The following is a 52,930-nucleotide window of genomic DNA, read 5'->3' as shown; positions in this document are numbered from 1 at the left end:
GCGATGGCGACGCGGCCGAAGCTGCTGATATCGGACGAGGCGATGGCCGGGCTTTCGTCTTCGGAAGTCGACGAGGTGCTTGATCTCCTGATGAGCCTTGCGGACCAGGACATCACCGTCATCATGATCGAGCACATCATGCAGGCGGTGATGCGGTTTTCGCAGCGCGTGATGTGCCTCGACGCCGGCAAGATCATCGCGATCGGCGCGCCGAACGAAGTCATGGCCAACCAGCGGGTGCAGGAGGCCTATCTTGGCACTTAGCCTTGCGATCTCCGGCCTCGATGCCGGTTACGGCGCCGTCAAGGCGCTGCGCGGCGTCTCGCTCGATGTCGAGGCCGGTGAAACCGTCGCCCTGCTCGGCACCAACGGCAACGGCAAGAGCACGCTGATGAAGTGCGTCGCCGGGCTGGTGCGGCCGCAGCGCGGAACCATGCAGCTAACGATCGATGGCACCGCGCATGACCTGACCAAATTGTCGCCGGAAGCCATCGTCGATCTCGGCGTCGCGATGGTGCCGGAGGGGCGGCGGCTGTTTCCCAAACTGACGGTGCTGGAAAACCTGATGCTCGGCGCCTTCCGCAAGGCGGCCCGGCGCGACATCGACAAGAATCTGGCGCAGGCCTTCGAAACCTTTCCGGTGCTGAAGGACCTGAAGAAACAGCTCGCCGGCACCATGTCCGGCGGCCAGCAGCAGATGCTTGCAATCGCGCGCGCGCTGATGTCCTCCCCGCGCCTGCTGTTGGTCGACGAGCCGTCCGTCGGATTATCTCCGCTGCTGGTATCGCAAACCATCACCAAGATCGGTGATCTCAATCAGCGCCTCGGCCTCACCGTGCTGATGGCCGAGCAGAACTTCAACCAGGCAATCCGCATCGCCAACCGCGGCTACATCATCGTCCACGGCGAGATCGTCGTCGCGGCCGGTTCCGTCGACGAATTGAAGGGTAACGACATCGTCAAACGGCTCTATCTCGGCGGCATAGCCTGATGGCGCAAGACGGCGCGCACGCGTCCTTGTAAAGTCGGCGACCTGACCGGAGAATTCAGCCGATGCGTCTCCTGAGCGAAGACTTCCCCTTGGGCCTGCCCGCCGGACCCGTATTCCCCAGAGCCTATCCCGAAGTCGAGCCGGACGCGCTGTCCAATGTCGAACTGTTCCTGCAGGGACAGCCGTTCGACATCTATGCCCGGCTGCGCGCCGAGGCGCCGGTGGCGTGGCAGCGTGAGGGCAGTAACGGCCCGGGCTTCTGGGCGCTGACCCAGTATAACGACGTGATGCGCGTCGATGGCGATCCGAAAACCTTCTCGTCGCAGAAGGGCGGCATCCTGATGGCCTATGGCCCGCCCGAAACGCGGCATCCCCTGCTGTTCCGCGCCTCGGTCGACGCCATGATCAACATGGACGCGCCTTGGCACCTGCAGCTCCGCAAGGAGCACATGCCCTATTTCACACCTAACTATCTCACGGGCATCCGGGAGAAAGTGGCTATCGAGACCACGCGGCTGATCGACGGCATGGCCGGCCTTGGCGAATGCGACCTGGTCGAGACGCTGTCGTCGCGGCTGCCGCTGTTCACGCTATGCGAAATCCTCGGCGTGCCGGAATCCGACCGGCCGAAATTCCTCGACTGGATGCATTATCTCGAAGTGGCCGGCCATGTTTCGGCGCAGCAGCGCAAGAACCCGCAGCCGACGCCCGAGTTCATGGCGTTCGTCAAGGCCTTCAACGAGAACGTCGCCGAGATGTTCGCCTATGGCCAGCACATGCTGCAGAAACGACGCGCCGACCCAAAGCCCGATCTGATGAGCGCGATCGCGCGCGCCACCATCGACGGCGAATTGCTGCGCGACGAATATCTCGACGGCTCCTGGCTGCTGATCGTATTCGCCGGCAACGACACCACGCGCAATTCGATTTCCGGCTCGATGAAGCTGCTGACAGAGTTCCCGGATCAGAAGCGCGCGCTGATGAATGATCTGTCGCTGCTGCCGAACGCCGTCGACGAGCTGATCCGCATGATCAGCCCTGTTATCTACATGCGCCGCACGGCCACGGAAGATACCGAGATCGGGGCACAGAAGATCGCGGCCGGCGAGAAAGTCATCATGTATTACGGCGCCGCCAATCGCGATCCTTCGATCTTTCCGGATCCCGACAAGCTCGACATCCGCCGCGCCAATGCATCGAAGAACATTGCCTTCGGCTTCGGCCCGCATGTCTGCATCGGCAAGCGCGTGGCGCAGCTGCAGCTCGAGGAAGTCTATCGCCAGCTGCTGACGCGGCTGCCTGACATCGAATACGCCGGCGGCATCGAAATGGCGCCGAACAATTTCGTGCATGCCATCCGCAAACTGCCGGTGCGGTTTACTCCGCAGCGCGCGATCTGACACTTGGCCGCATCGAGAGCCGAAGTCGCGAACCAGCGAACCGTCTCGAAACACTTTTTTACCCAAAGTAGGCAATTTTCTGCGGTAGCCGGCCAGACGTGCTAGAGGCGTTGCTATCGACGCGCGGTCTTGGACTGGGTAGCTCTATGCGCAAATTCCTCAGAAGAGCGCTGATCGTCTGCTTGGTGATAGCGGCTGTTCCGGCCGCCCTGTTCGTATCGCTATGGCTTTGGATTTCGTACAAAACCGCTGAAGTTGATAATTTTTATAAACAAAACCGACTTCTTGGCGGAATGCGCTCCGTACAGAGAGACAGCACGAACGACTCGGCGCCGGCACGCGAAGCACTTTTGAAGATAATCCCACTGGGAACGAGCAGAGAGGCCGCAATTGCCACGCTCCGCAAGGAAAAACTTGGCTGCCAGGGCATCGCCGGTCCAATCGCCTGTCAGACGATGTCTCCCAACGTTCTTGGATACAAGCAGTGGATAGTCAGTCTGGAATTCGATACTGATGAACGCCTGAGCGAAGCACGTATCGCCATTTGGAACATCTTTTTCTAACGATCAGATTTTGTTCGATATAGCCCTTGCTGCGGACGGCCTTCCACTTTACTCCGCAGCGCGCGATCTGAGCGCCGGCCGCACCGAGGGCCGCTCGCCGGACGCAAAGACGATGTCCTCATAGCCCCTGGCGACGGCATCGTTGATGGCAGAGACGTATTTCGGCGTGCCGCCGTTGTAGACGAAGTAGCGATACTTGCCGTGCTCGTGGCCCGGCACGTTGGAATTATAGCCGGTGAACCACGACTTGGCCTCTCGCATCAGCATGATGGCGTACATCTTTTTCACATGCGCGCTCCAGCGCTGCTGCGCCATCAAGCTCGGGTCGGCGCTGGTGTAGCCGCGGTCCCACATGTGCTCGAGCAACGCCATGCACCAGTTGACGCCGGTCTCGATGCCGCGCGGAAAATTCGTTGACGCCGAGCCGCTCTGCGGTCCCGTCGGCATCAGCAGGTTCGGAAAGCCATGAACCAGCATGCCGAGGAAGGTCGACGGGCCGTCCTTCCATTTGTCGTACAACTTTTCCCCGCCGATGCCTGTGATGTCGATGTGATCATACGCGCCGGTGATGGCGTCGAAGCCGGTGGAGTAGATGATGATGTCGAAATCATAATCCCGCGCCGAGGTGCGGATGCCGGTTTCGGTGACGCGCTGCAGCGGAGTCTCGCTGATATCGACGAGATGCACATTGTCGCGGTTATACGCCTCATAATAATTCGTCTCCAGCGGCACGCGTTGCACGCCAAAGCCGTGATCTTTCGGGATCAGCTTCTCCGCGATGACGGGATCCTTGACGCGGCGGCGGATACGGTCGGCGATGTAGGCGGAGAATTCGGCGTTCGCCACTTCATCGGTGAATATCTCGCGGAAATTGCTGAGCCAGATCCCGAACCCCGGCTCGTCATAGAGCTTGTCCCACAGCGCCAGGCGCTCCTCGCGCGTTACCTCGTAGAAGCCGCGCCGGTCGGGTTCGTGCTCGAAGCCGCCGGGGCTGCGGGCGCAGGCGGCGAAGATATCGTCATAGCGCGAGCGGATGTCGGCCATCTCCGCCTCCGAGATCGGTCCGTTGTTGAGCGGGGCGGCCCAGTTCGGCCGGCGCTGAAACACGGTCAACTCGCCGACCTTGTCGGCGATCTCGCCGATGATCTGAATGGCTGTCGCGCCGGTGCCGATGATCGCGACCTTCTTGCCCTTCATCTCGACCGGCTCATGCGGCCAGTAGAAGGTGTGAAACGAGGGACCCTTGAACGACTCCACGCCTTCCAGCCGCGGCAGGGTCGGTATCGACAGCAAGCCGATCGCCAGGATGACGAACCGGCAGGTCAGCTCGCGACCGTCGTCGACCGTCAGACGCCAGATGTGCTGCGTCTCATCGAACTGCGCCGCCAAAACCTTTGCGTTGAACTGCATGTATTTGCGCAGATCGAACTTGTCGGCAACATGGTTGAGATAGCGGAGGTTCTCAGGCTGGCCCGAAAACCGTTCCTTCCAGTGCCACTCGTTGAGCAATTCCCGCGAGAAGGAATAACCATAGGTGTAGCTCTCCGAGTCGAAGCGCGCGCCCGGATAGCGGTTCCGGTACCAGGTCCCGCCGAGATCGGGCGAGCCCTCCAGCACCGTGGCATCCACCCCGAGGTCGGCCAGACGCTTGATCTGATAGATGCCGGCCACGCCCGCGCCAATCACGATCACTTCGTAATGCGACTTGTCGCGGAGAACCTTATCGTGGGGAGCGTTGGTCCCTTCGGTCATTTTCCACCCGGTCTTTGTTATTCTTGGCAACGACGGCGCTCTAGTGGGCCACTATAGCAATAACCCAGCCTTTACACTTGCGTCAGCATGCCAGTGTTGCGTCGCAGAAATCTGCCGTGAAACATTGTTTGAAATTGAGCCCCTACCCGCCGTTATCAGGATTTCTCTGCTTTGCAGTTCCCACCCATGCGCGAGCCCTGATTGCACAAGCACAATGCTTCTGGGATGGTTGCACCAGGCGGGAACAGTCGGGGGCGTCGATGAACTACCAGCACATTGCATGCGAGCTCGATGGCGCGTTCATGATCGTCACGCTGAACCGGCCGGACAAGCTCAACGCCTATACCGGCCAGATGGGCGCCGAAATTACTGACGCCTTCAACCGCGCCGACATCGACGATAGCATCCGCGCCGTCATCGTCACCGGCGCCGGCCGCGCGTTCTGCGCCGGCGCCGACGTGTCGGGAGGGGCTGCGAGTTTCGACACCTCCGGCAGCCACGGCGCCGACGTGTTCGCCAGCCCGAATCCGGGCGGCGGCCGCTTTGTCGAGGCGATCTTCAATTGCCGAAAGCCCTCGATCGCCGTCATCAACGGACCGGCGGTGGGTGTAGGCATCACCATGACGTTGCCGATGGATATCAGGATCGCGGCCAGGGGCGCCAAGATCGGTTTCATCTTTGCGCGCCGCGGTCTCGTCCCGGAAGCCGGCAGCGCCTGGTTCCTGCCAAAGCTGGTCGGCCTGCCGCAGGCGTTGCGCTGGTGCCTGTCGGGCCGGACGTTCGGCGCCGATGAAGCGCTGCAAGGCGGCCTCGTCAGTGAAGTGGTCGATCCCGCGGAGCTATTGCAGCGTGCTAAGGAGATCGCGCGCGAGATGACCGAAGGGACATCAGCCGTTTCGGTCGCATTGACGCGGCAGATGTTGTGGCGCTTCTCCGGCGCGCCCGCCCCGTTCGAGCTGCTCGACATCGACAAGCCGATGTCGATCGAGCGCGGCGGCCACGCCGACGTGCGAGAGGGCGTCAAGGCCTTTCTCGAAAAGCGGCCGCCGGAGTTTCCGGGCAAAGTATCCCAGGATATGCCGAGCCAATATCCCTGGTGGAAATAGAAGCCGCGATCTCTGACAATCAACACCAACAAAGAATAACGGGACAACAGCATGCGCGACCAGTTCACCAACACCCAGCAGATCCGCAAACCCGCGGTCACCGCCAAGGGCGGCATCGTCGCCGCGCAATCCGGCAAGGCGGCCAAGGTCGGCGCCGATGTGCTGGCGGCGGGCGGCGATTGCGTCGATGCCGTGATCGCGACCACGTTTGCTCTGGGCGTGCTGGAACCCTGGATGAGCGGGCTCGGCGGCGGCGGCGCGATGGTGCTCTACCGCGCCCGTGAGGACCGTTATGAAGTGATCGACTACGGCATGCGGGCGCCGCTCAGCCTTCGCCTGGAGGATTATCCGCTGAGCGGCGGCGCGGCATCCGATCTGTTTCCGTGGGCGCGGGTCAAGGACGACCGCAACATCCATGGCCCCGGTTCGATCGCGGTGCCCGGCGTGGTCGCCGGCATGGAGGAAGCACATCGTCGCCACGCCAAAATGCCGTGGCAGGAATTGCTCGCGCCCAGCGTCGCGCTCGCCGGTGAGGGCCTTGCGGTGGACTGGTGGACCACGCTGATGATTGCGAGTGCGGCGCTTGATCTCAGGCGCTATCCCGCCAGCGCCGCCGCCTATCTCGTGGATGGATTACCGCCGAATGCACCGTGGGGGATCAAGACCAAGGTCCGCCTGCCGCAGGACAAGCTCAAGGCCACGATGGCGCATCTCGCCGCGCAGGGTCCGCGTGATTTCTACGAAGGCGATCTGGCGCGCAGCCTCGCCGCCGATGTGCGAGCAGCCGGCGGCGCGCTGTCGGTCGAAGATCTCATCCCGTTCAAGGCTTTTCTGCGCGAACCGCTGGCGATCCCCTATCGCGGCGGCAAGGTGTTTGCGACGCCGGAACTCACCGCCGGACCAACGCTGGCGCGCACGCTGCACCTGCTGCAGCAAAATCTGCAGCCCGCGAAAAGCGGACCTGACGCCGCGGCCTACACGGCCTATGCCGAAGCGCTGCAAACGGCCTACCGCGAACGCCTCAAGGACATGGGCGACGCCGACGGCCGCCGCGCGCTCGGCGCCGAAACGCTGGCGCCGGCCTGCACCACGCATTTCTCGGCCGTGGACCGCGACGGCAACATGGCCGCGGTGACGCAAACCCTGCTGTCATCGTTCGGCTCCAAATTCGTCTGCCCGCAAACCGGCATCACCATGAACAACGGCATCATGTGGTTCGACCCGACGCCGGGCACGACGAATTCGCTGGCGCCCGGCAAGCGCTGCCTCACCAATTACACGCCGGTGGTGGCGCAGGCGTCTGACGGCCGCCGCACCGCCATCGGCGCCTCCGGCGGCCGGCGCATCCTGCCCGCGGTGACGCAGCTTCTGTCGTTCGTGATGGACTACGGCATGGACCTGGACGCGGCGATCCACCAGCCGCGCATCGACGCCAGCGAAGGCGCCATCGTGATCGGCGACGTGCGCTTGCCGAAATCAACGCGGGAGAGCCTGCGTGCGCAGTTCGATTACGAGGAAGCGCGGATCCAGACCACGCCGATGAAGTTCGCCTGCCCGAGCGTCGTGCTGCGCGACGGCGCCACCAACAGCGGCGCCACCGAGGTGTTCCAGCCGTGGAGCGAGGCGGTCGCGGAAGCATAAGGCCGGCGGCCGCAGCGGATGCGGCACGTTGCAAGCTGACGCGCGCCCTAGCCGCTCAGGACTCAAGCGAGAGCAAGGGAATATCGAGGAAGTACACGAACCCGCTCGGCTCATAGGTCAATCTGACATTGCCTTTGAGTTGCCGGCCGAGCGTCTCGATCAGGCGCGTGCCGAAACTCTGGCGCGTCGGGGCCGCAACCGCCGGGCCATCCTGTTCCTTCCAGGTGAAATGCAGCCGCGATGCCGGCGCATCGATCGCCCAGCTGATGGCCACGTGACCGGCGGGCACCGACAATGCGCCAAATTTCGTGGTGTTGGTGCAGAGCTCGTTGAGCGTCATCGCGATCGCAATAACCGCGCCTGATGCGATCTGCACATCGGACCCGGCAATCGAAAAACGGGGCTTGTCCGGATTGTCGAACGGCTCGGTCGCCCCCTGGACGATCTTTCGCAGCTCCGCACCGGTCCAGCGCGCCTGCAACAGCAGATCATGGGCCCGCCCGAGCGCCAGCAGACGGCCTTCGATCGCTTGCTGCGCATGCTGCGTGCTCGGCGCGTTGCGAAGACTTTGCGACGCGATGGCGCCCACGGTTGCCAGCGTGTTCTTGATGCGGTGATGAAGCTCCTCGAGGATCAGTTTTTGGAGCTTGTCGGCGGCTTCGCGCTCCTTGGCGTCGATGCCGGCCTGCTCAAGCAGCGTCTCGGCACTGAGCTTGGCCTGTGTCAGCAACAGCCGGAGACTGACGTTTTCAGCCGCCAGCTCCTCCTGCGGTGACGTCGGATCGGACGCATCGAGGGAGGCATACGGATCAGGGACTGTTCTGAACATCGACAACGAATACCACCATCTGTCCGGCTCCGGACATTTCTTTATGCCAATGATTCAGCCGTCTGACCGTTACGGTGCAGAGCCATCGGATGTCCATCTCCTGCCAAGCTCAGGCCGGGCCAAGCATTTCGCGCATTTCCGCGATGATTTCGTCGGATTGCAGCGGTTTGCCGAAAAATCGGCTGTCCAAGGGAATGTCGCTGCCGGACAGTTTGAGCTGTCCGGACGCCAGGATGATCTTGATGGGCGGCCAATTCTCGCGGACCGCGTGTGCCAGTTGCAGCCCGTTCATGCTACCGGGCATCTGAACATCGGTCAGCATCAGCGCGATATCGGACCGGGAGCGGAGGATGGCCATGGCTTCGTCCGCATCCACGGCCTCGACCGGGACGTAGCCGGCGTCTTCCACCATATCGACCACGCGCATGCGCAGCAGCATCTCGTCCTCAACGACGAGCACGACGAGCGGAAGGAGGGAATGATCCAGCGGCATCATATGCGGTTCAACGGCGCGCCGTGACCAGGCGCACCTCACGAACGGCCGCACCCGATTCTGTGTCGCGCAGGCAGGATGATGCGATGTTCGGCCAGTTCTGGCTGGCGCAGTCTCCAGCGACGTGGCCGGCCAGCCGGTCCGCCTTAGCGAGCACAACGACTTGCTCGGCTTTCACCGCTGGCGCGAAGCCCGGCAGAGCGATCACGGCCGCTCCCAAGAGCGCGAGTATCGCGAGGGCAGAAATAGATTTGATCATATTGGACTGCTGACTGTGGCGGATCGCCAATCCCGCTGCGCTTGGGGATCGGTTGGCAACGGCGCTACGGAGGCAGAGTTCCTCAACGACGACTTATATTTGTCATCTCCGCTTGCAATTTGAGGCCGGCCCGCGCAGCGGCGCTGCCAGTTATGGCCCGCGCCGCGGCCCCGGCCATCAGCCGCGAAAATCGATGCTGCGCAGGATGATGCCGGGAGGGGTGCCCTCGAACTCCCGCGCCTGGAACTTGCGCGAGGCGCATTGTTCGATCCGGTCGCGCAGCCGGACGAACTGTTCTTCACGCCGTTCCGGCGCCGTCCGCGACACCCGCTCAAGGTCGTCCATCGCCGACGCACTGACGGCGCAGGGGACTTCCCTGCCGTCGTCCATCATGGAGAACTTCAGCACCATGCGATCATATTCGTAACCCCCGATGCTGCCACGCGCGAGCGTCATCGGGCGGTTCTCAAAGGCCGGAACAACCGTACCATCGATTTCTCCCACTTAACCCACCACCATCTTCTTCTTGGCCGGCGGGGGATTGATTTCGGCAATCCTGCGCAGGCAGTCGGCTTCGGAATCATGCGGGCCCGAAACGAAGGTGCCGCTGACCTTGGTCGAGTACCAGCCGGACACGACACCGAGGCGAAGCGATTCTTCTGTCTTGACGTGACGGGGCGAGAGATTCTTCATCAGATAAGATACTTTCAGTTTGGCCGTTCGATCTTGCATCGAACACGCTGGATAAAGTCTTGGTTGGTCGAAGCCGCTTGTTCGTCTTGTTCAGGCATCATCGCCGGCGAGCCGGGTGAGATCCGCAAGCACCGCGCTCACGAGGTCGCGGTGATGCGTGTCCGATGGCGCGAGGCTGGCCGAATAGAGATTGAGCACGTAACGCGCCTTGGCCACCGCCTCGGGCCACGAGGCGGCCGGTACGGCCAGGAGCTGGATTTCGAGCTCGCCCTGCTTGTCGCGCAGCAGTTTCGCGTTGGCCTCGACGTCGGCCAGCACGCGGCGGATATCGGTTGCCTTCTGCGCCGCCATGCCGCGATGCTTGTCGAGCTCGATCGGGGTTTCAGTCACGAGGCGCGCTCGCGTCGATGCGCTGCGCATCGGACAGATCGACCGAACTGATCGAAATCATTTCCATCGAAGATCGGTGCGGCGCCGCTGCTGGGACCATGATCATGGTGGCGACACGCCGGAAGCACGGGAACGACAGCCCTTCGATCATCTCCTCATCGGTGACGACTTCGTAAGCGCCGGGCGCGAGTTGGCGATCGATTCCCTTGATGCGGAACGGGTGCCTGAAATGAATCGTTTCCCGTCGCGAGCGCATCGTCATGGCAACAGACCTCGTCTGTGCACGGAACCATCGGGTTGTTCGGACATCGGCGCAGCGTGCGCGCTTTTGCGGCAATTAGCTATCGTTTTCTCTGTCGAGAGGCGCATTTGGTCGAATAAAGCAGCAAAAGCCTTGTATTCGGTGGTTTCGTAGCCATTTCGAGCAGGTATTCAGCCAAGAAAGTGTTTCGAATGAAGCTGCGCGTCGGATTCGAAATGCTCTACGATTTCCCGCAGCCGACCCCCATGATCATGGTGCTGGGCACACATTTCACGCGCGCCTCCGATGTCATCGTGCCGGACTTCCTGACCACCACGCCTGCGGTCGAGATCACGCCCTATCGCGACATGTTCGGCAATTGGTGCAGCCGCATGGTGGCACCTGCGGGGCGCCTGCGTCTTGCCGCCGATGGCGTCGTTCGCGACTCCGGCCTGCCCGATCCGGTGTTTTCCTCGGCGGTCCAGCACGCGGTCGAGGATCTGCCTGCGGACACGTTGGTCTATCTGCTCGGCAGCCGCTATTGCGAAACCGACCGGCTTTCTGACATCGCCTGGCAATTGTTCGAGAAGACGCCGCCGGGCTGGGCGCGGGTGCAGGCGATCTGCGATTTCGTGCATCGCCATATCGCGTTCGGTTACGAGCACGCCCGCGCCACCAAGACGGCGTGGGAGGCCTATAGCGAAGGCAAGGGCGTCTGCCGCGACTATGCTCATCTCGCCATCACGTTCTGCCGCTGCATGAACATTCCGGCGCGCTATTGCACCGGCTATCTCAGCGACATCGGCACGCCAAAACCCTGGGCCGTGGGGGATTTCGCCGGCTGGTTCGAGGCCTATATCGGCGGGCGCTGGCACATGTTCGATCCGCGCAACAACGTGCCGCGGATCGGCCGCGTCCTGATTGCGCAGGGCCGCGATGCCTCCGACGTGCCGATCACCCAGACCTTCGGCCCGAACACGCTGGCGAGCTTCAAGGTGTGGACCGACGAGGTCACCGCATGAGCGAACCACACCCTGCCCTCAGCGCCGACGAATTCGCCTCCTTGCGCGAAGTCAGCAAGGGCGATGCGCAGCGTGAAATTCCACAGCTGCACTGGGAGCGGCTGGTCGGTCTCGGATACGCAGTGCGGCGGCTCGGCGAACTCGGTTTGACCGCGTCCGGCCTGCGGCGCCTGGCGAGCGGCCAGTAGCCACTTCAACCCCAGGAGCCGCTTGCACCGCTGGCGAGATGGATGCAACTTTCGGCCGACTTGGCCGTAACTCGCTGCATCAGCCAGGGAATATCCGCATGCGCGCTCTTGCTCTCCTTGTCGTCTTCCTGATCGGAATTGGATCGCCGGCCTTCGCTGACGACGTTGCTACCGCGCAAAGCGTGATCCGCGCGCAGGAGCAGGCTTTTGGCCGCGACGATTCCGCCGCCGCCTATTCTCACGCGGCGCCGTCGATCCAGCAGATTTTTCCGGAAGCCGATATCTTTATGCAGATGGTCCGGCAGGCCTATCCGCCGGTCTATCGCCACAAGAGTTTTGAGTTCGGCGAAGCCCGCGCGGCGGGTGGCCAGATCGCCCAGCGCGTCCACATCGTCGATGCCAATGGCGAGGCATGGGAGGCGCTGTATACGCTGGAGCAGCAGCCCGACGGCAGTTTCAAGATCACGGGCTGCTCGTTGTTGAAGGCGGGCCAGGCGGTGTGAGACATACGTTGCGACAGAGGGCCGCACCAAGCCTCGGCATCAGAATTCGCATGCAGTCCTTTGCCATTGCAACCGCCGGGGGTTTGCGCCTTACTCGCCCCAATGGACGCAACCGCGTCTTGATCCGGGAGGAAACAAAAATGAAAACAGTACAGACGATGCTGGCCGAAGCCGAAGCCGAGGTGCCGCGTATCAGCCCGGATGAAGCGAAGAAACTGGTTGGCCGGGCCGACGTGCTTTTTCTCGACGTCCGTGAACCGGCCGAGGTCGCAACATCGGGCAAGGTGCCGGGCGCGCTCGCCATTCCGCGAGGACTTGTGGAATTTCGTGCCGATCCAGCTTCCGCGCTGCACGACGCGGCGTTCGATCGATCCAAGACGGTGGTCGCCTACTGCGCATCCGGCGGGCGCTCGGCGCTGGTCGGCAAGACCCTGAAGGACATGGGATACGATAACGTCCGCAACCTTGGCGGCTTCAAGGGCTGGCTGGAGGCCGGCGGCGAAGTCGAGAAGGGATAATTGGCGCGAGCATGATCCGGACCCGCAGGGCCGCGTTAGCGCAGCGCGGGTAACGGCTTTCCCTCGCGACAAACGCGGAAAAGCGTTCGGAGATCATGCTCACGCAAGAAGATGGAGCGGGGTGGCGGTTCGAAGAACCGTCACCCCGATCTAGGCCATCGCCATCCGCTGCCGCGCGCGCATCAACAGCAGCACCATGATGGCGATGTTGACCAGGTTCCAGGCGACGCCGTTGGTAAACGCGGCGGCGTAGGAGCCGGTGGCGTCGAAGATGACTCCGGAAATCCACCCCCCGAACGACATGCCGAACACCGAAGCCAGGATCACGAACCCGACGCGTGTCGCAGCCTCCGAAGCCGGCATCGTCTCGCGGACGATGATGGCGTAGCTCGGCACGATGCCGCCCTGGAACAGCCCGAACATCGCGGAAATCAGGTAGAGCGAGGTCAGGCCATCGAAGAACAGGTAGAAAAGAAGCGCGGTGCCTTGCGCGACCGAGCCGATCAGCAGCGTCGGGATGCCGCCGATCTTGTCGGCCAGGAAACCAGAGCCGATGCGGCTGATGATGCCGAGACCCAGCATCAGCGACAGCATTTCGGCGCCGCGCGCCACGCCATAGCCGAGATCGTTGCAATATGCGACGATATGAACCTGCGGCATCGACATCGCCACGCAGCATGAGATGCTGGCGAGCCCCAGGATCACGGTGAGCGCATTGGTTGACAGCTTCAGGTCGAGCCGCGGCGGCAGCGCGTTGGCGTGGCTGCGGCGCACCCCTGCGCCCATCAGCACGCGCAAGCCGATCAGCGCCAGCGTCATCGCCACGGCAGTGAAGATACCGAGCGCGATATGGGTGGTGCGCCAGCCATAGGTCTGCATGCCCCAGTTCACCAGCGACGGCCAGACCGCACCGCCGATGTAGTTGCCGCTGGCGGCGATCGCGACCGCCAGCCCGCGGTAGCGCTCGAACCAGTGCGAGGCTTCCGCCATCAGCGGCCCGAAGGTTGCCGCCGAAGAAAGCCCGATGGCAAAATGCACGAGAATGTACGGCCAGATCGACCATGAGATGCCGGCGACGATATAGCCGAGGCCCAGAATACTGATGCCAAGCCCGATCGCGGTGACGATACCGTAGCGGTCGGATATTTTGCCTGTGATCACCTGGCCCAAACCGAAACCGAGCATCATCATGGTGAAGGCCAGTGACGCCGCGCCTCGCGTGGCGCCAAAATCCTGCTGCACCACCGGCAGCGCGACCACCACCGACCACATGCCGACGCTGCCGAGCGAGCCGATCAGTACGGCCACGGCAAGCCGGGCCCAGGCTCGGCGCGAGTCGGGGACGAACAGTTCGGAATCTCGAATGAATTCAGAAGAAATTACCACGGCGGGCGCAACTTCTAGCGCAATTGCCTAGAGGTCAAGCCACAATGGCGCGATATTGGGCATGCAGATGTGGAGGGGGTGCGCGTCATACGACCAGCACCTCCCCCTCAGAGCATTAGCGCCTACTCTCAGAGCAATGGCACCTGCTCACGCCATCTGCTGCCACAACTTTTGCACCAGCACGCCGGCGCGTTTCTCGATCGACGCCGCGGCATCGAGCGCCAGATCCTCGCGATAACGTCCCGCGATCAGTTGCACGCCGATCGGCTTGCCCTCGTGCAGCGCGACGGGAACCACCGCGGACGGCAGGCCCAGCACGTTGATCGCGGAAATGAACCGCAAATCGTTGAAGAACATCTCGGCCACGCGCTCCAAGCTGGTCGTATCCGCGCGCGGCCCGGGCGTCGGCATGACCGTGGTCGGCGCCAGCACGACCGGATAATCCTCAAAGAAGGCTTGCCAGGCGCGAATATGACCGTTGCGCGCGGCGGTCGCACGCATCCAGCCCGCGAGGTCGAGCGTGTTCGCCTTGAGCTTGATGCCGCCCCAGGCGGTGTGGAAATGCTCCGAGGCCACCGCCAGCATCCCGGCTTCCTGCAGCACGGCAACTTCATTGACGATGATGTCGCACCAGGTCTGCCAGACGCCGTTGATATCGGGGACCTCGACTTCGCTGACGCGATAGCCCCCGCGCTCCAGATGGTCGGCGGCCTGCTTCAGCGCCGCTCGCACCGATGGATCGACGTTCATGTCGGCGGGCAGTTTCGCCAGCGCGACCTTGATCGGCCCCTTCGGTTTCGGACCCGCCAGAGGTGCCGGCACCCACCAGGGATCGCGCGGATCGCGCTGGCACATCACTTCAAGGCCGAGCCTGACGTCGCCGACGCTGCGCGCCAGCGGTCCCTGCGCCGACATCAGGTGCGCGAGCATCGGCCGCTCGGCCGTGGCGCTTTGATTGAAGGCGGGGATACGGCCTTGCGTCGGCTTGATGGTGGCGACACCGTTGCAATGCGCCGGCCAGCGCAGCGAGCCGCCGATGTCGTTGCCATGCGCGATCGTGCCGATGCCGGCCGCCACCGCCGAGCCGGCGCCGCCCGATGACCCGCCGCAGGTGATCTCGGGGTCCCATGGGTTGAGCGTCAGTCCGTGCAGCGGGTTATCCGTGAAGCCGCGGAACGAGAATTCCGGCGTGTTGGTCAGGCCCAACACGATCGCGCCGGCCTTCCTGAGGTTGCGCACCACAGGCGCGTCCGAGGGCGCGATGATGTTCATTTGCGCAGGCACGCCGTTGGGATTGGGCCTGCCTTCGTAATCGACATTTTCCTTGATCGTGATCGGCACGCCATGCAGCAGGCCGAGTTCGCCGCCTTTCGCCCGCGCCCGGTCCGCCGCCCTGGCGGCCTTGAGCGCTTCGTCGGAGAGATCGACCACAATCGCGTTAAGCTTCGGATTGACCGCGCGCATCCGCGCAATGTGGGCCTCGGTCACCTCGACCGAGGAAGTCGCGCCGGACCGGATCGCGGCCGCGGTCTCCAGCGCCGACCATTGCCAGACCGGCCCCTTGGGCACGGCCGGCTTGCGCGATGCGGTCTTTTTCCCGGTCTTGCTGGCCGCCTTCGCGGCGTTGCTGGTGCGGACAGCAGTTTTTTTGGTCGATTTCTTCGCAGGCGCCTTTTTCGAAGCGCGCTGCTTCACAACTCTCTTGGCCAAGTCGGTTCTCCCCAATTGCGCAGCGAAGGTTATGGGCCAAGAGGCCGCGTGTCGAGGCTTACACGCCTGACCAACGAGCTTCTTCAATCGATTGATTCAAAAGCGATCAATGCGAGCAGGCGCGCTCCGATCGCAAAAATGCGCCGTGTCTGAACGGCGATCGAATGGGAAAGGCGCATTTGCCATCGGCATTCCGTGATCCGGGTCACTTTTTCGAAGGCGCGGATCGTTCAGGTTGCGCGCGGGCTCGGGACCACCGCCCGGCCGCTTCTAACGGTTTCGTGAGCAGCAATAGTGAAGCAGCTCACGATCGCCGCCGCGCGTCTCGACTTACAAACGCCAATGCAACGTGGGAGCTGAACATGCCAAGAGACTTAACGAGAGTCCTGCGCCATGATGTCACTCAGCGTACACATAATGACTGGGCGATCGCTATCCCGGTTGGAATGGTGATCGCGGGCCTGCTGGGCTTCGTCGCCTTTTATCCGAAGCCGGCGCATGTATCCAAAGCCGGACAGGCTGAAACCGTGGGCATCGTCGCCGCTAAACCGGAGCCAGTCCCGGCTGCAAGGAAGCCGGTCCGCTACGAAGCGACGATCGAAAACTGGAAGCGCTACCGCGCGGCAACCAAACCTGCCGAGCATCCTCCGGCGGATTGAGCCCTCAAGCCATCTTGCACTGCATCCTTCAGCCCCGGGCTGCACCGAAAGGTGCTCGCAACCGAGGCCGGGCCGGCATAGCCTTGCACCCGCCTGGCTGGATCAACCGGCCGGCGCATATCCTGGGAGGGAGTGATGACACGCGACGTGCAGCGCGATGCGCAGTCCATGATTTCACGACGAACGCTGGTCCACGGCCTGGCGCTCGCCGCCGGGGCCACCGTGGCGGGGGCCGGCACCGCGCTGGCCCAGCAGGGCGCGGTGGGACCGCCATCCGTGGTCACCACCCCGCCGCGCGATTTCAGCCCCCGGGGCGCGCCGACCACCTATTTCTGGGACCCCGATATCATCGCGGTCGATCCGTCGTTCAACGACCTCGCCCAGCCCAACGCGCCAATCCAGCGTCTCCATACCGGACTATTGTGGGCCGAAGGCCCGGCCTGGAGCTCGCAGGGCCGCTATCTCCTGTGGAGCGACATTCCCAATAATCGCCAGATGCGGTGGACCGAGGATGACGGCCGCGTCAGCGTGTTCCGCACCCCGTCCAACAATTCCAACGGCAACTCGTTCGACTTCCAGGGCCGGCAGCTTTCCTGCGAACATCTCACCCGCCGGGTGGTGCGCTACGAGCACGACGGCACCGCGACCGTGCTCGCCGATAATTTCGGCGGCAAGAAGCTCAACTCGCCGAACGACGTCGTCGCCCATCCCGATGGCAGCTACTGGTTCACCGACCCGCCCTATGGCGGCCAGCTCTATGAGGGCGAACCGGACGTTGCGGGCGGCCCCAGCAATCCCGGCGGCAAGCTCAACCCACGGATCGGGCAGCCGGCCGGCTTTGTGCCGGGCAAGCGCGAGCTGCCGACCAATTGCTACCGCATCGATCCCTCGGGCCGCGTCGACCTGGTCGTGACCGAGGAGCAGGTGCCCGACCCCAACGGCCTGTGTTTCTCGCCCGATTACAAGAAGCTCTACGTCGCCAGCACCGGCAAGGGGCCCGGCGATACCGGGCCGGGCGGCAAGGGCGACATGTTCGTGTTCGATGTCGGCACCGACAACAAGCTGTCGAACCACAAGCGGTTCAGCGACTTCATGGTCGACGGCGTCAAATGCGGACCGGACGGCGTGCGCTGTGACGTCAACGGCAATGTCTGGGCTTCCAGCAATGCCGGCCGCGCCGTCGGTTACAGCGGCGTGACGATATGGTCACCGGACGGCAAGCTGATCGGCCGGATCCGCCTGCCCGAAGTGTGCGGCAACGTCTGTTTCGGCGGGCCGAAGCGAAACCGCCTGTTCATGGCCGCGAGCCAATCGCTCTACGCTGTGTACACCGCAACCCAGGGTGCCGGCCCGGGCTGAGCCGCTCGGCACCGCACGAAGAACAAGGCGAAGCCGGCGCAACCCGCCGGCTTCTTCATGCCGCACAGCCCTCGATGCAGTCTGGTCTCGAGAAGTCCTGTCTCGAAAAACTTCGGGCATGCGCACGGTTGTGCGCGACCATGCGCATGCGTGGGGTCTCCGCAGTCATACGGAGCCAAATCGCGGCGCCTGTGTGCTAGATTGAACAGACGCTTTACCACTACTCGATATTAATCTCGGCGTTTCATTACCAAACAATATTTCGACGAGGGCCCGGCCGGTGTGCCGGGCTTTTGTTTTTCGGCCGTGTTCGGATGGCAGGTCAGCGGAGTGTCTCAACGCGCGCAGGACGGATCGAACCCAACGGTCCTCAATAGTCGCGGCGGGGCTTCTTACTGCGTCGCTTTCCGCCCTCGTAATAGGGATTGACGACGCATTGTGCGGCGCGGCCCGATGCCGACATATTGCACTGTGGGATCGAGGTGTAGCCGCATTCGAAGTAAAAATCGTTCCGGCCCGTGTAGACCTGCAGGCAGACGGGATACTTCGGATCATAGGTCTGGGCGTGAGCCGACGGCGCAGCCACCACCGCCGCAATCGCCAATGCAGCCAACGTCAGAATGCGCATCAGAACTCCTTCGACGGCAGAATTGCCCGCTGCCGCCGGGATAACCCCGCGCGGGTGCCGGTAGTTCCTCTCGGACAAACCGCGCATGCCCGATCCGGAAACCCCGACGCTAGGCCGCTCCGTCGATAGCGGCCAGCCTGCAGCCGTTTGAACCCGACGGCTGCGGCCAAGCTTACTCGCGATCACTTGCCGATATTTCCAGCGATTGTGCTGGTCGCGTCGTTCATGGCCCGGAGCATGTTGGTGGTCAGCTGGATGGCCATTTGCCGCTGAGACAGCAGGCTTTGCAGACGGATCATGTACAGTTCGCCACCGCAAACCCGGTCGAGTTCTGTTTCTGCCAATTCGTGCGCAAGGTTATTCATGTCGTTTGTCCCCTGGTGGATGTTTCGCTCGATGCCGAACGTTCGATCAGCGGATCGGGAAAACGACCTTCGGCAGCGGCTGCTTCGGGAACAGCAGCTTCAGGATGTCAAGGATGCAGCCGCCTTCGGTGACGCCGCCGGCCACGATCTCCAGTTCCTCGATCGCCAGTTCACGGTTTTCGGTATTGGGCTTGGTCATGACATTTCTCCATCGGTTGAACATGAGGTGAGGAGCGATTGCTCGTCATGACGCAACACTACGCTTGCCGATTGCGGATCACCGTGACGATCATCACACGATCCGGAATGAACGATACGGATGGGGCCGATGCTACAAACCGTGATCTAGCTCACGGCAGGTCACTCGCACGAACCTAGCCTGCCCTGTTTGACGATGCGGATGGTCCCTTCGTCCCACGACAGGAGACAGATATGGAATCCGGGCAAATCGAACCCAACCCGCTTAGGGAAACCGAACTCGATACCATCTCGGGCGGCCGCACGTGTAACCACGCTCCGCCCAGGATGGAAGTAAGCATACCGTTCGGCGGCCAGGTGCTGGTGATCTGGGCGACCCCCACCTGCTCCGGCACCTATTGGTACGTGAAGTAATGCGCAGGCCGGCCCCTTTGAAGGAGGCGTTGGTGGCTGCAGGTCTGCTCGATGAATCCGGAAAGCGGCGCGAAGCTGCCTGACGTGGCTTACTGTTTGCCGGCGGTTGCGACCGGTTCGACCACCTGCTGATCGACGACGCCCAGGCGCCCCGGCAGCGCTCCCGAACGTACCAGCATCGCGACGTTGTTGGCGTCTTCGATCGTAAAGTTGCCCGAAATGATCGCCGAGCCGCCCGTGACCGGCTCGCTGATAATCGACTCCGACAGCACCTGGTCGTCAACGACGATCGCGAACGGCTTTGTGATATTCTCCTGCGTGATGGTGGCGAAGCGCCGGGCGCCGCGCGCATTCATTGCCTGACCAGTTCGCGAAGGCGCTCGGCGAACCCTGCCTCTGTCGGCATCAGCCGGATCAGCCCGTCACCGCTGTCGGCAATGCTGATCGTCTGTGCGCCGGAAGGCGAGTCTTTCGTGGATGGCATCAGCTTGGCCAGCACGCGCTGCCGGTCCTTGGGTTCGGCAATCCGGACCTCGACGCCGCCGTCGCGCATCGCCAGACCGGAGAACGGAATGCGCCCTTCCCGCACGGTCCGATACACATCATCGCGCAGCTCCGTCACGACGGCTTCGCGCAACGCGGCGCTATCGACCTTGAACAGAATCTTGGAGCCGCCTTGCTTGGCCAGCGCCTGCTCGGCTTTGGCTGCGATCGCCGCGCGCGCCTTGTCGACCGCTTGCGCGTCATCGGACGTGCCGCGCGGGGCGGCTATGGCCGAACACGCGGCAGACGCCAGCATGAAGGCGACGATAAACCCAGCCGTCTTGCCCCGCACGTTCATGGTCACAGCGTCCTCTCATCCGGCGGCACTGATGTGCCAGTCCTTTAGTGCCGGAGGCGCGCGCCGAGGTTCAAAGCCCTTGCCAAAGGCCCAGGGCCAATATGAACTCCCGTAGCACCTCAGACTGGGAGACGTCACGTGAGCCCGATCGATACGCTGTTTACCAACGCAAGATTCGCTGACGGTTCGCTCAATGATGTCGCCGTCGCGAACGGACGCATAAGCTCCGTTTCGAGGGCGGGAACCCATATCTCCGCCGGTGCGCCGACACGCGATCTCGGCGGCGCGCTGATCGTTCCCGGATTTGTCGAAGGACACATCCACCTCGACACCAGCTTCTATGGCGACGACTGGAAGCCCCACAAGCCCTATACCAACGGCTTCAATGTCCATGAACGCGTCGCCCTTCAGGCGCAAAATTTCGCCGAAGCGGCTCCCGTGGAAGTCCGCGCCCGAAATCAGCTCGAGCTTTGCATCGGCCATGGATCGACGCATATGCGCAGCCATGTCACGGTAGACGGCACCATCGGGCTACAATCGCTGGAGAAGATTCTGGCGGTGCGCGAGGCCTACCGGGGTATCATCGATATCCAGCTCGTCGCGTTCCCGCAGAGCGGTATCCTGCAAAGCCCCGGGACAGCTGAACTGCTCGATGCAGCGGTGGCGATGGGCGCTGATCTCGTCGGCGGCATCGATCCCGCGAGCTTTGATCGCGATGTCGAAAAACATCTGGATGTCGTGTTCGGCGTTGCCGAGAAACGTGGCGTCGGCGTCGACATTCATCTGCACGATAGCGGAACGCTTGGAATCTTCGAGATCGAACAGATTGCGGCGCGGTCGCGCGCGCTCGGCATGGGCGGCCTTGTCGCGATCAGCCACGCCTATGCGCTCGGCGATGTCGCCCTCGACATCGCCAAACGCACGGCCGACGCTCTGGCCGAAAGCGACGTTGCGATCATGACCAACGCGCCCGGACGCCGGCCCTTTCCACCTGTTGCCCTTCTGCGCGAGGCCGGCGTCACCGTATTCGGCGGCAGCGACAATATCCGGGACTCCTGGTGGCCATACGGCGATGGCGACATGCTGGGCCGCGCCAACATGATCGGCTACCGCTCCGGCTTCAACACCGACGACGAATTGGGGATTGCCTTTGACGTCGTGACCAGGGCCGGCGCGAAAGCGCTGCGGCTTGAAGGCTACGGGCTTGAGGTCGGCGACAAGGCCGATTTCGTGACTTTGAATGCGCAACATGTGCCGGAGGCGGTGGTGGCGATACCTCGCGGGCGATCGGTCTACAAAAATGGAAAACCCGTGGCGCACGATGGACAGTTGGTCCGATCGTAAGTTTGCCGGGCTCCCGATCTTGACCGACTAGCTACCATTCAACGCTTGTTCAGGCGCCAGCCCATTTCCCAGAAGTCGGCTTCGAGCCGGGTTGCTTCCTTGAAGGTTGCGATCAACTCGGCCTCGCGGGCCGGCGTCGCGTAGCGATCGGCAAGCGATTCCAGATGCGCCCGCGCGTTGGCCGCGACCTCCTGATAGGGTGCGCCGGCATATTCGGCGATCCAGACGCGATAAGGGTTGGTTGCGACTAGCGCGTTCGGGTGCGCGGCGAGCCTAGTTGCGATCTCGGCGTAGCCGATCACGCAAGGCGCCAGCGCCACCTTGAGCGACAACAGGTCACCGCGCATTCCGGCGTCGAGCACGTAGCGGGTATAGGCCAGCATCTCGACCGCCGGAGGGGCTTTTTCGAGATCGCCGGGCGACAGCCCCCAGCCGGCGCAGAGTTTGACGTGCAGGTCCATCTCGACGTCGAGAATGGCCGAGAGGCCGGCCGCCGCCTCGCGCATGTCCGCGAGCTGAGGCGACTTGTAGACCGCGAGCGCGTAGGCGCGCGCAAACTCGATCAGGAACAGATAGTCCTGAACGAGATAGTGACGAAACGCCGCCTCGGCGAGCGAGCCGTCGGCCATGGCGTTCGTAAAGGCATGCCCGGTGTAGGCGCGCCACTCGGCGGATGCCGCGGTCTTCAGTCGCTCGAAGAAACTCATGATCTTTCGCTGGGCTGGCTTTTCAACGGGTGGCCTGTCCGGTGATAACAGACCACTGCGGCACCGGACAATGCCGCTCTGCCCAGAAGCATTTCACAGCCCGACGGAGCACGACGGCAGCGTGAACGCTGCTGCGACGTTTTGCGCCTCGGCCAGCTTTCCGGCGCCGGAACTCCGCGGCACAGGCGGCCGTTGACATGTATGGCAACCGTTCTGCGAAAACCCGTGATTATTGCCGTGATTGTCGCGGCAATCTCGATTACCACCATCATCCTGGTAGATCACACCAACCTGATCGTTGACCGACGGGCGCCCCAGACGCCTCCCGGAACGACATTCAACACGGTGAACGACGCCGGCGCGACGGTCACTCCGACCCGTCCTGAATCGGCGATCAAGCCGACGCCGCCCGGCCCGGCACCGGTTCAGCCGGCCATCCCGGCCAAGTAGCCGACGGCCTCGCTGGCGCTGAATCTCGGATATCGGGCCGCGCCTTGCGCGGGATCCCCGGCCCTACCGGGTCACTTGGCGTAGCCCTGCGATCGGAGCCACGCGACCTTGCGGTTTCCGTTCATCCAGTCGTCGGCATCTGCCTTGCTGGTCAGCCCGGTGATCACGCGTTGTTCGCTGCCCGGATAGTCTGCCTGGATAGTCCAGTCGTCATCTGCGATCCTGACGGTCTTGAAGGTCACTTTTGCTTTTGCCATGAGACCTTATGCACCATCCCGAGGCGACTGTGTGAGGTTTTCTCACGATTGGAACCAGCGCGGAGGCAACGAAAAAGGCCGAACCGGGGCAGCCTTATCGTTCCAGCACATAGCGGACTCGTTATGCTCAGTTCTTCCGCTAATGACCGACCCACAGCGGACTTCGGGCCAGTGCCTGTGTTCCTAGTGGCCTAGTTTAAAATCGTGGCCTGATTTGAGTTGTTAACGATTTCGCGATGTGAGCAATCTTGACCACTATGTCGACCTGCGGACATGCCAGATTATCCCATCACCGCCCCGCCATCGGCTTCCATCGGTGATGAGAACGCGAGTTGCGCTCCCGCCTCCTCAAGAATGGAGCAGCGCCATGCAGCGACGCCACTTCAAACAATCCGCTCCACTAGATCAACGACTAACGCTCGAGGCGGAACGCCTCCGTAAAGAAGCCCAAGGCACCCCGCCGGGGGTTATTCGCGACAAGCTCATTCGCCAAGCCAGACAGGCCGAAACAGCTTCGCACATGCATGAATGGCTCACGTCTCCCGGCCTGCAAGCGCCACTCTGATGCCGGAGTATCGCGCTTACATCGTAGGCGAGGACGGGCACTTCATCGGATACGAGCCGCTGGTCTGCGCCAATGACAGTGAGGCCATGGAAAAGGCCAAACGCCTTTCAAACCGTGGCCCGGTGGAGCTTTGGAGCGGGCCCCACCAAGTCGCTCGGCTGGGGGCGGCAGAGACTAGCGACTATGCCATAACGCACGAAATACGCGATGGCCACAGGGTCCCTAAACCCGCAGAGCACCCTAAGTAGGGCCGCCTCATTTGGCGAAACCCAACTATCCTGTAATCTTCGCCGACATGTCCTACGACGCCGCCAGATTTCGCGGGCAAGCTGGCGATTGCCGAGACCAGGCCGAGCGTGCGGTGACCTTCGCGAAAGGCGTTGCTCTTCTATCGAGGAGGGCAGTGATTAGATAGGAAGGGGGCAACCCAAGGAGTTGCCATGAAAAAGCCTCTGACGATACCGGACGAGCCGCAACCCCGCAACATCACACGCGCTGACCTTGTGATGACCGAGGGCTTTGGCTTGGAAGTCGATGGGCGGATGAAGACAGTATTTCCAACGCTTCAAGCCGCGCAGAAAAGGGCGAGGGATCTCAAAGCCCAGTTTCCGATGCTCCAAGTCAAGGTGTACGACGCTGCGGAAAAGAAGATGCTGGAGTTGTCGCCGACTGAGTGATGCTATGAGACCATGAAAATTGACCAGATTATCCGACCAGCGGAAGCGAACGTCGTCGGCTTTTGGGCTGCGCGACGGTGAGACGAGACCTTGCCGATACGCGTGCTGACTTCCAAAATTGACCCGGAACCTCATAACCATCGTTCGTACTAAGGAACGACGTTCTCATAGGGATTGGTGGCCTGTTGGGTGATGCCCGGATCAAACTATCTGGTGCATTATCGGCGTCATGTCAGACGACGCAGCCAGGCCGTAAGCTAGCTGACGAATGCCGAGAATAAGGCGAGCGGGCCCTTAACCCGCTCGATAAGGAATCGTGGCTGCGGCTCGCGGGCGAATGGACGAAGATGGCGCAAACCGCCGAACTCAGGCTCAAGAGAGAGTAAGGCAGCTCGTAAGTACCCTAGTCGGCGGCATTTTTCTCGGTCTCGCGCGGTAACTCGCCACGATTTTCGGCAGTCTCTTCCGGATCGCCGGGCGTTTTGCCGGCCATATTTCCCGGGTTGTAGTGAAACTTGCCCTCCGGGTTTTCGCCGGGCTGCTTTTTGTTTGGGTTTCTTGCGTTGTCGTCGGCCATCAGGCGTTCCTTTGGAAGGAGGAACGACGTTTAACAGAACTGCGCTGGTTACGTTCCTGTACGAGTGGCCTGCGGTGGCCTAATTTGAGTGTTTAACTAGTTCGCGATGTGAGCTGTATTGACCAGTATCTCGGCTGCCGGATATGCCAGATTGCCCCGGTCACCGCACCGCCCCGTTTGGCCCTTATCGGTGATGAGAACGCCCGGTTGCGCTCCCGCCTTCCTCGATGGAACGGAGCAGCCCTATGCAGCAAAGACAGCACTACACACCACCTGAAATCCTCGAGCAACGTCTTGCCGAAGAAGCACACTGCCTGCGCGAGCAAGCCAAATTGCTTCCACCTGGCGCGGTTCGGGAGGCCACGATCCGCAAGGCCCGACAGGCCGAAACCGGATCGCACCTGAGCGACTGGCTGCGATCTCCCGGCCTGAAGGTTCCGAACTAATGCACGCATTCAGCGATAACTACACCTTGGGCAAGTTCAACCCGCCCTCATACGCGAACTGGCTCGCCGAACTTCGCGCCCTGTTTCCTGTCCCGGATGAATTCCTTCTGGCGGATGCGATCTTCAGCTTCCCAATCGCATTCAAGGAAGGAAAGACGCCGCAACAGGCTTACGAGGCGTTCGATATTTTCGTCAGCGCGGAGGCTTGAACATGAACGGCAACAGCCGTAGGCCGCTGCTGACCGCTCCATCCGCCCCCGCATGCTCTTCGGCTGCTTCAATCTGACGTGCATTTCCCTGAAGGCGCGAGATAGCTCAGGGCGAGGCTGCCTCGTTCATCCCGGCTGTGAAACCTTCATCGTGCGGCACTTTTACTTCAGGACGTCGGCGGCGTGAATGGTATGGTAGGCGTCCCACCGCGGGGAACGGAACCGGACATGCCAAACAATACCGATCAAGCAAAATTTGATCCAAAGGAGTTTCTCGCCAAGGTGGGCGAAGGGAAGACTATCCTTGAGTTTCGCAAGGATGAGGTCGTCTTCGCGCAGGGCGATGCGGCAAACGCGGTGTTCTACATTCAGAAAGGCCGAGTTAAGGTCGTTGTCCTATCCGAGCAAGGCAAGGAAGCCGTGGTCGGCATTTTAGGACCCGGCCAGTTCTTTGGCGAAGGCTGCATGAACGGCCATTCGCTGCGGATCGCGACGACGACAGCGATGGAGGAATGCCTGGTGACCGCGATAACGAAGAGCGCCATGGTCGCGGCACTGCACGATCAACCCAAGTTTTCCGAGCTGTTCATGGCCTATCTGCTGACCCGCAACAGCCGGATAGAAGAGGACCTGATCGACCAGCTCTTCAACTCCAGTGAAAAACGGTTGGCGCGCCTGCTGCTCCTGCTGGCGAATTTCGGCAAGGAGGGAAGCCCTCAACCGATCACTCCGAATATCAGCCAGGAGACATTGGCCGAAATGATTGGAACGACACGATCCCGCGTCAGCTTCTTCATGAACCGATTCCGCAAGCTCGGCTTCATAAGCTACAACGGAAAAATAGAGGTCAACAGTTCATTGCTGAACGCGGTCTTGTACGACAAGCCCGAGATCAAGCGCGAATTGTAAAACGATAAGGAATTGCCCCCAGGCGTCACAAGCCAACTCGCCGGGCGCGTCGCTAGGGCTTCGCCAGCAAATCCGCGATCTGGAAAGCGCTACGCTACTATCAATGCCAATCAATGTTGGTAGTCGAGTGCGGAAGCCGCCAGCCGATCGTTCATCCGGCTGATCGAACGAAACCGCTATTGCGCCGATATGAACTGGAAATGGCCGAGTGCCTGAATACCATGTCGACTGCTCGGAATTGACTCGCTATTGGACCGTTAAAAGGCGCAGGGTGATTTATCACCGTTTCGCGCTTTCGGCTGTTGTCGGTGACTGAGAGTGTTGAGCTCCCGCCTTGGTGAAAGGGAGGTCCCATGCCCAAGAATTCCCCGCCTCCGATCTGCCCGAAGTGCAGCATGCCTATGCGATTTGTGCTCGTGAAGACGGGAGGACGCAAGTTCCGCTGCGTCGATTGCGATGTAACAGGCCTCCTTAAATTGCCGGAGGTCACCCAGCTTCACACGGGCGAATTAAGACATCCGGGCTAAATTACCTCCGTTGGCTTTGATGCCGAAACTTACTGAGAGGCTGGCATTCATCCGACAGGCATCGGTCTTTGGAGGTCATCATGAATGACGCATTCTCGCTCTCAATCTCGGTAGGTATCATTGCCTTTGGATTTTGCATTGCTGCTAGCGCGATCGGCGCTGGCTCGTCTTGGGCCTGGATGCTCATAGGACTACTTCCCGTCATTGTAGGTACGATCAGCCTTTATCTGGCGATTCGCGAAGTCAATGTTGCGCAGCGGAATTGAGATTCAGTGAGTGTGGAGGACGGCAAGCGCCTGCCTCAATGGGGGTGTTCTCAAAGAAGGAGGACTTCCATGAAACTTCGCGCAACATTGTTCTTTGCGGCCGCACTTGGCGGCGTCGCTGCCGTGGTTGCCCCTGCTACAACGGCCGCGGCTGAGCCTAACAGCCAGATCACCATCCTCTATGACGCTTTCGGCACCTGCCGCAATGAAGAAGGATTGGGGCTTCTCCGCGCTCGTGGAGGTCGCCGGTAAACCGATCTTGTTCGACACTGGCAACGATCCAGACATCTTCGCAGCCAACGTCAAGGCGAAGGGTATTGACCTCACCAACATTGGCAAGGGGCTAGGTCAGCATCCCTCACTTGATCTTCCTTGAGCCGCGCCCAGCTTTAAGGAAGGTTAGGTTTGATCGATAGGTTCTCGCACCGGCTAGCACCAACAAGAGACATAAGAGACCCATAGCGGCCACTGTCTGAGGCTAGAGCAAAGTCGAGCGCATCAATCCCAACTGTAAACGAAAGGACCGCCGGTCTCCGGCGGTCCTTTTGTTTGGGTGAGCCGGGGCGATCAAGGTCCTCGTGATATGCTTAAGCCAAAGCAAGGAGGGCTGGCATCATGCCTACCGGATTATTCAAAACACCCGATCAGTCGGCTCAGGTTGAATACGACGGCGTTTCCATCCCGATACCTAGGTCGACATACGAGAAGAACGGCTACAAGCCCGATTTCGACAAACTGCCCCTCGAAGACGAATATAAGGCGGCCCAGGAGAAGTTGCGTAATGCCCCAAGAAGCGGACATCTCGCATTTATGAGTACGCGTCCTAGCGCTCAAGGCGGATGAGCTGGAGCGCCATCCGCCGTTCGAACCCAAGACAGGATGGCGGACTGAGCCGCCGCCTGTTCATCGGGCGCGCCTTGCGCGACACGTCGGGCTCACTCCGCTGCGGCGCTGACCGAAACAGGCCGCGCGCAGATCAGTACCGGTCGTAGTAGCGGCCGCGCGGATAGTAGGCGTGGGCGTGCATGGGGTTGATGCCACAATAGGCGTCGGTCCCGTACGCGGTCGCCATGCACTGCTGATAGCTGGAGAACTGGCAATTGCCGGGATAGCCCCACTGGCGGCCTTGCAGGCAATAGCGATCCTGGATGCGCTCGGCTGCGGGCGCCGGCGACATCGATCCGACGACGGTCAAGGCGGAAACGGCTGCCAGAATGGCAAGGGAAACATTGCGGCGCATGGTCGAAGCTCCTTGAATTGCTATCAATCGCTTTCGATAGATAGACGGGCTAGCCCCTCGAAAAGTTCAACCCGGGCGGATTAATTCCTGGTGATGTTCAGGGGGTTGATGACGTGGCTGGTCGCTGCCGGCGGATGATATCTGTTGTTGGGGTGCATCGCCGCCGCAACGAGCAGGGCGAGAATCACGAAGCCGGCTATCTTGCGCATCGTCCCGCTCGGTGCTTGGCGAGGGCTCGCCGTTGATCCGGAGCGAGTGTGCCGAGGCTGTTCTTGCAGGAATGTGATGGGAATCACAAAAGCCGTCCAACTGAAGCGGCCGTGTTGATGCTGAAGCCTAATAACGAAGCCTTGACCGAGGCGGCTAAATTCGAGGGCGTGCGGCGGGAGAAGGCGCGCTAGTATCAGTGATTGTGTTGCGCGCGTCCGTGCCGAAGCTTTGCGGCAGACGTTACGCTCCAGCAAGCGGCCTCGACAATAAACCCGCGAGGCAGTTCTGGTTGGCGATTTCGAGGGATGTTCCGATGCGCATTTTGGCTTTGACGTTTCTAACGATTAATCTGGTTGCCGCAGCCGAACAAGCTCCGGCGCAGACCTATGACCCGGCGTTTCCAGTTTGTGCGCATGTCGTTCCGTGGGGCGGCGGTTCGTTTGAAGATTGCACCTACTATACGATGGCCCAATGCGCGGCATCGGCTTCCGGCCGCGCTGCGCAGTGCCAGCTCAACCCGTTTTACGCTGGTGCGGCAGCGCCGAGACAAGGCGAGCGGCGTTATCGCCGGGGCTACTGAGCTGTCTAGCAGGCCCCCGTTGGCGGCCCTATTCATCGGCTGCCCGATTTCGAAAGGGCCCGGTCGACCGCCAGTACCACCTGCGTAATGGCCTCGCTGCGCGTTTTCGTTTCACCGCTTTTGGTGGTGTGGTCGTCAAGCGTCACCGCCCATCGCCACGAATTGGGCTGGTCGCCTTCGAAAATCAGGTAATTCTTGCCGCGGTATTCCATCGGAAAAAATCGATACTTGTCTGCAATCAATGCCGGTCGCGCTAATCTCCCAACATACCACGGTTCTGCATCCGGCCGCACGGTGAAATTTGTGCCGCCGCAGCCGAACCGGTCGCCGCGCTGGCAGGCCCGAAGCTTCCAAGGCCATCAGGCTGGCCCCTGCCCTCCCTGGCAATGATGACGGGCCTGACAAGGCTCAATGAAAAGGCCGCAATGAGATACTGGTTCTATTTCTCCTTCAGCCCTCGCGGCAGCGCGTCGCGCAAATGGACGGTATCCAGCACGTTTCCTGCCTCGTCCGCGATCAAAATCCTCATCGGCATGCCGTCGATGGCGAGGACGATCCACTCGGCAAGCATTTCGCGCGCCGCCAGCAGCGCTTCCCGGCGCGCGGCTTCGAGGTCGGGCAGTTCGGTGCCGTCGGGATCGGTGTCCAACTCATCGATGTGAAAGTAATATCGCGGCATGCTGGTTCTCGACTACCAACGCTACTCAACATGCACATTGCAATAAGTTGCTCTGTCAGTCGGCGAAGAGGTGCCAGGGGTCGCCAAGTTTTTCGTCCCGACGTCGCCTAGCGAGCAGACGAATGGCAAAGGGGCGGTTAGCGTGGAACATCATCGCCCGATTCCCCAGGTATTTATCGGTGACAGACAGACTCTACTGCGCTCCCGCCTTCCCCGGAGCACAACCATGGCGCGGCATTATTTCCACCTGGCGAATGGCACGACCGGGTAACGTCGCATCGCCACGCGCCACGCCTGCCGGGCACAGCCGGCCGGGCCGCCCGTCGCCTGCTATGCCGGCGGCTCTGTTACGCTGCATGGGTCGCCGAAGCGCTCCAGCCTGATCACGAGGCGCGTGCCACTCCAAAGCTCGATATCGCAACCGCCGAGCAGTCGCCTGGCCCGGACGATGGCGTCGGCATACCGGGACAGGTAAAGGCGCGTGAGCCGGTCATATGCCGTCCTGGCCGACCGTATACGCGCGGTACTTGATCACTTGCGCGATGCCAGCCCCGACGATGCCAACCCTGGCGGCGACAGCCACCGGTTCATGCGTGAAGCTGTCTCAGCCTGTTGCGCCCGGCGCAAAAGCAGCTCCCGGGCTGTGCTGCCGGCAGGTTGCTCTTCAGCCGCTTCCTTGAACCGCAGGGCCTCTTCCGCCAGCCGCTCCTCGAAAGTGGCCGTGTGCTTGATCCGTCTTCTGGTCTGGACCATGGCCTTGTCCTCACCCAAAACGCCCTTGTCCGATTCTAATCCGCAGTCGACCGGATCGTCTGTCCGCTGCCCGACATTTCAAACCCTCGCCATGCCGGCCCGATGCTGGTGGCATGCGTTCGCCTGCGCGCGAAACTTGCGTCGTGTTACGCTGGCATGGCATCGGGAAAATCGCACGCCCGGGCGGCAGCTTTCAGCCGTCGAAGATGCGCGCGTAGTGAGAATTGACGGCCGCATCGCACTCGCAAGCGCGCTGTTGAATCCTGGCAATGTCGATGATGTGAACCCGGCCTCGCGCATAGGAGATCAATCCGGCGTCCTGCAATTTCCCCGCCACTGCCGTGACGCTGGTTCGGCGCACGCCGATCATCTGGGCGAGAAATTCCTGCGTCAGCGGTATGTCGTCGCCGACGAGTTGCTGCATCCTCAGGAGCCATTTGCAGGTGCGGGAATAGACGTCATGAACCGCGTTGCACGCACAGGTCTGTTGCACCTGCGCGAGGAAGAACTGTTCATAGTGCATCAGCATCTGCCGGAGTTTAGGATTCTCCCGGGTGAGATCGCGCAGCCGGTCGGCATCGACAACCGAAGCGGACCCCGCAACCAGCATCACGACATGGTTCAGGGAGATCTTGTGATCCATCGCGGGGCCTGCGCCGTACTGACCGTCCCTGCCGATCATGCCGGTTTCGATCCGGCCTCCGTTGGACAACTCGACGACACAGGAAATGATGCCGCCATGGGGGAAGTATACCCTCTGGACATGCGCATGGGTTTCCGCGATCGCAAAACCCTGACGCAGTTCTGCGATGATGAGGTGCGGCTCGAGGTGCGCGAAGGTGGCGCGATCGAGCCGGGACAAAAGTTGATTTTCTCGATGACCGCGCATGGCGCTCTCTTTGGAGAAGGCGGGAGCGCGACGAACTCTCAGTCACCGAAAGAAGCCCCGGACGGCGCGGTGATAATGTCATCTAGCAGACATTTGCGGCCTTCGTCTGTCTTGTAGGCAACTTATGGGGGCGACGCTGCCAAGGAGGCTGCCAGGCTGGAATTCGACCACTCAGGCCGAACGAGGCGCGCGGCGCTAGAGCAACGCAAGCGCGATACCAAAGCACGTTATCAGCGTCGCGGTGCTCAGTGACACCACGACCAAAGCCTCTTCCTTGCGCTTTTCCAAATTGTCCATCCGGACTTACGTCGACGGAGCGGCTTTGTTCCGCTACTCGTCGATCTCGCGGAGTTTCATTTCCGGAACTATTGGAGCGGATGGACGAACGCGCAATTCGCCGTCCGCCCCCCGAACACCAAAGGGCGGATGACGCCGGAACCAGGACGACTTCGCAGGACCTGGATCGGCCTAACCGAACGATCTTGCCATCTGAGAAATGACGGCTTTCGCACTGCGCGAATAGTACGAGCCATGGAAATGCTCGTCCACAAAATGGAGCACAAGGAGAGCAACGATCGTGGCCGCCAGCACCCTCATTCGAATATCGTCGCGCCGGGGACTTAACGGCAAGTAAACAGCCAAACCCGCGCGTGGGGGATCAGCGACAGCCCAAACGTCGGTAACGAAAAATTAACCCTGCCCGCGCCACCTTTTCAGCAGATGGAGGGCGCCCAAGAATGCAGGTTTTCAGAATGACGCTGAGTGACGGTGCGAGGACATTCCACATCGCCATTCAGGCACCGGATGCCGCCGCCGCGGAGGCGAAGGCCGCCGATTGCTTCGATACCTCGAAGTGGCAGATTCTGAATATCCGCCGCGCCGGCGTGGTGGCCGCCAGGCCGGAACCGCAATCCGCCGCGGCTTGATCCCTAGGGAATGTGATCCGGCCCTGCCCGCCGCGCTCGTTTTAACCTGCCGCTGCCTTGTCTTCCTTGTCGATACCGCGCGCCACGATCCTGAGCGCGTCATCCGCTAGCGGCCGCTGCAGCCCCTTGGCCTCATCCCATGGCGCGCGCATCCAGACGTCGCGTTCCTCGTCGGTCGTCAGGATCACCGGCATCGCCTTGGGATGAACGGGCTCGACGATCGCATTCGGCGTCGTCGTGAGAAAACCGTAGACGTTGTGCGGACCGGGGATCGGCTTCGACTTGGTGCCGCGATCGCCCTTGAACTCGGTCCAGATGCCGCCGAAGGCGAACAGCGGCCGATCGTCATGGAGGGCGAACCAGACCACGTCCTTCTTTTTCGTCTCCAGATCGGGCTCCGGCGCGTATTCCGCAAAACTGTTCACCGGCACCAGGCAGCGGTTTTCCGGCTTCAGCCAGCCGCGCCAGTGCGGCGAGGAGGTGTTGCGGATGTTGGTGACCGGCGGGCCGCCGGTGCGCGGTGGCGGCGGCATACCCCAGCGCATCGTCACCAACTCAGTGCCGTGATCGGTGTTGCGCACGACCGGCGCGGGATAGTCGGGGAATACGCCGAGCATCGGGGCGAGGTTGCCGACGTATCGGTTGACGACGCGAAACAGCCGGCTGATCGCTTCCTGGTTGGTGGTGATCGAATAGAGATTGCACATGCGATCGACGGTACCGGCCGATTAAGCCACTCGCAATTTCAATATGGGCCGGTGACCGTACGGATGCGCAGATCGATCCGCTTCCGCGGCACATCGCCTATGTCGGCGGCGTTCCGGTATTGAGCAAATTGGAAATGGCGGTCACAAGCTGTGCCGGGGCAAAGGGTTTGGCGAGCAGAACACTGTTGGGGACGCCTTTGGAAGCCCACTCCCCTTCGTGAGTGCCGGTCATATAGATAACGGGCATCGCCGGATCGGTCTCTCTGGCCGCGCGAGCGACTTGCCATCCGTTCAGGCTTCCGAGCAGATTGATGTCGGTCACGACCGCCCGGTATTGCGCTTCATCACCCTGGAGCAGCGCAATGGCTTCCTCGCCGGATGTTGTGATGGCTGATTTGAAGCCGCCGTCTGCAAGCGCATCTTCGACCATGGCCTGGATGAGATGGTCGTCCTCGACGACCAGTATGGTAACCGCATGATCCACTTCAACCGCTCCCTGCAGCAGTGTTGCAGTCCTCCGGGAGAGTAAGTGACGCTGGAAAGATTGGTTCCGAAATAATGTTCAAAAGTGAACATTTGGCGCAGGGTGCTGCGTCAGGCACGCAGGATCGGCGTCGGCTTCTGCGTGACAGGCCGTGGCTTGATCGACGCAGGCTTCGGCGTTACCGCGGGGCCTGCAGGCCCGCTGAGGCCAGCCATTCCTGCATGTGCGAAGCCGTCTCGGCCTGCCGCGCCCGGCGAATGAGCTCGTCGCGCGCAACGCCCGGCGGGGTGCCGCGCGCTTCCTTGCGCAGGCGTTCTGCCTCTTCCGTCAAACGTTGATCTAGCGGGGCGGTCTGTTTGAAAATGCGTCGCTGCATGGCGCTGCTCATTCCCTGGGGGAGGCGGGCCACGACCGGTGGTCCATCACCGATGGAAGCCACTGGCCGGGCGGTGATGCCAGGACAATACGCCACCGGTACTGCCGGTCTGTCCACTTGTGCACACACAGCGCAAATCGCGGCTCGGCTGGCCCTCAAATTCCGTTTCTTGATCTGGCCACAAATTTCTTATGGTCTACCCTACTGCCTGTTGCTCCCTCGGGAGGCTTGGGAAAATGAAGGCTGGAGAACCGGCGCATTGCCCTACCTGTCACAGCGACCTGACCCTCGTTCGTACGCAGCCAGATCAACCCGGATTCGAGTTGCAAACCTTGCACTGCCCGAGGTGCGATATCACGCATCGCTGGATGGTCAGGATTCAAGCATCGCCGCCAAGCGGGTCCAGACTTGTCAGCAAGCGAGCTAGGCCCAAAATCCTCGCGCGGTTCTGGAAGAAAAAATAGCAGCGCGTCGGGCGTATTGGCGACAGCGTCATCCGCCGTCCGGGCTCGCAGCAACATGGCCCCGGCGCTAGTCTAGTTCTTCAGAGCATCGTCGCTTGTCGCTGCGTCAAGCGAGTCGACAGCGGCCATTGCTCCTTCGGCTTCTTCACTTTGAACCTGCCGGAAGAGAGTCGTAAAGCTCTCGGCGATCCGTCGCCAGGCAGCCCTGTCCGTCTCATTCGTGGCCCGTCGCGCTTGGTCGTGGGCCGCTAGCGCCCGCCGCCAATATTCGGCGCTGTTATCCATGTCGGTATCAGCAATCGGGAAAAATAGGTTCGATCAATGCCACCAAACTGTCGCATCGGCGACCGCCGGTCAACCTCGGGAAATTCCGGGGTAGATCAGGACCAAGCGTCCGGTAGACCGAGGACATCAGTCAATCTGAATCAGGACAGTCTTTTTGCAGGGACTTGGGGGACGCTCGGCATGCCCGGTTTTGGTTTGAGCGGTGGCAGGCCGGAGCCGAGTTCGAAAAGCGCCGCGAGAAGGTGGCAGATTGCTTCCAGGACGGGTTCGGCCACCTAACCCTCGCAGAGGGGAATTCGGACGCCTTTGGATAGGTCGGAGGGCCGGGGAAGCAAGTTCAGTCACTTTTGGAGGTGGTCCTGATCACGGAATCAGGAAGCGCGACGTGACCCGCAAGGAGCGCGGTCTGTCAGAAATGGAACTTGATCAAAAGAGCGGGCACGACCGGCGTATTGACGACGGGCGGCCTGGGTTCCTTGTGGGGCACCGTCTGCCCCTTGGCGTTCTTGTCACCGCCGCTCACGAAGTCGAGTTCGGCATCGCGCAAGATCGAGGTCTGGCTGTGCATGGTCCCGCTCCGTGTTTGGCTATATGTCGCCGTTGATCTGGAGCGAGTATGCCGCGGCGCTATCCCGCGGACTGTGACCGCTGTCACGCAGCGTCGCGATCCCGGACAAGCCGTTCTGAGTGAGCGGACCGCGACGCTTCGCCAGCGCAGGGCGGATGAGCGACAGCGCAATCCGCCGTTACGGCCCTAGCCGGTGCGATAGGCGTCCAACGCGTGCGCCACGAAAACGCCGATGCTGAGGAAGGCCAACAGGGCTGCTATGAGCTCGGTCATCGCCGCCTCCCCTGGGTCATGGCCATACCAACGATGGCAGCCGTGAGGAAATGGCGGTAAATCGAATTGAGGATGGCGACTAACATGACCGTTCCCCTTGTGTTGAGCTTCCCCTTGTTTGACCTGACATAGGCTACCGGCGCTCTGTTTCAGGACGACTTCGCGATCCGGGAAAACGGTTTCGTCGCGGCCGATCTATTAGGGCGAATTTGCGACAGCGTGATCCGCCGTTCGAACCGACTACAAAATGGCGGTCTTCGCCCCTTGGGCGACAGCGGACAACCGGCTCGATCCGCCCTGCGGACCGACACCTTGGTATGGCTCGCCCTCTTCCTCGGCCCAATCGACCGCAAACACGCCGCAACGTAGCGTCGTCGATGCCGCGGCCGCCAACCCAAGGAGTCCTTTCCATCATGTCGTCGCAACAACAACGCCTGAACTGCGCCCGGCAATCCCCCGAGCTGTTGCTGCCTGAGTATCCACGCAAGAAGGCTTCCGGCTTCACGGACCAAACCACTGCGCACAGCGATGGCGCGTCGAAGCCGCGCGACGGGAGGGTGTGATGAACGTCGTTGTCTTTGGTGCGACGGGGTCGACGGGACGGCTCGTCGCTGAGTCCGCTCTGTCCGCAGGCCACGTCGTCACGGCCTTTGTCCGTGATATCAAGCGCATGCCCTTGACGCATCCGAAACTCAGAATCGTCAAGGGCGATGCAATGGATCCAGCCTCGGTGGCATCTGCGGTTCGGGGTATGGATGCGGTCATCTGCACGTTGGGGGCGATACCTCAGGCGAAGGACGATCGGGGTCGACGCCAGCCCGGCGTCCCGGTTTGCTCGGTGGGCACCATGAACATTCTGGCCGCCATGCCACGAGGCCGCGGCCGGCTCATCGTCGAAAGTTCGGTGAGTGTCGGTGAGAGCTACCGCACCGGCAGTTTCGGCGCAGGCTTCCTGGTCAAGCTCGCACTCAAGGAAGTGATGGCAGACAAGGAGAAGCAGGAGGCCGCCGTCCGGGAGAGTGACTGCGATTGGACGATCGTTCGACCGGCAACGCTGACATTCAAGCCTGCTCGCGGAAACCTGAAGGCCGGCACCGACCTGCGCTGGAACATCACCTCCACAGCCACGCGCGCTGATGTGGCTGAGTATCTGGTCAAGATCCTCGATGACCCCGCGACCTTCAGGAAGGCCATAACGGTGCGCAACTAGGGCACATGCTCATAAATCTTCGGCGCTGTCCGCTTCGCTCCGATGCCGACCGCCCTTGTGCAATAGCAGCAATGTTGCGATGGGCCATTTGCAGACTTTCAGCGTCGTCGGCGGTAGCGCTCCCTGCGAACTATCCGGGCGGCAAATCGAGGCCGTCGGGTAGCCTGATCCAAAGAACGGTTTGCTCGTCTGTAGAGTGACGGGACAGATGGCGCTTTCCGTGTGTGTGTCCTCCACCAGCACGAACTCGCCCGCAGAGACCTGCCGCACCCGCGCCGGAACGGTGTGCCAATCAACCTGTCGCATGCCCGCAGGAATTTGCGTGAACTCCATGCTTGACGCGGGATAGCGCCTGGACACTTGAAACGGCGTGGCACCAGGAGCGACGGTCACCTTTGCCGTCATGGGGATTTCCACTTCACCGAAGTGAGATTCACCGTCCGGGGTTGCGTATATCCGAAGACACTTCATCGGCTGTCCCCTGTTGGCTCGCCAGCGGCTCGATCTGCCCTAAGGCCCTTTTTTCCTCCTCCTCAGCCCCAGCTACCAGATCAGGTTTTTCCTCAACTGTACTCGGGAGATGGGGTTGCTCCGTCGGAGCAGGGAGAACGGCATTTCCACCGCGCGCGTAGCGGATGATGTTTTCAGCCTGCGTAAAAATAATATCCAGAATAAGCCTGGCGATCGGACGCGCAACAAGGCCCAACGCGGCCGCTAAAACGCCACCGACGAACGGAACGTTTTCGATCGGTTTCATCAAACCCTTGATCAGGGCATCCACCGATACATGATGGTAGTTCTGCGCAAGATTTTCCCTGTTCATGAGCATCTGGATGGCAGGGCGGCCTTCCTGCCCTTCGGCCAGCACCGTGGCGCCAAATTTGGGTGACCCGACCAGTGCGTCGGCCTCCGCAGCGGCCAACGGCATCATGCGCAAAATCTCGATATCCGTCGATTTCGGGCCGGTGCAGGTAACGACGAGAGACAGCTCGCCCATTTGAAAGGCAGCCATCATCGTTGCGAGGTAGGCGGCATCCGGCTCTCGTCTTTGGAAATCGACGCCCGGGACTTTATCGAGAATGTCGAGCAGCTTGCCAAGATCGGCGGCCTCTGCCGCGCGCCTGGCCATGCTGTCAGCCAGCGCCTTCAAGGCAGCGGCAGCTTCGGTCACGCCTTTCGTAGCTGCACTGACAGCGCCTCGCGCGCCTTCCTTCAGCCACTCAAACATCGCCGCTGCCTCTTGTCGATTCCGGGGAAGCATATGGTGGGCATTTGCTTCATGTCAAAATGCGCCGGTCGCGCTTTCGTCAGCGCTGGGACGATCTGGAGCGCGTTGCGCGTAGGATGATCGACAGCGTAATCCGTCGTTCGATCGAAAACCAAAGCGGCGGATTACGCCTTCGGCTCACTCACGTTTCCAGCCATGGCGGTTCATGACAACGCACTGCGGCATTTGTATAGCCAGGGGCTGGGCTTCCCAAACCGCGAGTCAATGCCGTCCTTTACGACGATTTTGCCCTCAGTTGTTATGGATTGGAAAAACCGAATGCGGAAAGCCTTTTCGGTCTGAGGATCGTTCTCCTTTAAAAACACAGTCCAGAAGGTCTTCCCATTGAATTCCGCAAATTTCGGATCAGCGTTACGGACAGTAATTTTCAGCATTGAAGATGAGATTATTTCTGCGCCGTCAACAATGGTCGCATAAATCGATTTCGCGCCGAAATCCAGCTCGCGCCTTGCAAGCCCATCAGCATCCCTGGAGAAGATCGTATGAAAGCCGCTGACCGTCGCGGGCTGACCGCAGTTGGCCGACCATGTGCCGGTTAAGCCAAGCGTTCCAGGACGTCCCATGCAGAGTCGGCCGCAATCGCACAGCATGTCGAGAGAAGAAATATGAGGGCTGCCAGTTTCCGTGTCATGCCGCAGCCCGATCTTCCTTAGTCCGCGCGCCAAGCCTATTGGTGAGTGATGGATTTCAACCGCCGAATGGATAGGGTCGGCAAAGGGGAATTCGATGCGATCGTCGAACATATGTTAATAGCAGCAAACTTGGCTCGTGATTAGAGCCGCCAACCGAGGCGGCCCAAAAGTGTGAAAGCATGAAATTCCCGATTGAAAATGGCACCCGCAAGCCACTGACGATATTCGTTGAACTCGAAACGTTGGAAAAAGTCATCCCATCGGGAGGCAAGGCCGTCGTCACGTTGCCCGATAATCCAACATCCTTCCTCGAAGTGCGCGATGGGCTGGTGGTCGTTTGGAACAACGGGCCGGGTGAGGCGACTATTGAGACATGGACGATTGCTAAAGTCGCCGGGTTGGAAACTCCGTTCACGGACGGAGAACTACGGAGCGGATTAGCGACAGCGTAATCCGCCGTCCGAACCACGACAAATGGCGGATTACGCCTTCCGCCTTCGCACTTTGAGCTACGGCGGACAGGTCGGCTCAATTCGCCCTACGGCCCTGATGAAATTGAGCGATTGCAAAATTCGGGTTCCAAGAAAGAGGCCACCAGAGGCGGCCCTACGCTTTGGTCAGAGCCTTCTGGCGGGGTGCCGCAACCCTCTTGCTAGAGGCCGGTTCTGCTAGTGGCGCTTCGCGAGCAAGCCTGTCGCGCTCCACCACACCGGGCAGAGCCATTCGAGCCTCTCTCCAGCGCCGCTCGGCTTCCTTCAACAGGCCTTTGTCGAGCGGGTCGATTTGCTTGAAACGTCGCCCTTCGGTCATAGACCTTCCTTTGCAGGAACGGGTAGTGACCGACATAGGCCACTCGCAGATTCAAAATAGGCCACTAACGCAACAGCGCCCCAAAGCCGAATGATGCTTAGTGGCGCTGTGCTAGCCCCGGAAAGTGCAATCCCCCGGTAGTTATTTGTCTGCAGGGGCGGGCAAAGGTTCAAAGGATTGTTTTGGCGCCGGGCCGGGGGTGCTCGGTCCAGGTGGCAGTTCAACGTCGCGGCCGACGGCACACCAAGTGCCCAGGAAGTTATTTTCTGATTTACGGAAATTCTTCTTGACAGCCACCCCAACTCACCTGGCATATCTCTCCCGTCTCATCCCTCTACGAGGGGCGTATCGCGATCGTCCGGACGCGGGGTGGGATGTGGTGGACGCCGATGTTGCGCTTGACGCGCGCGACAAAGGCGTACGGCAAAGACGTGTGGTCCTGGCGCCCGTAACGGCGTCAAGTCTTTCGGGAGCTAACGCTTCCGAGGGGCGACGGTGGCAATAGAGGCCGTCTCGCCGGGGAGAGCGCGTTATAAGCCGTAAAGCCATTGCGCAGGGAATGTCGGATGCTCTCCGCTGCCCTGTATGCTCGTGTGCGCACTCTTGTTGCACAATTGCACACGAGACCGCGGGTGCAGCGCGCACCCGGCATCCCTGCTCCCTTGTTTTTGGGAGGAACGGATTGAACCACCCGGGCGCTTTGCGTCGCGGGATCGCGGTGGTGTGTCCATCTCTGTCGTCCCGGACAAGCGAAGCGCGATCCGGGACCCATAACCACCGAAGTCAGTGATTGGAAGGAAGTCGTCGAACATCGTCTTTCAAAACGGCCGCCGCGGCGTATGGGTCCCCCGATGCGCAATTGCGCATCTGAGCTCAAGGCCGGGACGACGGAGATAGGGGTGCTCCGGCGGCCAAACGACGGCCAAAGCCCGGAAATTAACCCTTTACTAACCATACACCGGGCAAAATTTGCCCAGTGAAGTCGAGTGTCGTCAGCCGCGTAGAACGGGAGGAACCCCGTGGACGCCAGTGCGGTGCCTCACTTACGGAGCGGCGGCCCTTCGGCCGCCGCGAAGACGTCTGGCGGCCGCGGCCGCCATTCGCGAGGAGCTGCAAGCATGGTCGACGTCACGGCAGGTCAGGGCACAGGGGCAAGCGGCGGCTTCCCCAGCTTCAGTGAAATCGGCACCATGCTCCGGCGCGGCGATCTCGCCCTCGCCTTCGGCGTCCTCACCATCCTGGTGGTGCTGATCCTCCCCCTGCCCGCGATCGTGCTCGACCTGTTCCTGGCGATCTCGATCACGGTGTCGATCCTGATCCTGATGACGGCGCTGTTCATCCAGGCGCCGCTGGAATTCTCGTCGTTTCCGACCGTCCTGTTGATCTCGACCATGCTGCGGCTGTCGCTGAACATGGCCTCGACCCGGCTGATCCTGAGCCACGGCCATGAGGGCACGGCGGCGGCCGGCCACGTCATCGAGGCCTTCGGCAATTTCGTGATGGGCGGTAATTTCGTGATCGGAATTATCGTGTTCGCGATCCTGGTGATCGTGAACTTCATCGTCATCACGAAGGGTTCGGGCCGTATCGCCGAAGTCGCGGCCCGCTTCCAGCTCGACTCGATGCCCGGCAAGCAGATGGCGATCGACGCGGATCTGTCCGCCGGCCTGATCGACGAAGCCACCGCCAAGCGGCGCCGCAAGGAACTGGAAGACGAAAGCGGCTTCTTCGGCGCCATGGACGGCGCCTCGAAATTCGTGCGCGGCGACGCCATCGCCGGCCTCTTGATCGTCTTCATCAACGTCATCGGCGGTATCATCATCGGCGTCGCCCAGCAGGGCATGAGCTTTGGCGATGCCGCCCGCACCTACACCATCCTGACCGTCGGCGACGGCCTGGTCACCCAGGTGCCGGCGCTGATCGTCTCGACCGCGGCGGGCCTGCTCGTCTCCAAGGCCGGCATCACCGGCGCCGCCGACAAGGCGCTGATGAAGCAGCTCTCCGGCTATCCGCAGGCGCTCGGCATGTCGGCCGGCGTGATGCTGGTGCTGGCCTTGCTGCCGGGTATTCCGATGCTGCCATTCGTGGCGCTCGGCGGCGGCGCCGCTTACCTGGCCTGGAAGGCGCGCAACCACAACCGCGTCACCAAGGCCGCTGAAGCTGCCGAACTCGCCGCGCCCGACATTGCCGCGGCGGCTGCCAGCGCGGCGGCGGAAGAGCCGATCGCCAACTCGCTCAAGATCGACGATCTCAAGATCGAGCTCGGCTATGCGCTGCTGCCGCTGGTCAACGGCCCCGACGGCACCGACCGCCTCACCGAACAGATCAAGGCGCTGCGGCGTTCGCTGGCGGTCGAAATGGGCTTCGTGATGCCCGCGGTGCGCATCCTCGACAACGTCCAGCTCGAGGCCAACACCTACATGATCAAGATCAAGGAAGTCGACGCCGGCAGCGGCAAGATCTGGCCGAACCAGTTCATGGTCATGGACCCCGCCGGCAACCAGGTCGGCGTGCCCGGCATCCACACCGTCGAACCGACTTTTGGATTGCCCGCCACCTGGGTCGATGCCAGCCTGAAGGAAGAGGCGTCGCTGAAGGGCTATACCGTCGTCGACGCCGCGACCGTGCTGTCGACGCATCTGACCGAGCTGTTGAAGAACAACATGTCGGACCTGTTGTCCTATGGCGAGGTGCAGAAGCTGATCAAGGACCTGCCGAAGGAACAGGGCGAACTGGTCAAGGACATCGTGCCGAGCCAGGTCACCATGTCGGGCATTCAACGCGTGTTGCAGCTGCTCTTGTCAGAGCGGATCTCGATCCGCGACCTCTCCACCATCCTGGAGGGCATTGCCGACGCGCTGGCGTTCTCGCGCAACCCCGCCACCATGGTCGAGCACGTCCGCGCCCGGCTGGCGCGGCAGATCTGCGCGCAGAACACTTCCTACAACGGCTACCTGCCGCTGATCGCACTGTCGGCGCGCTGGGAGCAGGCGTTCGCCGAATCGATCGTCGGCAGCGGCGAAGACCGCAGCCTCGCCATGCAGCCGTCAAAACTGTCGGAGTTCATGACCGCGGTGCGCGTCAGCTTCGAGCGCGCCGCCCAGGAAGGCGAGGCGCCGGTGCTGGTGACGTCGGCGGCGATCCGCCCGTTCGTGCGTTCGCTGGTGGAGCGGTTCCGCGCCCAGACCACCGTGCTGTCGCAGGCCGAAATCCACCCTCGCGCCCGGCTGAAAACGGTCGGCAGCGTTTAGTTCCGCCGCGAAAATCGACAAGGGGGCCGCGAGGCATTTTCGCCACAGGCAAACGGTTTGTTACAATCCGGCAAGGTGGTCGATTTTGCGTCCCGACAGGCAGTGCACGGCTAACAATCTGTAATTGTTTTGTTATTTGTCATTTTAGGCAGCCATCACCGCTCAGCGATCGCGGCCGTTCAAGTCTTTTCACTGGCTTGTGATCGCATCTGTGGAACGAAACCGCGAATTCCTACGTTTCCTGTGCCGAGACGTTGAACCTGTTTGTCGAGTTGGTTGTCTAATTCGACACAGGGGAAGGCGGGCAGGAGACTTCCATGAACCACTCGATCTACAGCGCAGACCGCACGACCCATCTCAAGATTGTGGTCGTAGCTTTGGTCGTGGGCATCCTGGTCGCCGGCTTCGGCATCTCGGCACGCACCACTTCGGAGGAAGGTTTCCAGCAGACCGCGAGCACCCGCGTGATGAAGGCCGGCAAGCCGGTCGTGGTCACGAGCTCGGGCAATTCGGTCGTACGCTAACAAAAGGAATTCACGAATTCACGCGGCTCTTTACAGCCCCCCAAAGTCGCCACGTGAAGTACTAGAAGACCCCAACTACCCCCAAGTTGACTACGAAAACGCCCGCTCCCCACGGGCGTTTTCTCTTTATGGGGGTCCCCAATTACAGGGGTCCAAAGTCAGCGCGTCGGAGAGGCCGGCACCGTCTCGATCAGCTTGCCGGCGAAGACCGGCGGCAAGTTCGGCTTGCCGTCACGCGATCCGCCGGCCTGCTCGACCGTCACCGCGTAGGTCGCGGCGTTGATCGTGCCGGCGTCGTAGGACGCCAGCACGTTGCGCGCGGTGAACTCGCTGCCGCCGATCACACCGAGCGAGCGCGGCTGCGGCAGCTTGTCGGAGACCAGCCAAAGCTCGAAGCTCTTGCCGGCCTCCGCATCGGCGTTGACCTTGCGGACCGTGAAATTCTTGGTGGCGGCGTCGACCGTGAGGATGAACGCCGGCGAACCGCCGTTCCGCTGCAGGATCGCAACGTACTGCGCCGACGGCGGCGCCGGCAGCGGCGGCGTCTTGACCTCGACCACCTGCGTGCGGATCTTGGGACGCAGCGCGTTGGGCAGCGAGTCCGGCGAATAGACCTGCAGGCCGAGCATCGCGATCAGCGCCGCGGCCGCAGCCGTCGCGAACGACGCCAGATTGCGCCAGCGCTTCACCCGGCCCGACAACTGGACGACGTTGGAATTATCAGCGGCCTGGGTCATTTCGGCCATCAGGGGATCCACCGGCGGCGGAGGCGCGGCGGCTTCCGGCGGCGGAGCAGCGGCGGCTTCCGGCAGCGCCAGCGGCACCTGCGGTCCGGCATGTCCGATCGCGCGTTGAATATTCTCCCAGACGATCGGCCGCGGCTCGACCGAGCCGACCATCTGGTTGAGGACGCCGAGCCTGTACTCCCACGCCTGGACCACGGCGGTGAATTCCGTGTCGACGGCCATCATGGCTTCGACCTGCGCGCGCTCGTCGGCGTCGAGGGTGCCGAGCGCATATTCCGCGGCGAGCGCGATATGGTCTTCGCTATGGGCCATCATCTAACGTCCAGGACACCTTTCAAATAGCTCATTTCAAAACTCAAAGCCCGAGACACTCCCGGATATCCATCATGCTGCGGCGCAGCCACGTCTTCACCGTATTCACCGGCGTCTCGAACTTGGCGGCCAGCTGCTCGCGGCTCCAGCCGTTGTAATAGGCCAGCAGCACCAGCTTCTGCCGATCCGGCTCCAGACGGCCGACGCATTCCAAGAGCCGCTTCAGCTCTTCCGTCATCTCGCGCCGCGCCAGCGGATCGGGTGAATCGGCGGCCACTTCCATCGCGGTCGGCTCCTCCTCGATCGAGGCCTCGGTCTTCTTGCGCACGACATCGATCGCCCGGTTGCGCGCGATCGCCGCCATCCACGTTATCGGTGAAGCAAGCGCCGGATTGAATTGTCCGGCGCTGTTCCAGATCTTGACGTAGGCCTCCTGAATGACCTCCTCGGCGAGATCCTGTCGGCGCAAGATACGGAGGACGACACCGAAGAGTTTCGCGCGCGTGGCGGCGTAAAGCCGCTCGAAAGCAGCTTCATCCCCCTTCGCAACAGCGGCAATCAGCCAAACCAGCTCGGCTGGCGTCAGCATTCAGCGTCCCCCAAAATCGCGATCCCCCATCGCGCTTTACGCCGGGAGCATCGAGAATCTTCCTAGCATACCCTGCAGCAAACCAGCCACCAAGACGCCTTGTCTGTGGACATTATCAAAGAAAAACCCGGACCTTGCGGCCCGGGTTTTCGATCGATCGGATGAGAGAAGGTCAGGCGTCAGGCGATGGCGCCGAGCCGGGCGCGCATCAGACCGATGGAGTCCATGTCGGCCTGCTCGCGGGCGTTCTCCTCGGCGCGTTCGCGCGCCTGGTCACGCTCGTCCAGCAGTTCGACCTTCTTGAGCTCCTCGAAGGCTTCGCCGAGCAGGCTCTTGGCATCCTCGAGCTGGATGCGCAGTTCGTCGGCCGAACGGGTCAGGTTCTCGCGCCGCTGGATCGCCGCCTTGGCATAGGTCGGATAGGCGAAATGGGTCGGATCGTTGATGCCGGCCCGGTCCTGCTCGGTCTGGATTTCGCGCTCGAGGTCGACAGACATGCGCTGGAAATCAGCGATCATGCCTTCGATCTGGGTAACCCTTCGGCGCTTCTCATCGACCTGAAACTTCTTCAGGCGGATCAGCGTTTCACGTGACTTCATCGACTCATACTCCCCAGAAGTCCCAATCTTAACGCGGGACAAAGCCGGCTTCCCCCGGGGGCCCCGCCAGCCAGACTATTCATGTGCCGGGGATGATGGCCTGACAAAGTTAGCGTTCCGTTTCCAAACTAGTCAGGATCTGCGCCAATTGCTGGTAGCCGTCGGCGAGGCTTGCTTTTTCGCCCTTGCCCTGCCGCAAAAACCCTTCCAGTGGCTCGTGCAGCCGGATCGCCTCGTCGACCTCCGGGCTCGACCCCGCCCGGTACGCGCCGAGCCGGATCAGTTCCTCCATATCGGCGTAGGTCGCCATCACCTGGCGCCCCCGCATGATCACGGGCAGATAGGCCGGATCGGCCGATTTCGGCATGGTGCGGGAGACCGATTTGAGGACGTTGATCGCGGGAAAACGCCCGCGCTCGGCGATCGATCGCTGCATCACGACGTGACCGTCGAGGATGCCGCGCACCGCGTCCGCAATCGGCTCGTTATGATCGTCGCCGTCGACCAGCACGGTGAAAATGCCGGTGATGGTACCGGTGCTGGTGCCCGGCCCTGCCCGCTCCAGGAGCTTCGGTAGTTCAGTGAACACCGTCGGCGTATAGCCTTTGGCGGTCGGCGGCTCACCCGCCGACAGCCCGATCTCGCGCTGCGCCATCGCAAAGCGCGTCACCGAATCCATCAGGCACAGCACGTCCTTGCCTTCATCGCGAAAATATTCTGATATCGCGAGCGTCAGATAGGCCGCCTGCCGGCGCATCAAGGCTGGCTCGTCTGAGGTCGCCACCACCACGACCGAACGCGCCAGGCCCTCGTCGCCAAGGTCGTCCTGCAGGAATTCCTGCACCTCGCGGCCGCGTTCGCCGATCAGCCCGATGACCGTGATATCGGCATCGACGTTACGCGCCAGCATCGACAGCAGCACCGATTTGCCGACGCCGGATCCGGCGAAGATGCCGAGCCGTTGGCCGCGGCAGCAGGTCAGGAACGTATTCAAGGCGCGCACGCCAAGATCGAGCGGGGCGCCGACCCGCTGGCGCGAATGCGCTGGCGGCGGCGAGTTCCGATACGGCATCGGCGATGGCCCCTGCGTCAGCGGCCCCTTGCCGTCGATCGGTTCCCCCATCGCGTTGAGCACGCGGCCGAGCCAGGATGGCGAGGGCCGCACCTGCCCCGCGGCATTGGCGATCACGGCGCGGCAGCCGCGCCTGACGCCCTCGAGGCCGGCGAACGGCATCACCACCGCATTGTTCCCGGAGAAGCCGATCACCTCGGCCGGAATGAAGCTGCCGCCGGTCTCGATCACGATCCGGGCGCCGACCGACATCGCATGGATCGGTCCCGCGATCTCGACCATCAGCCCGCGCACGCCGATCACACGGCCATATATATTGACGCCGTCGACGTCGCCGATCTGTTCCGCGAGTGCCTTCATTGCGAAAACCTTAAGTTTCCGCGTGTTTGAAAGGGGCGCTTAACCTCGTGTTTACCCGCATCGTTAATCATTGCGTCACTGTCTTTGGTGACTGAGAGCGCTCGCCCATCAGAAGAAGGATGAGTCGCGGGAGTCGGTTAGGCCCGTCTCTTAATGTGGAACTTGAACGAGAACGGTAAGGAAAAGCTGCTTCGACGCAACATCTTACGGCGATTCGATAAAAATTGCACGGTTAGAGCTTGCGAACACGAATCAGTATTTGTTAACCATATGTCGTCAGGATCCGAATCAGTTGTTCAAAGGCGTTTTGAGTGCCGCAAGTGCGGCCGACCTGACGCCCGGAGCGGCGACTATAGGGGACTGGCATGCGCGTTTTGCTGATAGAAGATGACAGCGCCGTCGCGCAGTCGATCGAGCTGATGCTTAAATCCGAGAGTTTCAACGTCTATACGACGGATCTCGGAGAAGAAGGCGTCGATCTCGGTAAGCTTTACGATTACGACATTATCCTTCTCGACCTCAATTTGCCCGACATGTCCGGTTACGACGTGCTCAAGCAGCTTCGGGTGTCGAAGATCAAGACCCCCATTCTGATCCTCTCCGGCCTCGCCGGCATCGAGGACAAGGTCAAGGGTCTCGGCGTTGGCGCCGACGACTACATGACCAAACCCTTCCACAAGGACGAACTGGTCGCCCGCATCCACGCGATCGTGCGCCGTTCCAAGGGTCATGCGCAATCGGTGATCCAGACCGGCGATCTCGTCGTCAACCTCGACACCAAGACCGTCGAAGTCGGTGGCCAGCGCGTCCATCTGACGGGCAAGGAATACCAGATGCTGGAGCTGCTCTCGCTCCGCAAGGGTACCACGCTCACCAAGGAAATGTTCCTCAACCACCTCTACGGCGGCATGGACGAGCCCGAGCTGAAGATCATCGACGTCTTCATCTGCAAGCTGCGCAAGAAGCTGGCGAACGCTTCCGAAGGCCGCAACTTCATCGAGACCGTGTGGGGCCGCGGCTACGTGCTGCGCGAGCCGCACGAGCAGGAAGAACGCATTCCCGCCTGACCAGGGTTTACGGCGAGCCGCAAGGCTCACTCCTCCCGACTGGACCCCGCCGCGAATGGCGGGGTTTTTGTTTGGGCGGAATGTTGTTTGGCAGATTCTTTGGGATTGAACCGACACCTCCGATGCACCGACCAATGGGTCGTGCGAACGTGGGAATGGGTCGAGTCGGGGCGTCATCAATGATCTTGCAATCCCTCGCCGGGCTGCCGGCGTTTCTGGTCTATTTCTGTACGGCGCTGGTCGCCGTGGCCGCCTACCTCTTCGCCTATACCCGTGTCACGCCGCATGACGAGTTCCTGCTGATCCGCGACAACAATCCGGCAGCGGCGATCGCGTTGGGGCTCAGCCTGCTCGGCTTCGCGCTGCCTTTGGTCAGCGCCATCGCCCATTCCGCCAATGTCTGGGATTGCCTGATCTGGGCTGTCGTCGCGCTGATCGTGCAGATCATCGTCTTTTATCTCGTCAAGATACCGGTGCCGAACCTGTCGCAGCGCATCGCAGGCGGCGAACTTGCCGCCGCCATCTGGCTTGGCCTAGCCTCGCTGGCCGCGGGCGCACTCAACGCTGCCAGCATGATCTACTGACCATGGCGAACAAGCCCCCCAAACGCACAAGCGAATTCGGGACGCGCAAACCATCGGTGCCGCCTGTGCCGCAGTCGTCGGGCCCGCCGGCCAAGCGTTCCGGCCACGTCGCGCTGTTTCTGATGGGCACGCTTGCGGTCGGCAGCGTCGCCTACACGCTGATGCCGCGCAACAAATGCGAGCCTTCGCCGAACACACCGCAGCCGTCGCTGCTGCAAAACAGCGCCGCCGAATGCCAGCAGCGCGGATCTTCATCCAGCAGCTCCGGCGGCTCCGGTGGTGGATGGTCCTCATCCTCACGCAGCAGCTATTACGGCAGCGATTCGTCCACGAGCCATTCATCCTCTTCATCCTCGGGCATCTCCGACTCCGGCTCGCACAGCGCGCAGCGCGGCGGCTTCGGTTCGTTCGGGCACGCCGTCGGCTTCTCGGGTGGCTGAATTCCATGCAGCGCATCTCCTGCCCCGAACGTGACGACTGGCGTGCCACCGCCGAAAGCGCCGGCTTCACTTTTCACACTATCGACGGCGAGCGTTATTGGGACGAACGGGCCTATTACGCGTTCACGCTGAACGAAATTGAACGGCGGATCGAGGCGCCCACCGGCGAGATCGAGGCGATGTGCCTCGAGGTGGTCGGCCGCGCGATCAACGACGAAAGACATCTCCGCCGGCTGAAAATACCAGAAGCCTTCTGGCCGCTGCTGTCGGAGAGCTGGCACCGCCGCGACGCAAGTCTCTATGGCCGGCTGGACCTCAGCTACGACGGCTGGAGCCCGGCGAAACTGCTGGAGTACAACGCGGATACGCCGACCTCGATCTTCGAAGCGGCGGTTTTCCAGTGGACCTGGCTCGAACAGGCGATGGAGCGCAACATCATCCCGAAGCGCGCCGACCAGTTCAACTCGATCCATGAACGGCTGATCGACGCCTGGAGAAAACACGGCGGCGCAAAGCACCTGCATCTGACCGGGATGACCGACAATGCCGAGGACGCCGGCACGCTGGCCTATCTGCAGGACACCGCGAGTCAGGCCGGATTGAAGACCACGCTGATGGACATCAAGGACGTTGGCCTCGGGGGCGATGGCCGGTTCGTCGATCTCGAGGATCGCGGCATTGAGCTTGCCTTCAAGCTCTACCCCTGGGAATGGATGTTTCAAGACACGTTCGGCGCAAATCTGTCGAGCGCGCCGACGCGCTGGCTCGAGCCGCCGTGGAAAGCGATCCTGTCCAACAAGGGCATTCTTCCGCTGCTCTGGGAGATGTTCCCAAAACACCCCAATTTGCTGCCGGCCTATTTCGAGGACGATCCGAAGGCGGCAATGCTCGGCTCCTCCTTCGTGCGCAAGCCGCTTTATTCGCGCGAAGGCGCCAATGTTACGCTCGTCAGCGCCGGCTCGACGCTGATGGAACAGCAAGGCCCGTATGGGGCGGAAGGATTCATCCTGCAGGGTTTCGCGTCGCTGCCGAGCTTTTCCGACCAATACCCGGTGCTCGGAAGCTGGCTGATCGATCACACACCGTGCGGACTATCGATCCGCGAGGACGAGAATCCGATCACCGGCAACACGTCACGGTTCGTGCCGCACGCGATCCTCTAGCTGATGTCGATAGACCGATTAGATCAGCGTGCCGACGCCACCGACCTTGGCGCCTGCGGCACGAGGGTCGCTACCCCGGGGCACACAACAGTTGGTGCGGCATTTGGACGATAGAGCCCACGGCGATCCGGATACGGCTTGAAGGCGTTGGTGATTCCGACCACGGATTCGGCAGCCCCCAGCGCCAGCACGCCATCGGGCTCCAGCATCCGCGAGACGCGTTCGAAGATTTTGGCCTTGGTGTCCTGGTCGAAATAGATCAGGACGTTGCGGCAGAAGATCACGTCGAACGTGCCGAGGTGAGAAAAATCCTGCAGCAGGTTCAACTGACGGTGCTGCACCATACTGCGGATGTCGGCGTTGAGCTGCCACAGCTCGCCATTCTGCGTGAAATATTTCACCAGCATCTGGATCGGCAGGCCGCGCTGCACCTCGAACTGGCTGAAGATGCCGGCCTTGGATTTTTCCAGCACGGCGAGCGAAAGGTCGGTCGCGACAATCTCGGTGCGCCAGCCCGCCAGCATGGCGCCGGCCTCCTTCAGGCACATCGCAATCGAATATGGCTCCTGCCCGGTGGAGGAAGCCGCGCACCAGATGCGCAGGGAACGACGCGCCGCGCGCGCCTGCGCCAGCGCCGGAAGAACCGCCTCTTTCAGATGATCGAACGGAAGCTTGTCCCGAAAGAAGAAGGTCTCGTTGGTGGTCATCGCTTCGACCACCTCGGCCGTCAGCGCCTCGGCGCCGACCTTCATCTTCTGAACGAGCTCGGGGATACCGGCAAGGCTCTCCTTGCGTGCCAGCGGCACCAGACGGCTCTCGACCAGATATTGCTTGTCGGCGGACAGGTCCAGCCCGGAACGCTCTTTCAGAAGCTTACGCAGATACTCATAGTCCTGAGGCGTCACGAACGATCTCCCGAAAACAACCGAACCAGTTTCGGCGCGATCTGATTGAGCGGCAATATCGCGGCGCAAATGCCGGCATTCGCGGCCGCACCCGGCATGCCCCACACCACACTCGTCGCCTCGTCCTGGGCAATCACGCTGCCGCCGGCCGCGACGATATCCTTGCCGCCGCGCATGCCGTCGGAGCCCATGCCGGTCAGGATCACAGACATGATGCCGCCCTGCCAGACATCGATCGCGGAGGTGAACAGCGGATCGACCGCAGGCTTGCAGAAATTCACTGGCGGTCCGTCGTCGAGCGCGATTGCCGCCTCGGCGCCATGACGCACTACTTTCATGTGACGGCCGCCCGGCGCGAGATAGATCTGGCCGGCCTTGACGATTTCGCCATCGACCGCCTCATGCGCCGGCCGCCGGCTCGAACGCGCCAGATGCTCGGCGAGAATCGTGGTGAAGGTCGGCGGCATATGCTGCGTGATCAGAACCGGGAAACGGTCGATCACCGGCCCGATTTCGGTGACCAGCGACATCAGCGCCTGCGGGCCACCGGTCGACGAGCCGATCAGGAGCACGCGCGGCGCCAGCATGCTGAACGGACGGCGTGTCGGCGCCGGATGTGCAGCCGGTGCCGGCGAAGCCAACGGCGCACGGGCTGCGGTTTCCCGCAGCTTGTCGTGGTGAGCCGGCGCCAGCGGCGGACTCGCCGGCGCGTGTGCATGCGCACTGCGGCGGATCTTGGCGCCGAGGTGACGGATCTTCTGAATCAGATCGTGGCGAAAAGTTTCGGCGGCGGAAGCCTCGCGCGTGCTTTCGGGCTTTGGAATGTAGTCGGAGGCGCCAAGCGAGAGCGCCTTGAAGCTGATCTCCGCATTGCGGCGGGTCAGCGTCGAGGCCATGATGATGATGAGATCGCGCTTCTTCGCCAGCAGTTTCGGCAGCGCGGAAATGCCGTCGAGCTCCGGCATTTCGATATCGAGCACGGCGACGTCGGGATTGATGCGTTCGAGCTGGTTGACGGCGTCGAGGCCGGTGCGCAGGGAGGCGACGACCTCCATATCCGGCTCAGCTCCGATCCAGCGCGAGATCATCCCGCGGATGACGACGCTGTCGTCGACCACCATAACACGCAGCTTGTCCTGCCGTGTCGAAGTCGGAGCCGGGGCACTTATCAACGCAGTACTCATTACTTCACCAGGAACGACTCGAACGGCACACTTAGCAAGGAAAGGCCGAGGGCCGTTGAGCCGCCGGATCGAAGCACTTCTTATTTGAGCATGATCTTTTCGAAAAACCGGTTTCCACTTTTCCGGATCATGCTGCGCAGATCAGATCAGGCCGACTTCCTGGAACTTCGCGGTGACGATGTCCTTGTCGAACGGCTTCATGATGTATTCGTTGGCACCGGCGTGCAGCGCGCGTGCGATGTGCGCGACATCATTTTCGGTGGTACAGAACACCACCTTGGGCGCATCACCGCCGGGCATGCGGCGCAGATTGCCGAGGAATTCATAACCGTCCATCACGGGCATGTTCCAGTCGAGCAGGACGGCCTCGGGCATGGCGCGCTTGCAGGCGTCCAGCGCTTTCGCGCCGTCCTCGGCTTCGATAATCTGGAAATCAAGACCTTCCAGGATACGGCGTGCGACCTTTCGAATGACGCTTGAGTCATCGACGACGAGACATGTTCTCATTTTCGGCCTCTACTTCCATTCCCCAAAGGGGGGCGTTTCCAAACGTTACGTACGCTTCGCCTTGCTTCTGCTTCTTATGCCGCCATCAGATCCGGCACGATTTCGAGGACGCGATCGACATCGAGGACGACCATGAGCTGGCCGTCGAGGCGGTGGACGCCGCCGGCGAG

At 61.7% G+C, this 52,930-nt stretch carries 68 protein-coding genes and 2 pseudogenes (1 of these 70 cut by a window edge); 31 read left to right on the top strand and 39 right to left on the bottom strand.

Annotation, left to right across the window (positions count from 1 at the left end; all coding sequences use genetic code 11):
- From JQ574_RS20670 to JQ574_RS20655, 4 genes are all read left to right on the top strand, one after another.
- Positions 1–264 carry the end of an ABC transporter ATP-binding protein gene (locus JQ574_RS20670; protein ID WP_212383807.1) on the top strand. Its footprint begins 483 nt before the window's first position, so 264 of the gene's 747 nt are visible here — the last part of the coding sequence; the start codon falls outside the window, past its left edge; it ends in the stop codon at positions 262–264.
- Entirely contained in the window at positions 254–991 is a 738-nt protein-coding gene (locus JQ574_RS20665; protein ID WP_212210195.1) for an ABC transporter ATP-binding protein, read from the top strand. The genes JQ574_RS20670 and JQ574_RS20665 overlap by 11 nt, the downstream gene beginning before the upstream one ends.
- Before the next feature lie 62 nt (positions 992–1,053).
- Positions 1,054–2,391, top strand: a complete 1,338-nt coding sequence (locus tag JQ574_RS20660; protein WP_212210194.1) for a cytochrome P450 — start codon at positions 1,054–1,056, stop codon at positions 2,389–2,391.
- Positions 2,392–2,537: 146 nt separating this feature from the next.
- Positions 2,538–2,954, top strand: coding sequence for a hypothetical protein (locus tag JQ574_RS20655; protein ID WP_212210193.1), 417 nt, complete (start codon positions 2,538–2,540; stop codon positions 2,952–2,954).
- Positions 2,955–3,002: 48 nt separating this feature from the next.
- On the opposite strand, the gene JQ574_RS20650 is transcribed toward JQ574_RS20655, so the two are convergent.
- Entirely contained in the window at positions 3,003–4,706 is a 1,704-nt protein-coding gene (locus tag JQ574_RS20650) for an NAD(P)/FAD-dependent oxidoreductase (protein ID WP_212210192.1), read from the bottom strand.
- 260 nt (positions 4,707–4,966) lie between these two features.
- Here JQ574_RS20650 and JQ574_RS20645 point away from each other — a divergent pair, with 260 nt between their 5' ends.
- Complete coding sequence (locus tag JQ574_RS20645) at positions 4,967–5,812, top strand: enoyl-CoA hydratase-related protein (RefSeq protein WP_212210191.1); 846 nt, start codon at positions 4,967–4,969, stop codon at positions 5,810–5,812.
- Positions 5,813–5,863: 51 nt separating this feature from the next.
- On the top strand, positions 5,864–7,453 hold the full coding sequence (locus tag JQ574_RS20640; protein WP_212210190.1) for a gamma-glutamyltransferase family protein: 1,590 nt from the start codon (positions 5,864–5,866) through the stop codon (positions 7,451–7,453).
- Between the two features lie 55 nt (positions 7,454–7,508).
- Here JQ574_RS20640 and JQ574_RS20635 read toward each other — a convergent pair whose 3' ends face one another.
- The 7 genes from JQ574_RS20635 to JQ574_RS20605 form a co-directional block, all read right to left on the bottom strand.
- On the bottom strand, positions 7,509–8,282 hold the full coding sequence (locus tag JQ574_RS20635) for a sensor histidine kinase (RefSeq protein ID WP_212210189.1): 774 nt from the start codon (positions 8,280–8,282) through the stop codon (positions 7,509–7,511).
- A 109-nt stretch (positions 8,283–8,391) separates the two neighbouring features.
- Positions 8,392–8,778: a response regulator gene (locus tag JQ574_RS20630; RefSeq protein ID WP_212210188.1), complete on the bottom strand. Its 387-nt coding sequence runs from the start codon at positions 8,776–8,778 to the stop codon at positions 8,392–8,394.
- 7 nt (positions 8,779–8,785) lie between these two features.
- On the bottom strand, positions 8,786–9,034 hold the full coding sequence (locus tag JQ574_RS20625; RefSeq protein ID WP_212210187.1) for a hypothetical protein: 249 nt from the start codon (positions 9,032–9,034) through the stop codon (positions 8,786–8,788).
- 177 nt (positions 9,035–9,211) lie between these two features.
- A complete protein-coding gene (locus JQ574_RS20620) occupies positions 9,212–9,490 on the bottom strand; it encodes a DUF1488 domain-containing protein (RefSeq protein ID WP_192740012.1) in 279 nt (92 codons plus the stop codon).
- 48 nt (positions 9,491–9,538) lie between these two features.
- A complete protein-coding gene (locus JQ574_RS20615; protein WP_249119491.1) occupies positions 9,539–9,766 on the bottom strand; it encodes a hypothetical protein in 228 nt (75 codons plus the stop codon).
- 51 nt (positions 9,767–9,817) lie between these two features.
- A complete protein-coding gene (locus tag JQ574_RS20610; RefSeq protein WP_212210186.1) occupies positions 9,818–10,117 on the bottom strand; it encodes a hypothetical protein in 300 nt (99 codons plus the stop codon).
- Positions 10,110–10,379: a hypothetical protein gene (locus JQ574_RS20605; protein WP_209842810.1), complete on the bottom strand. Its 270-nt coding sequence runs from the start codon at positions 10,377–10,379 to the stop codon at positions 10,110–10,112. The genes JQ574_RS20610 and JQ574_RS20605 overlap by 8 nt, the downstream gene beginning before the upstream one ends.
- Positions 10,380–10,570: 191 nt before the next feature.
- Between JQ574_RS20605 and JQ574_RS20600 the strand changes: the two genes are divergently transcribed.
- From JQ574_RS20600 to JQ574_RS20585, 4 genes are all read left to right on the top strand, one after another.
- The gene (locus tag JQ574_RS20600) at positions 10,571–11,380 is read left to right on the top strand and encodes a transglutaminase family protein (RefSeq protein WP_212210185.1); all 810 of its coding nucleotides are present in this window, start codon (positions 10,571–10,573) and stop codon (positions 11,378–11,380) included.
- Positions 11,377–11,568, top strand: a complete 192-nt coding sequence (locus JQ574_RS20595; protein ID WP_192739931.1) for a hypothetical protein — start codon at positions 11,377–11,379, stop codon at positions 11,566–11,568. Before JQ574_RS20600 ends, JQ574_RS20595 begins: the two co-directional genes overlap by 4 nt.
- A 98-nt stretch (positions 11,569–11,666) precedes the next feature.
- Complete coding sequence (locus JQ574_RS20590; RefSeq protein WP_212210184.1) at positions 11,667–12,071, top strand: DUF4864 domain-containing protein; 405 nt, start codon at positions 11,667–11,669, stop codon at positions 12,069–12,071.
- A 140-nt stretch (positions 12,072–12,211) separates the two neighbouring features.
- The gene (locus tag JQ574_RS20585; protein WP_212210183.1) at positions 12,212–12,589 is read left to right on the top strand and encodes a rhodanese-like domain-containing protein; all 378 of its coding nucleotides are present in this window, start codon (positions 12,212–12,214) and stop codon (positions 12,587–12,589) included.
- Between the two features lie 150 nt (positions 12,590–12,739).
- On the opposite strand, the gene JQ574_RS20580 is transcribed toward JQ574_RS20585, so the two are convergent.
- Positions 12,740–13,975: an MFS transporter gene (locus JQ574_RS20580; RefSeq protein ID WP_312014624.1), complete on the bottom strand. Its 1,236-nt coding sequence runs from the start codon at positions 13,973–13,975 to the stop codon at positions 12,740–12,742.
- 147 nt (positions 13,976–14,122) lie between these two features.
- The gene (locus JQ574_RS20575) at positions 14,123–15,685 is read right to left on the bottom strand and encodes an amidase family protein (protein ID WP_212210182.1); all 1,563 of its coding nucleotides are present in this window, start codon (positions 15,683–15,685) and stop codon (positions 14,123–14,125) included.
- A gap of 362 nt (positions 15,686–16,047) precedes the next feature.
- Between JQ574_RS20575 and JQ574_RS20570 the strand changes: the two genes are divergently transcribed.
- Both JQ574_RS20570 and JQ574_RS20565 read left to right on the top strand, forming a co-directional pair.
- Positions 16,048–16,344, top strand: a complete 297-nt coding sequence (locus JQ574_RS20570) for a hypothetical protein (RefSeq protein WP_212210181.1) — start codon at positions 16,048–16,050, stop codon at positions 16,342–16,344.
- Positions 16,345–16,479: 135 nt separating this feature from the next.
- Positions 16,480–17,703 (top strand): SMP-30/gluconolactonase/LRE family protein, encoded by a 1,224-nt coding sequence (locus JQ574_RS20565; RefSeq protein WP_212210180.1) that lies wholly within the window; start codon positions 16,480–16,482, stop codon positions 17,701–17,703.
- A gap of 370 nt (positions 17,704–18,073) precedes the next feature.
- Here the strand turns inward: JQ574_RS20565 and JQ574_RS20560 are convergent, their stop codons facing one another.
- The 3 genes from JQ574_RS20560 to JQ574_RS20550 all read right to left on the bottom strand — a co-directional run bounded on the left by JQ574_RS20560 (position 18,074) and on the right by JQ574_RS20550 (position 18,895).
- Complete coding sequence (locus JQ574_RS20560; protein WP_212210179.1) at positions 18,074–18,331, bottom strand: DUF3551 domain-containing protein; 258 nt, start codon at positions 18,329–18,331, stop codon at positions 18,074–18,076.
- 182 nt (positions 18,332–18,513) lie between these two features.
- The gene (locus JQ574_RS20555) at positions 18,514–18,696 is read right to left on the bottom strand and encodes a hypothetical protein (RefSeq protein ID WP_212210178.1); all 183 of its coding nucleotides are present in this window, start codon (positions 18,694–18,696) and stop codon (positions 18,514–18,516) included.
- A gap of 46 nt (positions 18,697–18,742) precedes the next feature.
- Positions 18,743–18,895 (bottom strand): hypothetical protein, encoded by a 153-nt coding sequence (locus JQ574_RS20550; RefSeq protein ID WP_212210177.1) that lies wholly within the window; start codon positions 18,893–18,895, stop codon positions 18,743–18,745.
- A 233-nt stretch (positions 18,896–19,128) separates the two neighbouring features.
- Between JQ574_RS20550 and JQ574_RS20545 the strand changes: the two genes are divergently transcribed.
- Positions 19,129–19,308 (top strand): hypothetical protein, encoded by a 180-nt coding sequence (locus JQ574_RS20545; protein WP_212210176.1) that lies wholly within the window; start codon positions 19,129–19,131, stop codon positions 19,306–19,308.
- Positions 19,309–19,397: 89 nt separating this feature from the next.
- Here JQ574_RS20545 and JQ574_RS35205 read toward each other — a convergent pair whose 3' ends face one another.
- Positions 19,398–19,664 (bottom strand): SecDF P1 head subdomain-containing protein, encoded by a 267-nt coding sequence (locus JQ574_RS35205; RefSeq protein WP_249119489.1) that lies wholly within the window; start codon positions 19,662–19,664, stop codon positions 19,398–19,400.
- Entirely contained in the window at positions 19,661–20,155 is a 495-nt protein-coding gene (locus JQ574_RS35200) for a hypothetical protein (protein ID WP_249119488.1), read from the bottom strand. Before JQ574_RS35200 ends, JQ574_RS35205 begins: the two co-directional genes overlap by 4 nt.
- A 132-nt stretch (positions 20,156–20,287) precedes the next feature.
- Between JQ574_RS35200 and JQ574_RS20535 the strand changes: the two genes are divergently transcribed.
- Complete coding sequence (locus JQ574_RS20535; RefSeq protein WP_212210175.1) at positions 20,288–21,493, top strand: amidohydrolase family protein; 1,206 nt, start codon at positions 20,288–20,290, stop codon at positions 21,491–21,493.
- Between the two features lie 38 nt (positions 21,494–21,531).
- Here the strand turns inward: JQ574_RS20535 and tenA are convergent, their stop codons facing one another.
- Positions 21,532–22,200: a thiaminase II gene (gene tenA / locus JQ574_RS20530; protein WP_212210174.1), complete on the bottom strand. Its 669-nt coding sequence runs from the start codon at positions 22,198–22,200 to the stop codon at positions 21,532–21,534.
- Between the two features lie 225 nt (positions 22,201–22,425).
- On the opposite strand from tenA, the gene JQ574_RS20525 reads away from it, so the two are divergent.
- Positions 22,426–22,650, top strand: a complete 225-nt coding sequence (locus JQ574_RS20525) for a hypothetical protein (RefSeq protein WP_212271724.1) — start codon at positions 22,426–22,428, stop codon at positions 22,648–22,650.
- A gap of 71 nt (positions 22,651–22,721) precedes the next feature.
- Here JQ574_RS20525 and JQ574_RS20520 read toward each other — a convergent pair whose 3' ends face one another.
- Positions 22,722–22,907, bottom strand: coding sequence for a hypothetical protein (locus tag JQ574_RS20520; RefSeq protein ID WP_212000504.1), 186 nt, complete (start codon positions 22,905–22,907; stop codon positions 22,722–22,724).
- Between the two features lie 1,005 nt (positions 22,908–23,912).
- Between JQ574_RS20520 and JQ574_RS20515 the strand changes: the two genes are divergently transcribed.
- The gene (locus tag JQ574_RS20515; RefSeq protein WP_212002261.1) at positions 23,913–24,149 is read left to right on the top strand and encodes a hypothetical protein; all 237 of its coding nucleotides are present in this window, start codon (positions 23,913–23,915) and stop codon (positions 24,147–24,149) included.
- Positions 24,150–24,552: 403 nt separating this feature from the next.
- Here JQ574_RS20515 and JQ574_RS20510 read toward each other — a convergent pair whose 3' ends face one another.
- Positions 24,553–24,726, bottom strand: a complete 174-nt coding sequence (locus tag JQ574_RS20510) for a hypothetical protein (protein ID WP_212210172.1) — start codon at positions 24,724–24,726, stop codon at positions 24,553–24,555.
- 245 nt (positions 24,727–24,971) lie between these two features.
- Between JQ574_RS20510 and JQ574_RS20505 the strand changes: the two genes are divergently transcribed.
- The 5 genes from JQ574_RS20505 (at position 24,972) to JQ574_RS20485 (ending at position 27,459) form a co-directional block, all read left to right on the top strand.
- Entirely contained in the window at positions 24,972–25,172 is a 201-nt protein-coding gene (locus tag JQ574_RS20505; RefSeq protein ID WP_212002266.1) for a hypothetical protein, read from the top strand.
- Entirely contained in the window at positions 25,172–25,381 is a 210-nt protein-coding gene (locus JQ574_RS20500; RefSeq protein ID WP_212210171.1) for a hypothetical protein, read from the top strand. The genes JQ574_RS20505 and JQ574_RS20500 overlap by 1 nt, the downstream gene beginning before the upstream one ends.
- A gap of 228 nt (positions 25,382–25,609) precedes the next feature.
- Entirely contained in the window at positions 25,610–26,290 is a 681-nt protein-coding gene (locus JQ574_RS20495; protein WP_212210170.1) for a Crp/Fnr family transcriptional regulator, read from the top strand.
- A 607-nt stretch (positions 26,291–26,897) separates the two neighbouring features.
- A complete protein-coding gene (locus tag JQ574_RS20490) occupies positions 26,898–27,083 on the top strand; it encodes a hypothetical protein (RefSeq protein WP_192739913.1) in 186 nt (61 codons plus the stop codon).
- Positions 27,084–27,288: 205 nt separating this feature from the next.
- On the top strand, positions 27,289–27,459 hold the full coding sequence (locus JQ574_RS20485; RefSeq protein WP_212210169.1) for a hypothetical protein: 171 nt from the start codon (positions 27,289–27,291) through the stop codon (positions 27,457–27,459).
- Positions 27,460–28,059: 600 nt separating this feature from the next.
- Here JQ574_RS20485 and JQ574_RS20480 read toward each other — a convergent pair.
- Both JQ574_RS20480 and JQ574_RS35545 read right to left on the bottom strand, forming a co-directional pair.
- Entirely contained in the window at positions 28,060–28,323 is a 264-nt protein-coding gene (locus JQ574_RS20480; protein ID WP_212210168.1) for a DUF3551 domain-containing protein, read from the bottom strand.
- An 80-nt stretch (positions 28,324–28,403) separates the two neighbouring features.
- On the bottom strand, positions 28,404–28,532 hold the full coding sequence (locus tag JQ574_RS35545; RefSeq protein ID WP_283813755.1) for a hypothetical protein: 129 nt from the start codon (positions 28,530–28,532) through the stop codon (positions 28,404–28,406).
- Between the two features lie 314 nt (positions 28,533–28,846).
- On the opposite strand from JQ574_RS35545, the gene JQ574_RS20475 reads away from it, so the two are divergent.
- Positions 28,847–29,113, top strand: coding sequence for a DUF3551 domain-containing protein (locus JQ574_RS20475; RefSeq protein WP_212210167.1), 267 nt, complete (start codon positions 28,847–28,849; stop codon positions 29,111–29,113).
- A gap of 32 nt (positions 29,114–29,145) precedes the next feature.
- Here JQ574_RS20475 and JQ574_RS20470 read toward each other — a convergent pair whose 3' ends face one another.
- The 4 genes from JQ574_RS20470 to JQ574_RS20455 all read right to left on the bottom strand — a co-directional run bounded on the left by JQ574_RS20470 (position 29,146) and on the right by JQ574_RS20455 (position 31,434).
- Entirely contained in the window at positions 29,146–29,325 is a 180-nt protein-coding gene (locus JQ574_RS20470) for a hypothetical protein (RefSeq protein WP_212210166.1), read from the bottom strand.
- Positions 29,326–29,552: 227 nt separating this feature from the next.
- Positions 29,553–29,792, bottom strand: a complete 240-nt coding sequence (locus JQ574_RS20465) for a DUF6894 family protein (RefSeq protein WP_212210165.1) — start codon at positions 29,790–29,792, stop codon at positions 29,553–29,555.
- A 531-nt stretch (positions 29,793–30,323) separates the two neighbouring features.
- Positions 30,324–30,545, bottom strand: a complete 222-nt coding sequence (locus tag JQ574_RS20460) for a hypothetical protein (protein WP_212210164.1) — start codon at positions 30,543–30,545, stop codon at positions 30,324–30,326.
- Between the two features lie 193 nt (positions 30,546–30,738).
- Positions 30,739–31,434 carry a Crp/Fnr family transcriptional regulator gene (locus JQ574_RS20455; protein ID WP_212210163.1) on the bottom strand — a complete coding sequence of 232 codons (696 nt, stop codon included), beginning with the start codon at positions 31,432–31,434 and terminating at the stop codon, positions 30,739–30,741.
- Positions 31,435–32,171: 737 nt separating this feature from the next.
- On the opposite strand from JQ574_RS20455, the gene JQ574_RS20450 reads away from it, so the two are divergent.
- Complete coding sequence (locus tag JQ574_RS20450; protein WP_212210162.1) at positions 32,172–32,360, top strand: hypothetical protein; 189 nt, start codon at positions 32,172–32,174, stop codon at positions 32,358–32,360.
- 41 nt (positions 32,361–32,401) lie between these two features.
- Here the strand turns inward: JQ574_RS20450 and JQ574_RS20445 are convergent, their stop codons facing one another.
- The 4 genes from JQ574_RS20445 to JQ574_RS20430 form a co-directional block, all read right to left on the bottom strand.
- Positions 32,402–33,067: an SOS response-associated peptidase gene (locus tag JQ574_RS20445; protein ID WP_212210161.1), complete on the bottom strand. Its 666-nt coding sequence runs from the start codon at positions 33,065–33,067 to the stop codon at positions 32,402–32,404.
- A 97-nt stretch (positions 33,068–33,164) separates the two neighbouring features.
- Positions 33,165–33,551 (bottom strand): response regulator, encoded by a 387-nt coding sequence (locus tag JQ574_RS20440; RefSeq protein ID WP_312014625.1) that lies wholly within the window; start codon positions 33,549–33,551, stop codon positions 33,165–33,167.
- A gap of 178 nt (positions 33,552–33,729) precedes the next feature.
- Positions 33,730–33,927 carry a hypothetical protein gene (locus JQ574_RS20435; protein WP_212210160.1) on the bottom strand — a complete coding sequence of 66 codons (198 nt, stop codon included), beginning with the start codon at positions 33,925–33,927 and terminating at the stop codon, positions 33,730–33,732.
- Between the two features lie 1,158 nt (positions 33,928–35,085).
- Positions 35,086–35,244 (bottom strand): hypothetical protein, encoded by a 159-nt coding sequence (locus JQ574_RS20430; RefSeq protein ID WP_212210159.1) that lies wholly within the window; start codon positions 35,242–35,244, stop codon positions 35,086–35,088.
- Positions 35,245–36,079: 835 nt separating this feature from the next.
- Between JQ574_RS20430 and JQ574_RS20425 the strand changes: the two genes are divergently transcribed.
- Entirely contained in the window at positions 36,080–36,727 is a 648-nt protein-coding gene (locus JQ574_RS20425; protein WP_212210158.1) for an NAD(P)-dependent oxidoreductase, read from the top strand.
- Between the two features lie 130 nt (positions 36,728–36,857).
- Here JQ574_RS20425 and JQ574_RS20420 read toward each other — a convergent pair.
- The 3 genes and pseudogenes from JQ574_RS20420 to JQ574_RS20410 form a co-directional block, all read right to left on the bottom strand.
- Positions 36,858–37,198, bottom strand: a pseudogene (locus tag JQ574_RS20420) (hypothetical protein).
- Positions 37,161–37,955: a hypothetical protein gene (locus tag JQ574_RS20415; RefSeq protein ID WP_212210157.1), complete on the bottom strand. Its 795-nt coding sequence runs from the start codon at positions 37,953–37,955 to the stop codon at positions 37,161–37,163. The pseudogene JQ574_RS20420 and the gene JQ574_RS20415 overlap by 38 nt, the downstream one beginning before the upstream one ends.
- A 203-nt stretch (positions 37,956–38,158) precedes the next feature.
- A complete protein-coding gene (locus JQ574_RS20410; RefSeq protein WP_212210156.1) occupies positions 38,159–38,758 on the bottom strand; it encodes a hypothetical protein in 600 nt (199 codons plus the stop codon).
- A gap of 68 nt (positions 38,759–38,826) precedes the next feature.
- Here JQ574_RS20410 and JQ574_RS20405 point away from each other — a divergent pair, with 68 nt between their 5' ends.
- From JQ574_RS20405 to JQ574_RS20395, 3 genes are all read left to right on the top strand, one after another.
- Positions 38,827–39,099: a hypothetical protein gene (locus tag JQ574_RS20405; protein ID WP_212210155.1), complete on the top strand. Its 273-nt coding sequence runs from the start codon at positions 38,827–38,829 to the stop codon at positions 39,097–39,099.
- Between the two features lie 1,476 nt (positions 39,100–40,575).
- Positions 40,576–42,708, top strand: a complete 2,133-nt coding sequence (flhA, locus tag JQ574_RS20400) for a flagellar biosynthesis protein FlhA (RefSeq protein WP_212210154.1) — start codon at positions 40,576–40,578, stop codon at positions 42,706–42,708.
- Between the two features lie 317 nt (positions 42,709–43,025).
- Positions 43,026–43,232: a hypothetical protein gene (locus JQ574_RS20395; protein ID WP_212210153.1), complete on the top strand. Its 207-nt coding sequence runs from the start codon at positions 43,026–43,028 to the stop codon at positions 43,230–43,232.
- A 158-nt stretch (positions 43,233–43,390) separates the two neighbouring features.
- Here JQ574_RS20395 and JQ574_RS20390 read toward each other — a convergent pair whose 3' ends face one another.
- From JQ574_RS20390 to fliI, 4 genes are all read right to left on the bottom strand, one after another.
- On the bottom strand, positions 43,391–44,290 hold the full coding sequence (locus JQ574_RS20390) for an anti-sigma factor domain-containing protein (RefSeq protein WP_212210250.1): 900 nt from the start codon (positions 44,288–44,290) through the stop codon (positions 43,391–43,393).
- 43 nt (positions 44,291–44,333) lie between these two features.
- The gene (locus JQ574_RS20385; RefSeq protein ID WP_192739890.1) at positions 44,334–44,879 is read right to left on the bottom strand and encodes a sigma-70 family RNA polymerase sigma factor; all 546 of its coding nucleotides are present in this window, start codon (positions 44,877–44,879) and stop codon (positions 44,334–44,336) included.
- Positions 44,880–45,058: 179 nt separating this feature from the next.
- Positions 45,059–45,478 carry a flagellar export protein FliJ gene (gene fliJ / locus JQ574_RS20380; RefSeq protein ID WP_212210152.1) on the bottom strand — a complete coding sequence of 140 codons (420 nt, stop codon included), beginning with the start codon at positions 45,476–45,478 and terminating at the stop codon, positions 45,059–45,061.
- Between the two features lie 109 nt (positions 45,479–45,587).
- A complete protein-coding gene (gene fliI / locus JQ574_RS20375; protein ID WP_212210151.1) occupies positions 45,588–46,910 on the bottom strand; it encodes a flagellar protein export ATPase FliI in 1,323 nt (440 codons plus the stop codon).
- A gap of 365 nt (positions 46,911–47,275) precedes the next feature.
- Between fliI and ctrA the strand changes: the two genes are divergently transcribed.
- The 4 genes from ctrA (at position 47,276) to JQ574_RS20355 (ending at position 50,164) form a co-directional block, all read left to right on the top strand.
- Positions 47,276–47,977: a response regulator transcription factor CtrA gene (ctrA, locus tag JQ574_RS20370; protein ID WP_015688285.1), complete on the top strand. Its 702-nt coding sequence runs from the start codon at positions 47,276–47,278 to the stop codon at positions 47,975–47,977.
- Between the two features lie 179 nt (positions 47,978–48,156).
- Positions 48,157–48,561, top strand: coding sequence for a DUF350 domain-containing protein (locus tag JQ574_RS20365; RefSeq protein ID WP_212210150.1), 405 nt, complete (start codon positions 48,157–48,159; stop codon positions 48,559–48,561).
- 2 nt (positions 48,562–48,563) lie between these two features.
- On the top strand, positions 48,564–49,001 hold the full coding sequence (locus JQ574_RS20360; RefSeq protein ID WP_212210149.1) for a hypothetical protein: 438 nt from the start codon (positions 48,564–48,566) through the stop codon (positions 48,999–49,001).
- 5 nt (positions 49,002–49,006) lie between these two features.
- Positions 49,007–50,164: a glutathionylspermidine synthase family protein gene (locus JQ574_RS20355; RefSeq protein ID WP_212383805.1), complete on the top strand. Its 1,158-nt coding sequence runs from the start codon at positions 49,007–49,009 to the stop codon at positions 50,162–50,164.
- Between the two features lie 23 nt (positions 50,165–50,187).
- Here the strand turns inward: JQ574_RS20355 and JQ574_RS20350 are convergent, their stop codons facing one another.
- The 4 genes and pseudogenes from JQ574_RS20350 to JQ574_RS35190 form a co-directional block, all read right to left on the bottom strand.
- Positions 50,188–51,069, bottom strand: a complete 882-nt coding sequence (locus JQ574_RS20350) for a protein-glutamate O-methyltransferase CheR (RefSeq protein WP_212210147.1) — start codon at positions 51,067–51,069, stop codon at positions 50,188–50,190.
- A complete protein-coding gene (locus tag JQ574_RS20345) occupies positions 51,066–52,253 on the bottom strand; it encodes a chemotaxis response regulator protein-glutamate methylesterase (protein WP_212210146.1) in 1,188 nt (395 codons plus the stop codon). Before JQ574_RS20345 ends, JQ574_RS20350 begins: the two co-directional genes overlap by 4 nt.
- A gap of 141 nt (positions 52,254–52,394) precedes the next feature.
- Positions 52,395–52,760 carry a PleD family two-component system response regulator gene (locus JQ574_RS20340; protein ID WP_192739881.1) on the bottom strand — a complete coding sequence of 122 codons (366 nt, stop codon included), beginning with the start codon at positions 52,758–52,760 and terminating at the stop codon, positions 52,395–52,397.
- Between the two features lie 74 nt (positions 52,761–52,834).
- A pseudogene (locus JQ574_RS35190) lies at positions 52,835–52,930 on the bottom strand (chemotaxis protein CheW); the annotation flags it as partial.

The sequence above is a fragment of the Bradyrhizobium sp. AUGA SZCCT0158 genome (assembly GCF_018130065.1).
GTDB lineage: Bacteria > Pseudomonadota > Alphaproteobacteria > Rhizobiales > Xanthobacteraceae > Bradyrhizobium.
Note: the sequence above shows the minus strand (reverse complement) of the source record. Positions and strands in the feature narration are given on the sequence as shown.

Excerpts from the sequence above, each read along its gene's own strand:
- JQ574_RS20590 (WP_212210184.1), top strand. The coding sequence starts at position 11,667 with ATGCGCGCTCTTGCTCTCCTTGTCGTCTTCCTGATCGGAATTGGATCG.
- JQ574_RS35545 (WP_283813755.1), bottom strand. The coding sequence starts at position 28,532 with ATGCGCAAGATAGCCGGCTTCGTGATTCTCGCCCTGCTCGTTGCGGCG.
- tenA (WP_212210174.1), bottom strand. The coding sequence starts at position 22,200 with ATGAGTTTCTTCGAGCGACTGAAGACCGCGGCATCCGCCGAGTGGCGC.
- JQ574_RS20430 (WP_212210159.1), bottom strand. The coding sequence starts at position 35,244 with ATGCACAGCCAGACCTCGATCTTGCGCGATGCCGAACTCGACTTCGTG.
- JQ574_RS20510 (WP_212210172.1), bottom strand. The coding sequence starts at position 24,726 with ATGGCCGACGACAACGCAAGAAACCCAAACAAAAAGCAGCCCGGCGAA.
- JQ574_RS20560 (WP_212210179.1), bottom strand. The coding sequence starts at position 18,331 with ATGCGCATTCTGACGTTGGCTGCATTGGCGATTGCGGCGGTGGTGGCT.
- JQ574_RS20470 (WP_212210166.1), bottom strand. The coding sequence starts at position 29,325 with ATGGAATACCGCGGCAAGAATTACCTGATTTTCGAAGGCGACCAGCCC.
- JQ574_RS20550 (WP_212210177.1), bottom strand. The coding sequence starts at position 18,895 with ATGACCAAGCCCAATACCGAAAACCGTGAACTGGCGATCGAGGAACTG.
- JQ574_RS20365 (WP_212210150.1), top strand. The coding sequence starts at position 48,157 with ATGATCTTGCAATCCCTCGCCGGGCTGCCGGCGTTTCTGGTCTATTTC.
- JQ574_RS20495 (WP_212210170.1), top strand. The coding sequence starts at position 25,610 with ATGCCAAACAATACCGATCAAGCAAAATTTGATCCAAAGGAGTTTCTC.
- JQ574_RS20460 (WP_212210164.1), bottom strand. The coding sequence starts at position 30,545 with ATGGTCCAGACCAGAAGACGGATCAAGCACACGGCCACTTTCGAGGAG.
- JQ574_RS20390 (WP_212210250.1), bottom strand. The coding sequence starts at position 44,290 with ATGGCCCATAGCGAAGACCATATCGCGCTCGCCGCGGAATATGCGCTC.
- JQ574_RS20345 (WP_212210146.1), bottom strand. The coding sequence starts at position 52,253 with ATGAGTACTGCGTTGATAAGTGCCCCGGCTCCGACTTCGACACGGCAG.
- flhA (WP_212210154.1), top strand. The coding sequence starts at position 40,576 with ATGGTCGACGTCACGGCAGGTCAGGGCACAGGGGCAAGCGGCGGCTTC.
- JQ574_RS20650 (WP_212210192.1), bottom strand. The coding sequence starts at position 4,706 with ATGACCGAAGGGACCAACGCTCCCCACGATAAGGTTCTCCGCGACAAG.
- JQ574_RS20630 (WP_212210188.1), bottom strand. The coding sequence starts at position 8,778 with ATGATGCCGCTGGATCATTCCCTCCTTCCGCTCGTCGTGCTCGTCGTT.
- JQ574_RS20660 (WP_212210194.1), top strand. The coding sequence starts at position 1,054 with ATGCGTCTCCTGAGCGAAGACTTCCCCTTGGGCCTGCCCGCCGGACCC.
- JQ574_RS20385 (WP_192739890.1), bottom strand. The coding sequence starts at position 44,879 with ATGCTGACGCCAGCCGAGCTGGTTTGGCTGATTGCCGCTGTTGCGAAG.
- JQ574_RS20410 (WP_212210156.1), bottom strand. The coding sequence starts at position 38,758 with ATGTTCGACGATCGCATCGAATTCCCCTTTGCCGACCCTATCCATTCG.
- JQ574_RS20645 (WP_212210191.1), top strand. The coding sequence starts at position 4,967 with ATGAACTACCAGCACATTGCATGCGAGCTCGATGGCGCGTTCATGATC.
- fliJ (WP_212210152.1), bottom strand. The coding sequence starts at position 45,478 with ATGAAGTCACGTGAAACGCTGATCCGCCTGAAGAAGTTTCAGGTCGAT.
- fliI (WP_212210151.1), bottom strand. The coding sequence starts at position 46,910 with ATGAAGGCACTCGCGGAACAGATCGGCGACGTCGACGGCGTCAATATA.
- JQ574_RS20500 (WP_212210171.1), top strand. The coding sequence starts at position 25,172 with ATGCACGCATTCAGCGATAACTACACCTTGGGCAAGTTCAACCCGCCC.
- JQ574_RS20490 (WP_192739913.1), top strand. The coding sequence starts at position 26,898 with ATGAATGACGCATTCTCGCTCTCAATCTCGGTAGGTATCATTGCCTTT.
- JQ574_RS20450 (WP_212210162.1), top strand. The coding sequence starts at position 32,172 with ATGCAGGTTTTCAGAATGACGCTGAGTGACGGTGCGAGGACATTCCAC.
- JQ574_RS20570 (WP_212210181.1), top strand. The coding sequence starts at position 16,048 with ATGCCAAGAGACTTAACGAGAGTCCTGCGCCATGATGTCACTCAGCGT.
- JQ574_RS20620 (WP_192740012.1), bottom strand. The coding sequence starts at position 9,490 with ATGACGCTCGCGCGTGGCAGCATCGGGGGTTACGAATATGATCGCATG.
- JQ574_RS20635 (WP_212210189.1), bottom strand. The coding sequence starts at position 8,282 with ATGTTCAGAACAGTCCCTGATCCGTATGCCTCCCTCGATGCGTCCGAT.
- JQ574_RS20585 (WP_212210183.1), top strand. The coding sequence starts at position 12,212 with ATGAAAACAGTACAGACGATGCTGGCCGAAGCCGAAGCCGAGGTGCCG.
- JQ574_RS20435 (WP_212210160.1), bottom strand. The coding sequence starts at position 33,927 with ATGCAGCGACGCATTTTCAAACAGACCGCCCCGCTAGATCAACGTTTG.
- JQ574_RS20480 (WP_212210168.1), bottom strand. The coding sequence starts at position 28,323 with ATGCGCCGCAATGTTTCCCTTGCCATTCTGGCAGCCGTTTCCGCCTTG.
- JQ574_RS20565 (WP_212210180.1), top strand. The coding sequence starts at position 16,480 with ATGACACGCGACGTGCAGCGCGATGCGCAGTCCATGATTTCACGACGA.
- JQ574_RS20625 (WP_212210187.1), bottom strand. The coding sequence starts at position 9,034 with ATGATCAAATCTATTTCTGCCCTCGCGATACTCGCGCTCTTGGGAGCG.
- JQ574_RS20595 (WP_192739931.1), top strand. The coding sequence starts at position 11,377 with ATGAGCGAACCACACCCTGCCCTCAGCGCCGACGAATTCGCCTCCTTG.
- JQ574_RS20455 (WP_212210163.1), bottom strand. The coding sequence starts at position 31,434 with ATGCGCGGTCATCGAGAAAATCAACTTTTGTCCCGGCTCGATCGCGCC.
- JQ574_RS20640 (WP_212210190.1), top strand. The coding sequence starts at position 5,864 with ATGCGCGACCAGTTCACCAACACCCAGCAGATCCGCAAACCCGCGGTC.
- JQ574_RS20465 (WP_212210165.1), bottom strand. The coding sequence starts at position 29,792 with ATGCCGCGATATTACTTTCACATCGATGAGTTGGACACCGATCCCGAC.
- JQ574_RS20475 (WP_212210167.1), top strand. The coding sequence starts at position 28,847 with ATGCGCATTTTGGCTTTGACGTTTCTAACGATTAATCTGGTTGCCGCA.
- JQ574_RS20605 (WP_209842810.1), bottom strand. The coding sequence starts at position 10,379 with ATGACGATGCGCTCGCGACGGGAAACGATTCATTTCAGGCACCCGTTC.
- JQ574_RS20505 (WP_212002266.1), top strand. The coding sequence starts at position 24,972 with ATGCAGCAAAGACAGCACTACACACCACCTGAAATCCTCGAGCAACGT.
- ctrA (WP_015688285.1), top strand. The coding sequence starts at position 47,276 with ATGCGCGTTTTGCTGATAGAAGATGACAGCGCCGTCGCGCAGTCGATC.
- JQ574_RS20360 (WP_212210149.1), top strand. The coding sequence starts at position 48,564 with ATGGCGAACAAGCCCCCCAAACGCACAAGCGAATTCGGGACGCGCAAA.
- JQ574_RS20520 (WP_212000504.1), bottom strand. The coding sequence starts at position 22,907 with ATGGCAAAAGCAAAAGTGACCTTCAAGACCGTCAGGATCGCAGATGAC.
- JQ574_RS20415 (WP_212210157.1), bottom strand. The coding sequence starts at position 37,955 with ATGTTTGAGTGGCTGAAGGAAGGCGCGCGAGGCGCTGTCAGTGCAGCT.
- JQ574_RS20355 (WP_212383805.1), top strand. The coding sequence starts at position 49,007 with ATGCAGCGCATCTCCTGCCCCGAACGTGACGACTGGCGTGCCACCGCC.
- JQ574_RS20545 (WP_212210176.1), top strand. The coding sequence starts at position 19,129 with ATGGAATCCGGGCAAATCGAACCCAACCCGCTTAGGGAAACCGAACTC.
- JQ574_RS20555 (WP_212210178.1), bottom strand. The coding sequence starts at position 18,696 with ATGAATAACCTTGCGCACGAATTGGCAGAAACAGAACTCGACCGGGTT.
- JQ574_RS20600 (WP_212210185.1), top strand. The coding sequence starts at position 10,571 with ATGAAGCTGCGCGTCGGATTCGAAATGCTCTACGATTTCCCGCAGCCG.
- JQ574_RS20445 (WP_212210161.1), bottom strand. The coding sequence starts at position 33,067 with ATGTGCAATCTCTATTCGATCACCACCAACCAGGAAGCGATCAGCCGG.
- JQ574_RS20615 (WP_249119491.1), bottom strand. The coding sequence starts at position 9,766 with ATGCAAGATCGAACGGCCAAACTGAAAGTATCTTATCTGATGAAGAAT.
- JQ574_RS20395 (WP_212210153.1), top strand. The coding sequence starts at position 43,026 with ATGAACCACTCGATCTACAGCGCAGACCGCACGACCCATCTCAAGATT.
- JQ574_RS20340 (WP_192739881.1), bottom strand. The coding sequence starts at position 52,760 with ATGAGAACATGTCTCGTCGTCGATGACTCAAGCGTCATTCGAAAGGTC.
- JQ574_RS35205 (WP_249119489.1), bottom strand. The coding sequence starts at position 19,664 with ATGAATGCGCGCGGCGCCCGGCGCTTCGCCACCATCACGCAGGAGAAT.
- JQ574_RS20485 (WP_212210169.1), top strand. The coding sequence starts at position 27,289 with ATGAAGAAGGATTGGGGCTTCTCCGCGCTCGTGGAGGTCGCCGGTAAA.
- JQ574_RS20515 (WP_212002261.1), top strand. The coding sequence starts at position 23,913 with ATGAAAAAGCCTCTGACGATACCGGACGAGCCGCAACCCCGCAACATC.
- JQ574_RS20655 (WP_212210193.1), top strand. The coding sequence starts at position 2,538 with ATGCGCAAATTCCTCAGAAGAGCGCTGATCGTCTGCTTGGTGATAGCG.
- JQ574_RS20405 (WP_212210155.1), top strand. The coding sequence starts at position 38,827 with ATGAAATTCCCGATTGAAAATGGCACCCGCAAGCCACTGACGATATTC.
- JQ574_RS20425 (WP_212210158.1), top strand. The coding sequence starts at position 36,080 with ATGAACGTCGTTGTCTTTGGTGCGACGGGGTCGACGGGACGGCTCGTC.